This is a genomic window from Kitasatospora sp. NPDC057936 (genome assembly GCF_042887525.1).
GTDB lineage: Bacteria > Actinomycetota > Actinomycetes > Streptomycetales > Streptomycetaceae > Kitasatospora.
Genome location: NZ_JBHVPD010000074.1, coordinates 1 through 54705, shown reverse-complemented (window position 1 = coordinate 54705; position 54705 = coordinate 1). Strand labels below are relative to the sequence as shown.

At 73.6% G+C, this 54705-nt stretch carries 51 protein-coding genes and 1 pseudogene; 27 read left to right on the top strand and 25 right to left on the bottom strand.

What is annotated here, in order from left to right:
• Positions 1-23 precede the first annotated feature (23 nt).
• Positions 24-1145, bottom strand: a complete 1122-nt coding sequence (locus ACFVU9_RS31635; RefSeq protein ID WP_387599286.1) for an FAD-dependent oxidoreductase — start codon at positions 1143-1145, stop codon at positions 24-26.
• Positions 1146-1764: 619 nt separating this feature from the next.
• On the opposite strand from ACFVU9_RS31635, the gene ACFVU9_RS31630 reads away from it, so the two are divergent.
• A complete protein-coding gene (locus tag ACFVU9_RS31630) occupies positions 1765-2844 on the top strand; it encodes a terpene synthase family protein (protein ID WP_380448055.1) in 1080 nt (359 codons plus the stop codon).
• 261 nt (positions 2845-3105) lie between these two features.
• Complete coding sequence (locus ACFVU9_RS31625; protein WP_387599283.1) at positions 3106-4323, top strand: hypothetical protein; 1218 nt, start codon at positions 3106-3108, stop codon at positions 4321-4323.
• 35 nt (positions 4324-4358) lie between these two features.
• On the opposite strand, the gene ACFVU9_RS31620 is transcribed toward ACFVU9_RS31625, so the two are convergent.
• The gene (locus ACFVU9_RS31620; RefSeq protein ID WP_380448059.1) at positions 4359-4856 is read right to left on the bottom strand and encodes a phosphoribosyltransferase; all 498 of its coding nucleotides are present in this window, start codon (positions 4854-4856) and stop codon (positions 4359-4361) included.
• 231 nt (positions 4857-5087) lie between these two features.
• Between ACFVU9_RS31620 and ACFVU9_RS31615 the strand changes: the two genes are divergently transcribed.
• The gene (locus tag ACFVU9_RS31615) at positions 5088-6050 is read left to right on the top strand and encodes a PIG-L family deacetylase (protein WP_387599280.1); all 963 of its coding nucleotides are present in this window, start codon (positions 5088-5090) and stop codon (positions 6048-6050) included.
• A 78-nt stretch (positions 6051-6128) separates the two neighbouring features.
• Positions 6129-6746: an RNA 2',3'-cyclic phosphodiesterase gene (gene thpR, locus ACFVU9_RS31610; RefSeq protein ID WP_387599277.1), complete on the top strand. Its 618-nt coding sequence runs from the start codon at positions 6129-6131 to the stop codon at positions 6744-6746.
• A 21-nt stretch (positions 6747-6767) separates the two neighbouring features.
• Here thpR and ACFVU9_RS31605 read toward each other — a convergent pair whose 3' ends face one another.
• Positions 6768-7139: a hypothetical protein gene (locus tag ACFVU9_RS31605; RefSeq protein ID WP_380498712.1), complete on the bottom strand. Its 372-nt coding sequence runs from the start codon at positions 7137-7139 to the stop codon at positions 6768-6770.
• A gap of 105 nt (positions 7140-7244) precedes the next feature.
• Between ACFVU9_RS31605 and ACFVU9_RS31600 the strand changes: the two genes are divergently transcribed.
• Positions 7245-8003, top strand: a complete 759-nt coding sequence (locus tag ACFVU9_RS31600; protein ID WP_380503951.1) for a hypothetical protein — start codon at positions 7245-7247, stop codon at positions 8001-8003.
• Positions 8004-8025: 22 nt separating this feature from the next.
• On the opposite strand, the gene ACFVU9_RS31595 is transcribed toward ACFVU9_RS31600, so the two are convergent.
• Positions 8026-8202 carry a hypothetical protein gene (locus ACFVU9_RS31595; protein ID WP_380448067.1) on the bottom strand — a complete coding sequence of 59 codons (177 nt, stop codon included), beginning with the start codon at positions 8200-8202 and terminating at the stop codon, positions 8026-8028.
• A gap of 59 nt (positions 8203-8261) precedes the next feature.
• Positions 8262-9254, bottom strand: coding sequence for an ArsR/SmtB family transcription factor (locus tag ACFVU9_RS31590; RefSeq protein WP_387599273.1), 993 nt, complete (start codon positions 9252-9254; stop codon positions 8262-8264).
• Positions 9255-9547: 293 nt separating this feature from the next.
• Between ACFVU9_RS31590 and ACFVU9_RS31585 the strand changes: the two genes are divergently transcribed.
• Positions 9548-9907, top strand: coding sequence for a hypothetical protein (locus ACFVU9_RS31585; protein WP_387599270.1), 360 nt, complete (start codon positions 9548-9550; stop codon positions 9905-9907).
• A 70-nt stretch (positions 9908-9977) separates the two neighbouring features.
• Here ACFVU9_RS31585 and ACFVU9_RS31580 read toward each other — a convergent pair whose 3' ends face one another.
• Positions 9978-10451 carry a hypothetical protein gene (locus ACFVU9_RS31580; RefSeq protein WP_387599267.1) on the bottom strand — a complete coding sequence of 158 codons (474 nt, stop codon included), beginning with the start codon at positions 10449-10451 and terminating at the stop codon, positions 9978-9980.
• 215 nt (positions 10452-10666) lie between these two features.
• Here ACFVU9_RS31580 and ACFVU9_RS31575 point away from each other — a divergent pair, with 215 nt between their 5' ends.
• The 4 genes from ACFVU9_RS31575 to ACFVU9_RS31560 all read left to right on the top strand — a co-directional run bounded on the left by ACFVU9_RS31575 (position 10667) and on the right by ACFVU9_RS31560 (position 16584).
• Complete coding sequence (locus tag ACFVU9_RS31575; RefSeq protein WP_387599264.1) at positions 10667-11644, top strand: ArsR/SmtB family transcription factor; 978 nt, start codon at positions 10667-10669, stop codon at positions 11642-11644.
• A gap of 128 nt (positions 11645-11772) precedes the next feature.
• The gene (locus ACFVU9_RS31570) at positions 11773-13410 is read left to right on the top strand and encodes an alkaline phosphatase family protein (protein WP_387599261.1); all 1638 of its coding nucleotides are present in this window, start codon (positions 11773-11775) and stop codon (positions 13408-13410) included.
• 172 nt (positions 13411-13582) lie between these two features.
• Entirely contained in the window at positions 13583-15619 is a 2037-nt protein-coding gene (locus tag ACFVU9_RS31565; RefSeq protein ID WP_387599258.1) for a glycosyl hydrolase, read from the top strand.
• A gap of 152 nt (positions 15620-15771) precedes the next feature.
• Entirely contained in the window at positions 15772-16584 is an 813-nt protein-coding gene (locus ACFVU9_RS31560) for a hypothetical protein (protein WP_387599256.1), read from the top strand.
• Positions 16585-16630: 46 nt separating this feature from the next.
• Here the strand turns inward: ACFVU9_RS31560 and ACFVU9_RS31555 are convergent, their stop codons facing one another.
• Positions 16631-19531: a DUF4157 domain-containing protein gene (locus ACFVU9_RS31555; protein ID WP_387599253.1), complete on the bottom strand. Its 2901-nt coding sequence runs from the start codon at positions 19529-19531 to the stop codon at positions 16631-16633.
• A gap of 108 nt (positions 19532-19639) precedes the next feature.
• On the opposite strand from ACFVU9_RS31555, the gene ACFVU9_RS31550 reads away from it, so the two are divergent.
• Positions 19640-20023, top strand: coding sequence for a hypothetical protein (locus tag ACFVU9_RS31550; RefSeq protein ID WP_387599250.1), 384 nt, complete (start codon positions 19640-19642; stop codon positions 20021-20023).
• Between the two features lie 53 nt (positions 20024-20076).
• Here the strand turns inward: ACFVU9_RS31550 and ACFVU9_RS31545 are convergent, their stop codons facing one another.
• Complete coding sequence (locus tag ACFVU9_RS31545) at positions 20077-21330, bottom strand: cytochrome P450 (RefSeq protein ID WP_387599248.1); 1254 nt, start codon at positions 21328-21330, stop codon at positions 20077-20079.
• A gap of 47 nt (positions 21331-21377) precedes the next feature.
• Between ACFVU9_RS31545 and ACFVU9_RS31540 the strand changes: the two genes are divergently transcribed.
• The 6 genes from ACFVU9_RS31540 (at position 21378) to ACFVU9_RS31515 (ending at position 27934) form a co-directional block, all read left to right on the top strand.
• Complete coding sequence (locus ACFVU9_RS31540; protein ID WP_387599245.1) at positions 21378-22421, top strand: 3-oxoacyl-ACP synthase III family protein; 1044 nt, start codon at positions 21378-21380, stop codon at positions 22419-22421.
• A 154-nt stretch (positions 22422-22575) separates the two neighbouring features.
• Complete coding sequence (locus ACFVU9_RS31535; RefSeq protein WP_380498695.1) at positions 22576-23328, top strand: glycosyltransferase family 2 protein; 753 nt, start codon at positions 22576-22578, stop codon at positions 23326-23328.
• Positions 23325-24575 carry a cytochrome P450 gene (locus tag ACFVU9_RS31530; RefSeq protein ID WP_387599243.1) on the top strand — a complete coding sequence of 417 codons (1251 nt, stop codon included), beginning with the start codon at positions 23325-23327 and terminating at the stop codon, positions 24573-24575. The genes ACFVU9_RS31535 and ACFVU9_RS31530 overlap by 4 nt, the downstream gene beginning before the upstream one ends.
• Entirely contained in the window at positions 24572-26224 is a 1653-nt protein-coding gene (locus ACFVU9_RS31525) for a class I adenylate-forming enzyme family protein (RefSeq protein ID WP_387599240.1), read from the top strand. Before ACFVU9_RS31530 ends, ACFVU9_RS31525 begins: the two co-directional genes overlap by 4 nt.
• A complete protein-coding gene (locus tag ACFVU9_RS31520; protein WP_387599238.1) occupies positions 26221-27183 on the top strand; it encodes an NAD-dependent epimerase/dehydratase family protein in 963 nt (320 codons plus the stop codon). The genes ACFVU9_RS31525 and ACFVU9_RS31520 overlap by 4 nt, the downstream gene beginning before the upstream one ends.
• A 193-nt stretch (positions 27184-27376) precedes the next feature.
• Complete coding sequence (locus tag ACFVU9_RS31515) at positions 27377-27934, top strand: RICIN domain-containing protein (RefSeq protein WP_387599235.1); 558 nt, start codon at positions 27377-27379, stop codon at positions 27932-27934.
• Positions 27935-28049: 115 nt separating this feature from the next.
• Here ACFVU9_RS31515 and ACFVU9_RS31510 read toward each other — a convergent pair whose 3' ends face one another.
• The 4 genes from ACFVU9_RS31510 to ACFVU9_RS31495 all read right to left on the bottom strand — a co-directional run bounded on the left by ACFVU9_RS31510 (position 28050) and on the right by ACFVU9_RS31495 (position 31703).
• Entirely contained in the window at positions 28050-29450 is a 1401-nt protein-coding gene (locus ACFVU9_RS31510) for an alpha/beta hydrolase family protein (RefSeq protein WP_387599232.1), read from the bottom strand.
• Positions 29451-29655: 205 nt separating this feature from the next.
• On the bottom strand, positions 29656-30429 hold the full coding sequence (locus ACFVU9_RS31505) for a hypothetical protein (protein ID WP_387599230.1): 774 nt from the start codon (positions 30427-30429) through the stop codon (positions 29656-29658).
• A gap of 162 nt (positions 30430-30591) precedes the next feature.
• Positions 30592-30963, bottom strand: coding sequence for a hypothetical protein (locus ACFVU9_RS31500; RefSeq protein WP_387599227.1), 372 nt, complete (start codon positions 30961-30963; stop codon positions 30592-30594).
• A 152-nt stretch (positions 30964-31115) separates the two neighbouring features.
• Positions 31116-31703 carry a hypothetical protein gene (locus tag ACFVU9_RS31495; RefSeq protein WP_387599224.1) on the bottom strand — a complete coding sequence of 196 codons (588 nt, stop codon included), beginning with the start codon at positions 31701-31703 and terminating at the stop codon, positions 31116-31118.
• 1380 nt (positions 31704-33083) lie between these two features.
• Between ACFVU9_RS31495 and ACFVU9_RS31490 the strand changes: the two genes are divergently transcribed.
• Entirely contained in the window at positions 33084-33458 is a 375-nt protein-coding gene (locus ACFVU9_RS31490; RefSeq protein WP_380507904.1) for a transglycosylase SLT domain-containing protein, read from the top strand.
• Positions 33459-33626: 168 nt separating this feature from the next.
• Here ACFVU9_RS31490 and ACFVU9_RS31485 read toward each other — a convergent pair whose 3' ends face one another.
• The 5 genes from ACFVU9_RS31485 to ACFVU9_RS31465 form a co-directional block, all read right to left on the bottom strand.
• Entirely contained in the window at positions 33627-34439 is an 813-nt protein-coding gene (locus ACFVU9_RS31485) for a phytanoyl-CoA dioxygenase family protein (protein WP_380448207.1), read from the bottom strand.
• Positions 34440-34640: 201 nt separating this feature from the next.
• Positions 34641-35714, bottom strand: coding sequence for a LuxR C-terminal-related transcriptional regulator (locus ACFVU9_RS31480; RefSeq protein WP_387599220.1), 1074 nt, complete (start codon positions 35712-35714; stop codon positions 34641-34643).
• Between the two features lie 10 nt (positions 35715-35724).
• Positions 35725-36156, bottom strand: coding sequence for an ester cyclase (locus ACFVU9_RS31475; RefSeq protein WP_380448211.1), 432 nt, complete (start codon positions 36154-36156; stop codon positions 35725-35727).
• Positions 36157-36463: 307 nt separating this feature from the next.
• Positions 36464-36946 carry a hypothetical protein gene (locus ACFVU9_RS31470; protein WP_387599217.1) on the bottom strand — a complete coding sequence of 161 codons (483 nt, stop codon included), beginning with the start codon at positions 36944-36946 and terminating at the stop codon, positions 36464-36466.
• Positions 36943-37449, bottom strand: coding sequence for an RNA polymerase sigma factor (locus tag ACFVU9_RS31465; RefSeq protein ID WP_387599214.1), 507 nt, complete (start codon positions 37447-37449; stop codon positions 36943-36945). The genes ACFVU9_RS31470 and ACFVU9_RS31465 overlap by 4 nt, the downstream gene beginning before the upstream one ends.
• A 174-nt stretch (positions 37450-37623) precedes the next feature.
• Here ACFVU9_RS31465 and ACFVU9_RS31460 point away from each other — a divergent pair, with 174 nt between their 5' ends.
• A complete protein-coding gene (locus ACFVU9_RS31460; protein ID WP_387599211.1) occupies positions 37624-38106 on the top strand; it encodes a DUF3995 domain-containing protein in 483 nt (160 codons plus the stop codon).
• 66 nt (positions 38107-38172) lie between these two features.
• Here the strand turns inward: ACFVU9_RS31460 and ACFVU9_RS31455 are convergent, their stop codons facing one another.
• Together ACFVU9_RS31455 and ACFVU9_RS31450 are read right to left on the bottom strand one after the other, a co-directional pair.
• Complete coding sequence (locus ACFVU9_RS31455) at positions 38173-38886, bottom strand: DsbA family oxidoreductase (protein WP_380448215.1); 714 nt, start codon at positions 38884-38886, stop codon at positions 38173-38175.
• Between the two features lie 123 nt (positions 38887-39009).
• Entirely contained in the window at positions 39010-41667 is a 2658-nt protein-coding gene (locus tag ACFVU9_RS31450) for an MXAN_6230/SCO0854 family RING domain-containing protein (RefSeq protein ID WP_387599208.1), read from the bottom strand.
• A 334-nt stretch (positions 41668-42001) separates the two neighbouring features.
• Here ACFVU9_RS31450 and ACFVU9_RS31445 point away from each other — a divergent pair, with 334 nt between their 5' ends.
• Positions 42002-42985, top strand: a complete 984-nt coding sequence (locus ACFVU9_RS31445) for a helix-turn-helix domain-containing protein (protein ID WP_387599205.1) — start codon at positions 42002-42004, stop codon at positions 42983-42985.
• A gap of 136 nt (positions 42986-43121) precedes the next feature.
• Here the strand turns inward: ACFVU9_RS31445 and ACFVU9_RS31440 are convergent, their stop codons facing one another.
• Both ACFVU9_RS31440 and ACFVU9_RS31435 read right to left on the bottom strand, forming a co-directional pair.
• A complete protein-coding gene (locus ACFVU9_RS31440) occupies positions 43122-43538 on the bottom strand; it encodes a hypothetical protein (protein WP_387599202.1) in 417 nt (138 codons plus the stop codon).
• Between the two features lie 71 nt (positions 43539-43609).
• The gene (locus tag ACFVU9_RS31435) at positions 43610-44017 is read right to left on the bottom strand and encodes a hypothetical protein (RefSeq protein ID WP_387599199.1); all 408 of its coding nucleotides are present in this window, start codon (positions 44015-44017) and stop codon (positions 43610-43612) included.
• A 347-nt stretch (positions 44018-44364) separates the two neighbouring features.
• Here ACFVU9_RS31435 and ACFVU9_RS31430 point away from each other — a divergent pair, with 347 nt between their 5' ends.
• Positions 44365-44910: a DUF2165 domain-containing protein gene (locus ACFVU9_RS31430; protein ID WP_387599197.1), complete on the top strand. Its 546-nt coding sequence runs from the start codon at positions 44365-44367 to the stop codon at positions 44908-44910.
• A 97-nt stretch (positions 44911-45007) separates the two neighbouring features.
• Here the strand turns inward: ACFVU9_RS31430 and ACFVU9_RS31425 are convergent, their stop codons facing one another.
• Positions 45008-45703, bottom strand: a complete 696-nt coding sequence (locus ACFVU9_RS31425; protein WP_387599194.1) for a hypothetical protein — start codon at positions 45701-45703, stop codon at positions 45008-45010.
• A gap of 150 nt (positions 45704-45853) precedes the next feature.
• Between ACFVU9_RS31425 and ACFVU9_RS31420 the strand changes: the two genes are divergently transcribed.
• Positions 45854-46078 (top strand): hypothetical protein, encoded by a 225-nt coding sequence (locus tag ACFVU9_RS31420; RefSeq protein ID WP_380448223.1) that lies wholly within the window; start codon positions 45854-45856, stop codon positions 46076-46078.
• A 103-nt stretch (positions 46079-46181) separates the two neighbouring features.
• Here ACFVU9_RS31420 and ACFVU9_RS31415 read toward each other — a convergent pair whose 3' ends face one another.
• A complete protein-coding gene (locus ACFVU9_RS31415; RefSeq protein WP_387599191.1) occupies positions 46182-47081 on the bottom strand; it encodes a trypsin-like serine peptidase in 900 nt (299 codons plus the stop codon).
• Between the two features lie 208 nt (positions 47082-47289).
• On the opposite strand from ACFVU9_RS31415, the gene ACFVU9_RS31410 reads away from it, so the two are divergent.
• The gene (locus tag ACFVU9_RS31410) at positions 47290-48540 is read left to right on the top strand and encodes a glycosyltransferase (RefSeq protein ID WP_387599189.1); all 1251 of its coding nucleotides are present in this window, start codon (positions 47290-47292) and stop codon (positions 48538-48540) included.
• A gap of 100 nt (positions 48541-48640) precedes the next feature.
• Here ACFVU9_RS31410 and ACFVU9_RS31405 read toward each other — a convergent pair whose 3' ends face one another.
• The gene (locus ACFVU9_RS31405) at positions 48641-49543 is read right to left on the bottom strand and encodes a peptidase inhibitor family I36 protein (protein WP_387599186.1); all 903 of its coding nucleotides are present in this window, start codon (positions 49541-49543) and stop codon (positions 48641-48643) included.
• 270 nt (positions 49544-49813) lie between these two features.
• Between ACFVU9_RS31405 and ACFVU9_RS31400 the strand changes: the two genes are divergently transcribed.
• The 3 genes from ACFVU9_RS31400 to ACFVU9_RS31390 all read left to right on the top strand — a co-directional run bounded on the left by ACFVU9_RS31400 (position 49814) and on the right by ACFVU9_RS31390 (position 52599).
• Positions 49814-50311: a hypothetical protein gene (locus tag ACFVU9_RS31400; protein ID WP_387599183.1), complete on the top strand. Its 498-nt coding sequence runs from the start codon at positions 49814-49816 to the stop codon at positions 50309-50311.
• A 91-nt stretch (positions 50312-50402) separates the two neighbouring features.
• Positions 50403-50933, top strand: a complete 531-nt coding sequence (locus ACFVU9_RS31395) for a hypothetical protein (RefSeq protein ID WP_387599181.1) — start codon at positions 50403-50405, stop codon at positions 50931-50933.
• 445 nt (positions 50934-51378) lie between these two features.
• The gene (locus tag ACFVU9_RS31390) at positions 51379-52599 is read left to right on the top strand and encodes an RNA-guided endonuclease InsQ/TnpB family protein (RefSeq protein WP_387599178.1); all 1221 of its coding nucleotides are present in this window, start codon (positions 51379-51381) and stop codon (positions 52597-52599) included.
• Between the two features lie 402 nt (positions 52600-53001).
• Here the strand turns inward: ACFVU9_RS31390 and ACFVU9_RS31385 are convergent, their stop codons facing one another.
• The gene (locus tag ACFVU9_RS31385) at positions 53002-53226 is read right to left on the bottom strand and encodes a hypothetical protein (protein WP_387599176.1); all 225 of its coding nucleotides are present in this window, start codon (positions 53224-53226) and stop codon (positions 53002-53004) included.
• A gap of 302 nt (positions 53227-53528) precedes the next feature.
• On the opposite strand from ACFVU9_RS31385, the pseudogene ACFVU9_RS31380 reads away from it, so the two are divergent.
• Positions 53529-54705 (top strand): annotated as a pseudogene (locus ACFVU9_RS31380) (hypothetical protein); the annotation flags it as partial.

Here is a 54705-nt window from a genome sequence, read left to right as displayed (position 1 = left end):
CGGCAGGCCCCGGGCACGGCTCCTCACCGGCCCTGCCCGGTGAGGAGCCCGATCACGGGATGGACCGCGTCGTCCCCGGAGCCGCCCTCCGGGAACAACTCGGCGGCCTCCGCACTGCGGGGGAACATGTCCCGCTCGTACGCGGCGAGCGCCGCCTCCACGTCGTCGGGGTGCGCGGCGAGGGCCAGGCCGAGCTCGGCGCCGTCGAGCATGGCCAGGTTGGCGCCCTCGCCGTTCGGGGCCTGGAGGTGGGCGGCGTCGCCGAGCAGGGTCACCCCGGGCACCCGCTCCCACCGGTGCTCGGCCGGGAGGGCGTGGAGGTGGCGCAGGACCGGTGCGGAGTCCGCCTCGGTGATCAGCGCGAGGAGCTCCGGCGCCCAGTCGGCGAACTCCCGCGCGATGCGCGCGGTGACCGCGGCCGCGTCGGTGACGTCGAGGCCCGCGAACCAGTCCAGCGGCTCGGTGATCCCGATGTAGGCGTGCAGGGTGTCGCCGCTCTCCCGGTGCGCGAAGATCTCCCGGTCCGGCGACGACGCCGCGATCATCGAGCCGCCGCCGACCGCCCGCGCGGTGGCCGGGAACCGGGTGCGCGCGTCGGCCAGGTACGTCTCGACGACCGACTTGCCGGTGTACCCGGGCCGGGCGGCCGAGAGCAGCGGCCGCACGCGCGACCACGCGCCGTCGGCGCCGACCAGCAGGTCCGCGACGACTCCGGAGCCGTCGGAGAACGCCACCTCGTGCCGGCCGCCGCCCAGGGGGCGGACGGCGGTCGCCTTGCGCCCCCACCGCACGGTGCCGGCGGGCAGCGAGTCGAGCAGGATCCGCCGCAGGTCGCCGCGCTGCACCTCGGGACGCCCGCCCGTGCCGTCGTCGGCCTGCTCGAACAGGACGCTCCCGTCGCGGTCCAGCACCCGCATCGCCTGGCGCCCCTCCAGCACGATGGCGCGGAACTCCTGCGTCAGCCCGGCCGCCGCCACGGCGAGTTGCCCGTTGTAGTCGTGGATGTCGAGCAGCCCGCCCTGCGTGCGCGCCGACGGGGAGGGATCGGCCTCGTGGACCGCGACCGGGATGCCGTGCAGGTGCAGGACCCGGGCCAGGGTGAGGCCGCCGAGCCCGGCGCCGACGATCGTGACGGGTGTGCGCATGGGTGACTCCTTCGGGATCGGGCCGCCCGATCGGTTCCGGCCGGCCTCCCCGGACGCTGTCAGGCGCCGCCGTCATACCGCCGTCGTCCGGCCGTCGGACCCTGCCGGACGACCGGCGGGCCACCGGCATGCGACTGTCCGCACACCACCCGACGCCGCCCGGACCACCCCCGAAAAGCGGGGCGCACGGCCGCCGGTACGCGCCCTCTTCCTCCGGAGGACGACCCGGCCGCCGACTACGCCAACCGTGCGCCCGAACACGTCCCCGGGCCGGCCCGTGCCACCCCCGGCGCCCGCCGCTCCGGCCACCCCGCCGCACGCGCCCGCATCCGGCACGTGCGCCCGGCCACCTGCCGTCCGTACCCGACCTTGTCCCAGCGCCCCACTGCTGCGCCCTCTTGACGGTCCGTCAGCACGAGAGGCCCCGGCCACCCCGCCGACCACACATGTGCCACACACAACCCTCAAACCTCGGCCGCACGGCTCGCGGGTGTGGCACGGAAACGCATCGGCTCGCCCGGACGGTCGTTGGTCGTGCAGCGCGTGAGACAGCTCGCGCCGCCGAGCCGGCCGCCGAAGACGTCGGCCGGCTCGGGTCCTTCGCACGAGGAGCCGACCGGTGAGCGACCTTGTCCGCCTCATTCCGCAGCCCAGGGAAGCCGAACGCGCCGACCTGAGCGTTGACGCTCTCGAATTCCTGAAACGGTACGGCCTGCACCCGGCGCCGGAGGCCTACCTCTCGCACGGATACGTGGACCTGTGCCTCAAGGCGTGGCCGACCGCCGGGGGCGCCCCGCTGCGCCTGGCCGCCCGCTGGGCCCTGTGGACGTGGACGACCGACGACCTGCTGGACGGAGACCTCCGCGGTGCCCCGCTGGACGCGGTCGGGAGGCTGACCCGGTCGCTGCTGTGCGTCTGCGCCGAGAGCGACCGGCCCGCACCCGACGACCATCCCGCGGTCCACGCGCTGGCGGAGCTGGTCCGGGAGAGCCGCGCGATGATGCCCGACTTCTGGTGGCAGCGCTACCGCGAGCAGCTGGCCGCCTGGATCGTCGCCGCACGCGACAAACTGGTGCACTACGTGCAGCCGGGACGAACGCCCACGCTGCGTGAGTACCTGATGCTCCGTCCGGCCGACGGCGGCATGCTGCTGGCCGCGATGTGGTGCGAACTCGCCGACCAGTGCATCACGCCGCACTGGGGCGACCCCATGGTGCAGGACCTCCTGGACGCCTTCTCGACCTGCGGGATCCTCACGAACGACCTCGCGGCCGACGGCGGCAAGGACGAGACCTTCAACGCCATCGCCGCCCGGATGGCCGACGGCGGCCTGTCCGCGGCGCAGGCCCGCCAGGACGTGAGCGAGCGGCTGGACGCGGAGGAACGGCGCTTCTGCTGGCTCCACTCGGCGGTGCGGCGCGGCTTCCACGCCGGACCGCCCCCCGCGGCCGACGCCGCCGCCGGCCCCCCGGTGGACCAGGTCCTGGACACCCACCGCTTCGCCCTGCTCCTGGACCAGTTCCTCGCCGCCCTCACCACATGGACCGGCACCAGCGCCCGGTACCCGGTGCTGCCCGGCACCCCGCAGCCAGCGCGCCGCGCCCTGCGCGACGTCCTGATCACCCCCGCCGTCCGCACGTGGAAGGCCGTGGGCCCGCGCTCCCGGCGGACCCGGACGAGCGCCGCCCCGGCCCGCTGAATCCCCGGGCGCCGACCGGCGTTCTGCAGGGCTGATGGCTCAAGTCGACCCGGCCCCCGGGCAGATCCCGGCAACCCGCCCCCCCAGGAGCCGACCGCAGCCGGTGGCACCGCGCCCGTCCCCGGGCCGGTGCCACCGCCGTTGACGGCACCGGACCCGCCACAGGCAGGGCAACCAGGAGCCCCGCCGTCCGCGCCCGGCCCGGGGAATGGCAGGCTACGGGGCGGTGAGCAGGCACAACACACACGGGAGGCAGAGGTCGTGATGCCGGCCCTGGAGAGCACCTGGACCTGGGAACGCGACCGGCCGCTCAAGTACGTCCTGGCCGAAGAGGAGTGGGACGACGAGCCGACCGTGTGGGCGCGCTGCGCCGAGGCCGACGGCTTCTTCGTCGAACCGGCCCCGCACCGCAAGCAGCTGACGCTCGTGGGCTGCGCCCCGACCGGCCGCCTGCTCAAGGCGGCCGAGCACGCCCGGCACCGGCCCGGCGAACCCGTCGACCTCGGGGCCCTCGGCCTCATCGTGGACTTCACCGCGCCCGGGACGGACCCCGAGAAGGACCCGTACGGCGGCTACCGCGACGACCACTGGGAACTGCTCGCCCCCGTCCTGACCGGGTGCGCGCCCTCCGGCCTCGGCACGTCCCTGTTCGACCTGGTCGTCGAGGCCGGGGTCGACGGCCCCGGATGGCGCGACGAGCCCGCGGACGCCGAATGGCGGCTGTTCAATGGACCGGGCGGAGGCGGGCTCGGCGCGTGCCACCGCGTCGAAGGCCTCTACCGCGGCGTGCCCGCGTCCCCGCCGATGCGGCTCATCGGCTGCGAGCCCGGCGAGAGGCTGCTGCGCCGGCTGGTGCGCCCGCGGGGCGACGGCGACCGGGTGACACTGCTCGCCGTGGACCGGACCGGCCGGGTGATGCGCCACCAGGAGCACATGCCGCTCAACGTCATCGCCTCCCGCCCGTCCGTGCTCGGCGGGACCCTGCTGGACCTGTGGCTGGCCGAGGGCCCCGCCGTCCGGCCCGTGCCGGCGGCCCGGCCGGTGTGGGACGCCTGGTTCGAGGGGCCGCCGGCCGAGGCCGGCACCTGGGCCGCGTTCCCGTCCGAGGGCCGGAAGGAGTGGGCGGCCTTCGCCGCCGCCCGTCAGGACGCCGGCCGTCAGGAAGCCGGCCGGCCCCCGACGGGTCCCGTACGGCACCTCGACGGGCGGCACGTGACCGACGTGCCGGGACTGGTGTGCGCGATCGGCGAGGCGGTCGCCGGCCCCGGCGGCCACTACGCCCAGTGCTGGCACGTGCTGCGCGGCTGCCCGTGCGGCGGGGACCTGCCGCCCGCGCCGTTCACCCTGGTCTGGCACGACGCCGAGGTCGCCCGGCGCGCGCTCGCCGAGGTGACCGTGGACACGGAGGGCGAGACGCCGTACGTCGACGACGTCCTCCGACTGCTCGCGCGGGTGGGCATCACCGTCGAACTGCGCTGATCTTCCCCCGGGGCGCCACCGCGCCCTCGTCCAGGTCAGGCGTCGAGCACCTGGCCGGCGCGCTTGACGACCGGCCCTTCCGTCGACCAGGGGAACTCGATCCAGTCGTCGGTCTTCTTCCACACGTACTCGCACTTCACGAGCGAGTGCGACTTCTCGTAGATCACGGCGGACCGCACCTCGGCGACGTGGCCGAGGCAGAAGTCGTGTACCAGCTTCAGCGTCTTGCCCGTGTCGGCGACGTCGTCGGCGATCAGCACCTTCTTGTCGGTGAAGTCGATCGCCGCGGGGACCGGCGCCAGCATGACGGGCATCTCCAGGGTGGTGCCCACGCCCGTGTAGAACTCGACGTTCACCAGGTGGATGTTCTTGCAGTCCAGCGCGTACGCCAGACCGCCCGCCACGAACACGCCGCCACGGGCGATGCTCAGGACGAGGTCGGGCTCGTACCCGTCGGCGGCGATCGTGTGCGCCAGCTCGCGCACCGCCCGCCCGAACATCTCGTAAGTCAAGGTCTCGCGCACGTCGGTCACAGCGCCCAGTCTCCCCGCCCGCCGCCCAGGTGGCGAGCACCGGCACGCCGGGCAGTGCCGACGGGACGTTCCACGGGACACGACGTCCCCCCGCGACCCGGGAGGTCCCGTCCACCGACGACCGATCAGCGGTCGGTAAGCAAGCGGTAAGCGACCCCGTCCTAGCCTCGGAACAGGCCCGCTCCGAAGAACCGGCAACCGGCGCAGGCGGCCCCCTGACAAGGAGCACCGATGGCAAAGCGTTTGCGAACCATGCTGGCCGTGGCAGGCATCACGGTCGCCGGCCTGGTCGGGCCGGCACCGGCGGCCTCGGCGAACACCCCTCTCACGACGCTGAGTTTCGTCGCCCACGAGGACGACGACCTGCTCTTCATGAACCCCGACATCCTGTCCGACGTCCAAGCCGGATACGACACCTGGGTCGTCTACCTCACCGCCGGTGAGATCGCCTACGGCAGCGGCTCGCCCCAGGAGCGCCTCGACTACGCGAACATGCGGACCGAAGGCGTCAAGGCCGCCTACGCGCGCGCCGCGAAGACCGCGAACGACTGGACGTTCAACGAGTCCGTCTTCAACGGTCACCCGGTGGCCACGGACACCCTCACCGGGACCAGGGTCCACCTGCTCTTCCTGTACATCCACGCCGCGGACGGGGCCTCCGGCGACAACTGCGGCGACCTCTACCGGATGCTCCACGACCCGGCCTTCGCCGGCCGCCCGATCGACGGCCGGCCCGCGTACACCCGCCAGGACCTGCTCGCCACACTCCGGGCCGTCACGGACGGCGTGAACCCCGACTACCTGCGCTCCCAGAGCACCATCGGCCACCGCGACGGCGACCACATCGACCACACGTCCGCCGCCCTGTTCACCGCCGCCGCCGACTCCACGATCCCGCCCGGCGCCGACCCGCTCACCGCCACCGGCACGACCGTCCGCCAGCGCGACGAGTACCAGGGCTACAGCCTCGCGAACCAGCCCGACCGGTTCGGCGGCTACTGGCGGGACGAGAAACTCGCCGTCTGGAACGCCTACAAACCGCACGACCCGGCCGTCGGCCCCACCACCTGGGACGAACTCGCCGGCAAGGAGACCGACCCGGCCGCCGCCGGCCGCCGCTTCACCGCGAACGGCACCTGGGCACCTCCGGGCGACTTCACCAACCAGTGCGGCAACGACGGACCGTACCACTGACGGCCGCCGGGGGAACGGCCCCGTCCCGCCACCGGTCCCGGCGGCCGACGGCCGGGGGAGAGGTGCTAGAAATCCCTCGTGGACGTTCCCCCCGAGCCCTCGACCCTGCGCGTCTTCATCGCGCTGGCCCCGCCCGACGACGCCAAGGACGAACTGGCCCGGGCCCTGCAGCCCGCCTACGCCATGTACCCGCGGCTACGCTGGAACCGGATCGAGGACTGGCACATCACCCTGGCCTTCCTCGGTGAACTCCCCTCCACCACAGTACCGTTGCTGCAGTCCGTACTCGCCGGCCGGGCCGCCACCCACCCCGCCCTGCAACTGGCCCTGCACGGCGGCGGCCACTTCGACGAGCGGCTGCTGTGGAGCGGCATCGACGGCGACCTGGAAGGACTGCACCAGCTCGCCGCCGACGTCCGCGACCTGGTCGCCTCCTGCGGCATCGCCTTCCGCAGCCGCCCGCTGCGCCCCCACCTGACCCTGGCACGCGCGCGCCGCGACGATCCCACCAGCGTGCCCCGGGCCGCGGCCGGCCTCGACGGATTCGCGGGCCGTCCCTGGCAGGCCGAGCGCCTCCACCTGGTCGGCAGCAACACCGGCCGCGGCCCCGGCCCGATCCGCTACCGCGACATCGAGGCCTGGCCGTTCGGCACCGCGGCCCGCACCGGCGGCGACGGCGCCCCCGCCGGGCCGTAGCCGACCGGCGAACGCCCCCTCTTACAGCGGGGTCAGGACGTCCTGGTGCGCCCCGTCGAGGACGAGGCCGTTGTCCAGCCGGACCCGGACCGTCACCTGCTTCCCCCGTTCCCGGTGGGCGGCCCACTGCGGCTCCAGCACGGCGATCTCGGCCTCCAGCCGCTCGCGGCTGGCCGCCGGCATGGTGTGCCCGTAGTCCTCGAACAGCGCCTTGAGACGCAGGTACTCGCGGACCTCGTGGCTCTCGGGGAGTTCGTCCACCCGCTCGACGGTGCCCTCGACCCCGGCCCCCAGCGAGAGGAACCCGACGACGGCCCCGGCCTCCCCGGCGACCGCCTCACCGAGGGCGAGGTCCTCGGCCAACCTGACGCGCAGGCCTTCCACCAGGGTCATCCGCTTCTCTGCCTCTCCATCGACTCTCCAGCAGCCCGGTCATTATCGTCCCCGCACCCGGTACCCCCGCGATCGCGCGAGTGGACGCCTGCCACACTGTGCGCCATGAGTGACCACGAACCCCATGCCCCGGCGCAGCTTTCCGAGGCACTGCACCGCAGGCTGGAGCGGATCGAACGGCTCCTGGAGCCCGAGAAGCCGGAGCGCCCGGCGTGGCGCTCGGTCACTCTCGGTGAGCAGCGGTGGGCGGTCTCGCTGGCCATCCTGGTCGCCGTGGGCCTGCAGCTGGCCCTGCCGACCCGCCTGACCATCCACCCGCACTGGATGCTGCCGGCCCTGGAACTGGCACTGCTGGTGGCCCTGGCGGTCCTCAACCCGCACAAGCGCATCGACCAGACGTCGCGGCTGCTGCGGCTGATGAGCCTGGCCATGGTGGCGGTGATCAGCCTGGCCAACGGCTGGTCGGCGGTGAAGCTGGTGCGCGACCTGATCCACACCTCCGCCTCGCCGGGCGCGCTGGCGCTGCTCGGCACCGGCGGCGCGGTGTGGGCGACCAACATCATCGCCTTCTCGCTCTGGTACTGGGAGTGGGACCGCGGCGGCCCGGCGGCCCGCGCCCAGGGGGTGAAGGCCTACCCGGACTTCCTCTTCCCGCAGATGCAGCAGGAGGGCATCGCGGAGCCGGGCTGGGAGCCCTCCTACCCGGACTACCTGTACGTGGCGTTCACCAACGCCTGCGCCTTCAGCCCGACGGACACCATGCCGCTGTCGGTCTGGGCGAAACTGCTGATGATGACGCAGTCGGCGGTCTCCCTGATCACGGTGGTCCTGGTGGTGGCGCGGGCGGTCGGCATCCTGCAGTAACGGCCCCGCCCCACTCCCGGTTCTACTCCGGCTCCGGCCGGTCCCAGTTCGCGGTGACGCGGGCCCGTTCCGCCTCGATGAGCGGCCGGACCACGTCGTCGACGGACCGGTGGGAGATCTCGGCGAAACCGTGGAGCCAGTCCGCGAGGTCGGCGGGCAGCCGGAGGGTGACGCGGCGGGGCGGGGGGAGCTCGGGCATCGGGCCTCCAACGGGACGCAGCGGGAGCAGGGCGGTGAGCCGCGCCCGATCAGCTTGCCTCAGCGGGGCCGGGGATCGGCCAGCAGGTCGGTGGCCCGGTGGGTCCGCTGGTACAGGACGTGCGCCCCGGTGCGGGTGCGGGTGATCAGTCCGGTGCGGTGCAGGATGCCGAGGTGGTAGGAGACCGTGCTGGTGGCGAGGAAGTGCCGCTCGCTCAGTTCCGCGGTGGTGCGGGCGGCGTGCAGGTCGGACAGCAGGCGGGCACGGGTCGCCCCGAGCAGGGCGGGGACCGTGCGCCCCGGACCGGTGGCGGGCCCGGGCCGGGAGGGGTAGGCGAGCATCGGCTCGCGGTCGGCGGGCGAGGGCACCGAGTCGACGACCACGCGCAGGCCGGCGGGGAACACCGAGGGGGTCAGGACCAGGCCGGTGCTGCCGGGGATCCGGGCCTGGAAACGGCCGACCAGGTTCAGCCGGTCGTCGTTCCAGTGCACCCGGGGATGCAGGGTGGCCAGCATGCCGGCCAGGCCGTGGCGGGCGGTGGTCCGCGCCCGGTGGGTGATGTCCTCCTCCATGCGGCTGCGCAGGGCCGGCCAGTGCGGGGCGAGGGCCGAGTCCCACAGCCGTTCCAGCTCGGCTGCCACCAGCTCGGCGAAGTCCCGTTCGCCGCGCTCCAGGGCCTCGCGCAGGACCACGGGGACCACCCGGCCCGCCAGACGCTCCTCACGGACCCCCTGGGCCATGATCCGCAGCTCCCAGCGCAGACGGGCGGAGCCCGTGGTGGCCACCGCGTGCAGTTCCTCCTGCACCGGAGCCTCCGGGGTCTGCGGCTGCGGGGTCAGGAAGTCCGGCACGTAGTCCCACGAACCGCCGAACAGCGCGCCCAGCAGAACGAGCCTGCGCTCGCGGACGGCCTCCTGGACCCTGCCCCGCCAACCGCCGCCCGGCCGCGCGTCGTCACGTAAGAGCCTGAGCGCGCCGGCCAGGGTGGCCAGCGGAGAGATCGCGAACCGGGTGTTCGCGAGCACGGCGCGGTCCATGTCGAGGTGGAGCACGACACCCCCCGGGGTCGGCCGCAGGCCGCCCGGACGGCCGGCGTCATGAGTGTTCGAACCTCATCGAATCACTCGCAGGGCAACTCCGTCAGCCGGTTCCCTTGAGCCGGGGACGGGCGGCCCGGCCGCACCATCCCCAAAGGTTCACCCACGACACACACGGCCCTCGAAGAACGACCCCGACCTCCGGAACTCGCAGGCAGTCGTACGGACTTGTCCGGGCAACCGGCCTCCGCGTGGAGCCCGGGCACCGTGGGCCGAGGCAATCAGCCGTCGGACACCAGGAGAAACCGATGATCAGGAAGCGCACCGCCACCCGCCTCGCCGCCGTCGCCGCCGTCGCGACCGTCGGCCTGAGCCTCAGCACCGGGATGGCGTCGGCCGACGCCACCTTCTCGGCCAACGTCCCCGGTTGTGCCGGGGGCATGGTCGACACGTTCTCCAACGGGCACGACTGGGTGCGGGGCTACGTGGCCTCCACCATGGGCGACTACTGCACCGTGGCCCTCAGGCAGTCGAACGGCAACGGTCAGGGCAAGGGGACCTACGGTCCCAGGGTCTGGACCGACCCCTTCCTGGACGCCGGCATCACCTCGTACGTCGTCGTGTGCAACGGATCCACCGGTCGGTGCGCCACCAGCCAGTCGTACTGACGGACGCCGCCGGTCCCGTCCTGGCCCCTCCCGGGGGAAGGGGCCATGACGGGACCGGTGCCCGCACGGTTCAGCCGATGACCGGGCCGGCCTCGACGTCTCCGATCTGCTGGTCGTTGTCGACGATCCAGGTCTTCGAGAAGTACTGGCAGCCGGGGAACGCGCCGATGCCGTCCGAGGGGACCGTGTACAGGGTGGCCCCGCCCCCGCCCTTCGGGATGTACGTCGCCGTGTCCGTCCCGGGAACCCAGTTGACCGGCCCGCTGGTGTCGCAGCGGTAGCCGAGCTGCACGTGCAGGTAGACGTCGGTCGGGCCACCGGTGGCGATGGCCTTTCCGTGCATGTAGCTGCTGCTGTCCTGGTAGACGCACGGCAACAGGGTGAAGCCGGCGCCGACGTAGACCGGAGTGCTCCGGCAGACGTTGTCCCCGGGGCTCGCGCCGGCCGTTCCGGCGGTGGTCATCATCGTGCCGGCGGCCAGCGCCATGGTGGCGGTGCCGAGTCCGAGAAGACGGCCGGCCGGGGTTCGGGGGCGGATGCGCATGGCGGTGATGCTCCTTCGGAAGAGGTGGGACGCGACGGAAGCGCGCACCGCGATGCTGGCAGCAGGAATCGGCGCCCCGCGAGCTGTTCAGCCAGGACCGAATAGTTGCGAAACCACCCCACGGCGGACGACACCCGGCATGATCGTCGTCCAATGGGGAGGACGGGCGGGAACCGGGGGGATCCGTGCTGGACTTGCGCTTCGGTGCCGCGGACATGGCGCGCACCACGTTCGCCGTCTCGTCGATGGACCAGATCATCGGCGGCATCGCCGGGGCGGAGCACCACTGCGTCGGCGCCTCGCTCGGACGCGCCCGCTGGTGGCGCCGGATGCGCCAGCACGTGCCGCACCAGGCCGATCGCCTGCTGGAGCTGGTGAACGCCAGCTTCGAGGGGGTTCCGGATTTCCTCGTCGCCAACGTCGAATCCGGCCGCCAGGGGCTCGCCGACGAGCTCGACGCCATCGTGGCCCTGCCCGAGAGCCGGATCCGCCGGGACCTCGACTTCTACGGCGACGACCCAGGCCTGCCGCCCATCGTCCGGGAGCTGCGCGACGGCGGCACCCGAGGGCTGCGGCTGATCGCCGACGGCGCCTGGGCCCTCTTCCGGTCCTGCTTCGCCGCGGACTGGCCGGACATCCGGCGGCTGCTCGGAGCCGACATCGCACACCGGTCCCGCGCCGCCGCCGAGGCCGGCACCGGCGTCATGCTGGAGCGGCTGCACCCGCAGACGCGCTGGCGGACCGGCGAAGTCCTGCAACTCACCGTCCACGGCTTGAACGAAGGGTGGGACCTGGACGGGCGGGGCGTGGAACTGCGTCCCAACATCTTCCTGACGTCCATCACGGCCCTCCCGACGGAACACCCCGCGGCGACGGTCCTGTACCCGAGCCGTGCCCGCCCGGCCGGAGGCACCGTTGCCCGGCGGACGGACGGCCTGGCCGGACTCATGGGCGCGACCCGCGCCCGCGCCCTGCGCGCGATCGGCCTGGGCCCGTGCACCACGGCCGAGCTGAGCAGGCGTCTTGGCCTCAGCCCGGCGAGCGCGTCCGCCCACGCCACGGTCCTGCGCGTGGCCGGCGTGATCACCACGGAGCGCGAAGGGCGGCAGGTCCGCCACGACCTCACCCCGCTCGGACACGACTTGCTGCTGAACAACCCCGAGCCCCCCGGCACGGGCGGGAACCGCGGCTGACCCTCGCCCTGTCGCTTGCGCCGGAGGCGGCCTGCCGTTCACCCGGCCTTCGCCGACGCGGCTCTTGTGTGGGCATCGTCAACTGCGGGACAGTGACGGCCAATCACCCGCCCCTCCGAGGAGAATCCGTGCGTCTGTCACGCCTCGCCACCGGCCTCGCCGCCGCCGTCGCCCTGCTCTGCGGGCCCACCGGCGCCGTCGCTCCCGCAAGCGCCACCGGCACCGCCGGCACCGCCGCCGCGGTGCAGCCCGCCGCGGCCACGGCCGCCGTTCCGCGGCCCGACCACGTCGTGGTGGTGCTCTTCGAAAACACCTCGGAGAGCTCCATCGTGGGCAACCCACAGGCCCCGTACTTCAACCAACTGGCCAACACCGGCGCGAACTTCACCAACTCCTTCGCGATCGAACACCCCAGCCAGCCGAACTACCTGGACCTGTTCTCCGGCTCCAACCAGGGAATCACCGACGACTCCTGCCCGCACAGCTTCAGCACCGACAACGAGGGCGCCCAACTCATCGCCAAGGGCCTGACGTTCAAGGGCTACTCGGAAAGCCTGCCCTCGGCCGGCTCGACGGTCTGCACCTCGGGCAAGTACGCGCGCAAGCACGTCCCGTGGACCAACTTCACCAACGTCCCGGCCTCCGCCAGCCTGCCGTTCACCAGCTTCCCGACCGACTTCACCCAACTGCCCACCGTCTCCTGGGTGATCCCCAACCTCTGCGACGACATCCACGACTGCTCGATCCCCACCGGCGACACCTGGCTGAAGAACAACCTGGACGCCTACGTCCAGTGGGCCAAGACCCACAACAGTCTGCTGATCACCACCTTCGACGAGGACGACAGCGCCGGCCCCAACCAGATCGCCACCTTCTTCAACGGGCAGCAGGTCAAGCCGGGCACCTACACCGAGCAGATCGACCACTTCAGCGTGCTGCGCACCATCGAGGACATGTACGGCCTGCCGTACGCCGGTGCCGCCGCCCAGGCCACACCGATCACCGACGCCTGGAACACCGGCACCACCGGCGGCGTCAGCGTCACCGCGCCCGGCAACCAGGCCGGCACCGTCGGCACCCCCGCCTCCCTCCAGATCCGGGCCACCGACACCGCCGGCGGCACGCTGGGCTACGCCGCCACCGGTCTGCCGGCCGGACTGTCGGTCAACGCCTCCACCGGCCTGATCAGCGGCACCCCGACCACCGCCGGCACCTCCGCCGTCACCGTCACCGCCACCGACTCGACCGGCCCGTCCGGCAGCACCTCGTTCACCTGGACCGTCAGCCCGGCCGGCACCGGCTGCCCGTCGCCCGGCCAGCTGCTCGGCAACCCGGGCTTCGAGAACGGGAACAGCCCGGCGCCGTGGAAGGCGACCTCCGGCGTGATCAACAACGACCTGGCCAGCGAGCCCTCGCACAGCGGCAACTGGGACGCCTGGCTGGACGGTTACGGCTCCGCGCACACCGACACGCTCAGCCAGAGCGTCACCGTCCCGGCCGGCTGCAAGGCCGCGCTCGGCTTCTGGCTCCACATCGACACGGCCAAGACCACGGGCACCGCCGACGACACGCTCACCGTCACCGCCAACGGCAGCACCCTGGCCACCTACTCGAACCTCGACGCCGCCAACGGCTACACGCAGCGGACCCTCGACCTGTCCGCCTACGCCGGCAAGAGCGTCACGCTGACGTTCACCGGCGTGGAGAACTCCTCCGCCGACCAGACCGGCTTCGTCATCGACGACACCACGCTGAACGCCTCCTGACCGGCACACCCGACCGGCACACCGGGGCCGTGCCCGCACCCGGGCGCGGCCCCGTCACGTGATGGCGGTGTCGAGGAGGACTGCGGGGCGGGGGCGGGGGAGCCGCGGTGGGAGCCGAACCCCGCGTCCGGGCCCGGGTGGCCGCGGAAGCGGATCACGCTACGGTCTGATCATGCTTCAGAAAGCTCGTGCCGCCCTGATATCGGCACTCCTGCTGGCTCCCCTGGTCGGAGCGGCCCCGGCCGCTCCGACCGCCGCCGCCACTACCGCAGCCGCAGCCGCCACCACCACCGCCGCCACCCCATCCGATCCCCAGGCCACCGCGGCCACCGGCCGGGTGCTCGACTGGCTGTCGCACCTGCCGGGCCGGGCCGGCAACCGGGTGGTCTCCGGCCTGTTCGCCGGCTACAGCGGCTCCGCCTTCTCGCTCGCCCAGACCGAGGACCTGAAGGCCCAGACCGGCCAGTACCCCGGGCTGATCGCCTGCGACTACGGCTCGAACGGCAGCTCGACCATCGACTCCTCCTGCAACGCCGACCTGAAGAACTGGTCGGCCAGGGGAGGCCTGGTTTCCGTCGGCGTCCACGCACCGAACCCGGTCCAGCCGGGACTCCAGGGCCTCTACACCCACCTGGACGGCTTCCAGCAGCTCACCGACCCCGCCACCACCGTCGGTGCCGCCTGGCAGCAGACCCTCGACAGGATCGCCACCGGCCTCGCCGACCTGAACGGCGCCGGCGTCCCCGTCCTGTTCCGCCCGTTCCACGAGATGAACACCTCCGGCGCGGGCGCCTTCTGGTGGAGCGGCCAGGACCGGGCCGCCTACGTCTCCGCCTGGCAGTACACCTACCGCTACCTCACCCAGGCCAAGGGCCTGCACAACCTGCTCTGGGTCTACTCCCCGCTCTGCGGCGCCGGCGACCGCGCCGCGTACTACCCCGGCGACGCCTACACCGACGTGGTCGGCCTCGACTGCTACCCGACCGACCCGGCCGCCGCCCAGGGCTACGGCGAACTGACCGCGCTGCACAAGCCGTTCGCCTTCGCCGAGATCGGCCCGCCGAACGACCCCGCCACCCACGTGCCCGCGCCCGCCGGCTACGACTACGGCCGCTGGGCCGACGCGATCCGCACCCGGTTCCCGGCCACCACCTACTTCCTGGCCTGGAACGACAAGTGGAGCCCCACGGTGCAACTCGGCGCCCCGGCACTGATGAACGACCGGTGGACGCTCAACCTGGGCGGGATCGACCCGTCCGCCACGACCGACCCGGCCGGGCCGCCGCGCCCGCCGGCACCGGGTGCCGTGCTGGAGGGCTTCGAGAACGGCCCGGACGGCTGGGGCGGCTGGCAGACCCTGAACGGGCCCTGGACGGTGGACGAGTGGGCCTCCCAGCAGAGTCACTCCCTCAAGGCCGACGTCGACCTGACCCGCCCGGAGACCTACCTCAACAAGGTCGCCCGCCAGGACCTCAGCGCCTACAGCACGCTCTCCGTCGACGCCCGCACCGCCCCCTGGGGCAACCAGGCCGCCGGCACGACCGCCAAGCTCTACCTGCGCACCGGCGCCAACAAGACCTGGTACGACAGCGGTTCCACCGTGGTCGGCCCGGACGGCGCCGTGCTGACCATGCCGCTCGCGGGCGTGACCGACCTCGCCGACGTCGAGGAGATCGGGGTCCGCTTCGCCCCCGCGCCGGGCGCCTCCGGCCAGAGCTCGGTGTACATCGACAACCTGACCGCCACCACCCCGGCGAGCACCCTCGGCGACTTCGAGACCGGACCCGACGGCTGGGGCGCCTGGCGGATCAAGAACGGCCCCTGGCCGGTCACCGAGTGGGCCGCCCAGGGCACCCACTCCCTCAAGGCCGACGTCCAACTGGAGAGCGGCGAGGCCTTCCTGCTGCGCCACTACGCCACCCCGGCCGACCTGACCGGCAACCTCACCCTCACCGCGACCGCCCGCACCGCCCCCTGGGGCAACCAGGCCGCGGGCACCAAGGCCAAGCTGTACGTGAAGGCCGGTGCCGGCTGCGACTGGTACGACAGCGGCACCTACCCGGTCGACGCCGACGGCACCCGGCTGTCCTTCAACCTGGCCGCCGTCCCCGACCTCACCAGGGTCTGCGAAATCGGCGTCGACTTCGTCCCGGCCGACGGGGCGACCGGCCAGTCCTCCGTCTACGTGGACGCGGTGTCCATGCGCTGAGCCCCCTGCGCCCCCACCCGGGAGGCCGCCGCCCCCACGACGGGACGGCGGCCTCCCGCGCCTTCGCGCCGGCCGCCCCGCCCGCCTGGTGCCGCCGATTTTCTGTTATGCCAATTGACACAACCTCAGTGCCGTCCCTAGGGTCTCCTGGCATGGACGAGGTCAAGAAGCGCGGCCGCCCCCGGAAGGACCCCGCGCAGCTGGCGCGGTGGACTCCCCCCGAGGGGTGGTCACGGCTGGTCGCCTGGGTGTCGCCCGAGGAGAAGAAGGCCCTCAAGCACGTGGCGGTCGAGGCGGAGGTCTCGGTCGCCGACCTCGTCCGCGCGCTCGCGGGCGGTCTGGCCGCCGGGGCGATCACACACGAGGAACTGCTGGGCCACGTCAGAAAGGGCATCCAGGTCATGGAGAAGATCCCGACGCTGTTCGACCGGGACGACGCCTTCCGCGTCGTCGACCGGCCCCGCGCCGAATGCGCGTGGGTCTTCGAGGGCGAGGGGGTGCCGACCGAGAAGCTGGACGGCACCAACGTCCGCCTCACCGTCCGCGCCGGACGGCTGGTCCGGGTGGAGAAGCGCCGCAACCCGACGAAGGCCCAGAAGCAGCAGGGCATCCGGGACGGCTGGTACGTCGACACCGACGAGCAGGCCGCCGAGGACAAGTGGATCCTCGCCGCCGCCCACGCCACCGACACCACCGCCTGGCCCGACGGCGAGCACTCTTGCGAGGCCCTCGGCCCCCGCATCCAGGGCAACCCGCTCGGTGTGACCGAGCACCACTGCGTCCCCTTCAACCTCCAGGTGCCGGTCTACCAGGACGTGCCCCGGACCTACGCGGGCCTGCGCGACTACCTGGCCGAGATGGAGAGCCGCTACACCCCGGGCGCGCTCGCGGAAGGCATCGTCTTCCACCACCCCGACGGGCGCCGCGCCAAGATCAAGCGCAAGGACTTCCCCAAGGCCGTCTGACCCGCGCCCGCTCGGGGAGGGCGGCACAGGGACCCCGCGCCCGCGCTCACACCTCCGTCGCCCGGACGTGCTCGTACCAGTCGCTGCCGCCGTTCGCCGGGTCGTGGCCGGGGTCCCGGCGCCACTCGCTCCGGTCCACCCGGAACGTCGCCCCCGGCATGAGCAGGACCTCCGCCTCGGTGCCCTGGTACTGGTGGAACGGGTCGATGTCGCGGCCGTACTTCCCGGTGAGCGTCAGCTCCAGGAGGATCCGGTGCGTCGCCGTGCCGGAGACCTTCTGCCCGCGCATGAAGTCCAGCCCCACGGACTCCTCCCTGCTGGTGCTGTCGAAGGAACTCGTGAAGACGGAGCCCGGCCGGTAGTTCAGCGCGGCCTGCTTGCCGAGCCGGTAGGGCGACTCGTCCCCGCCGACGTTCCAGTCACCGCGGAAGACCGTGCCGGTGACGGGCGGCAGCCGGTTCAGCGCCTCCATCGTCATGTCGGCGTGCGCCTTGAGCTCCTCGAAGAGCACCGGTGCGAGGACCTCGATCCGCGCGTCGATGACGGCCATCGCCGCCTTCTTGGCGACCGGGTCCATGCCCCGCGCGGCCGTGAGCTGCGGCCTGATCACCGGGTCCTCGTCCAGGGTGGGCACCGCCTCCTGGTTGTGGCTGTTCTGGGCCGCCCACCTGAGCTGGCCCTTGATCTGCCGCAGGGAGAGGGCCTCGGCGCCCGCGGTGGCCGCGCCGACGGTCCCGTACGGCGCGTACCCCTCGGGCAGCAGCCGGCTGCGCACCACCGAGTTGATCATCTGGTGCGCGCCGCCGGTGTACGCCATCAGCGCGGTCGCGTGGGCCTCCTTGAAACTCTTCGCGACGGCCTCGGTGGAGGCGCCGGCGTTGTCCGCCTTCCACTGGGCGATGCGCGGGGTGGGCGCGGTGTCGCCCGCCACGAAGGCGCCGTACTGGCCCGCTACTTGGGCGGCCGCGGGCTGGCCGGGCTCCATGAAGCCGCTCGCCGCCGGGTCGGTCGTGCGGGGCTTGTTGGCTTCGGCGAGGTACATCAGCTCGTGCGGGAACTGCCCGTCGACGCAGACGTTCTGCCGCAGTTCCTCCTCCGTGAAGGGCGCGATGTGCTGGTACATCAGCGCCGCGCCCTTGCCCGCCCGGAGCGCGGACTCGCCGGGCCCCTTGACCCCGGCCGCCCAGGAGCCGCGGAGGATCTCGTAGAGCGAGTGGTCCCAGGACGGCAGCATCCAGCCCATCAGGGCCATCCGGTAGTCGAAGACGTCCACCCCGGGCACGTTGATCCACTGGAAGGTCTTGAGCATCCGGGTCGTGGTCCCGGACATGCCGGCGACGACCGGGATGCCGCGCGCGGCGTTCGCCTTCGGCCAGGACTCGTTCTGCTGGATCTCCCAGTAGGCGGCGCCCTCGTTCCAGGGCAGCTTGTCGTCCGGGCCGGGCTTGCCGGCGAACGCCAGTTCCCGCGCGCTGAGCGGGGCGCCGCGGTCGGCGTAGTCGCGCGGGGTCTTGCGGTTGGCCTCCTTGTCGGCCTCGCTGCGCTCCTTGCGCGGCCCCTGGCTGTCGATCATCTCCAGGGTGTCGCCGGCGAAGGTCTCGGGGTCGGACTGCCACAGCAGGTTGCCCAGCGCGTACGGGTCCTTCTCGTAGTTGTAGCCCTTGCCCGCGAGGCTCGCCGCGGCCCACAGCGGCGGCCGGGACCAGCCGTTGAGGAACGCGGAGTGCTTCTTCAGGTCCTCCTTGTTCATGCCGAGGGTCGCCGCGAGCTGCGGCCTGGGCCCGATGATGCCGTTGAGGACGTCCTTGAGCGAGAGCTCCGCCCCCTTGTTGTAGTAGGCGGCGTTGTAGACGGCCGTGACCAGTTCGCGGACGTTGCCGTCCCGGGAGAAGAAGTCCTTGATCTGGGCGGTGGTCATCCCCTCGCCCACCTGCCCGGCGCTCGTCCGGTCGTCCTTGAAGAACGACTTGTTGGCGAGCGCCGGGTCCTTGTGCTCCTGGCCGGCGTAGGCGATGAGCAGTTGCTTCAGCCGGTTCACGGTCTTGCGCGCGGCGGCGAGCGCCCTCGGATGCCCGAAGGCGTACGCGCCCAGCCGCTGCTCGAACTTCTCGGCCGCCGCCTGCCAGCCCGTCTTCGCGTAGTACTGGGCGTGGTCGAAGGGCGCCTGACCGTCGCCGAGGCGCTGGACGACGCTCTTCCCGCCGGAGCCGGCGCGGGCACGGGCACGGGCGGGGGCCGCCCGCTGCACGGGTGCCGTCCCAGCGGACGCGGGCGCGGGCACGGCGGGCACGGGGGCGGCCAGGGCGCGGCGGGCGTTGGCCTCCGCCGCGCGTTCGAAGCGGTCGGAGGGGTCCGAGACGCTGAGCCCCGAGCCGTTGTCGGTACCCGCCACCGGCCCCTGGCGCTGCTGGATGACGTGCGTCAACTCGTGGGCCAGGGTGTGCCGGTCCGCACCGCCGGCGCCGATGACGACGTGGCTGCCGGAGGTGTAGGCGCGGGCCCCCACCTCGGCCGCCGAACGCTGGGCGGCCGGCCCGGTGTGCAGCCGCACGTCGGAGAAGTCGGCGTCCAGCCGCGCCTCCATCTCCGCGCGGACCGTCCCGTCCAGCGGCCGCCCGGCGGTGCGCAGCACGTCCGGCACGGACGAGCGCTGCACCGGCGCGCACTCGTCGTGACCGCCGGACGGGCCGTGCGCGTGGCGTCCCGCCTGCCGCTCCAGCGCCCGGCCGACGGCGGCGTTGCCGACCGCGCGCTGCATCGCGAGCAGCCGCCCCGCGGGCCCCCGGCCGCCGGACCCGGCCGGCCCGACCGTCCCCGCGGTTCCGGGGGACACGCGCGCTCTGCGGGGCACGGCCGCACCAGCGGCGGCGGCGTCGGCCGGACGCGCCGCGGCGGGCGCGGTCCGGTCGGGACGGGTCTCGGCATCCTGCTGCTCCCGTGAACGCATGCCCCGATCATCGGTCACCACGCCCTGGAGGACCAGGCCCCCTGTCCTTGCGCCCGCTCTCGGCCGGAGCCCTTCCGCCGCGTGCCGATCCTGTGCTGCCATACGGGGATGACCAACACTCAATTCCCCCGGCTGAAGCACGGATCCGACGCCTGGTGCGCGGCCCGGGACAGCATGGTCGAGATCGTCAAGGGCTGGGCGGTCGAAGGCCGCACCGACTGCTACGGCGCGCTGAGCGAGTCGCTGCGGGACGCGGGCTTCTCGGTCCCGCCCCGGGGCACGCTGATGAGCAACCTCCTGGAGGCCGCGTGCCGGGTCGAGGCCGACAGGGGCGTCCCGGTCATGCTGACCGCGATCGTCGTGAACAAGCAGAACCGGCGACCGTCCGGACAGTTCGAGGTGCTCGCCAGGACGGCGCCGTTCCGGCGAGGGGACGAGCCGGGCTGGAGCTGGGAGACGGAGAGGGACCGGGTGTTCGCTCACTACAGCTGACCTGCGACGAGCCGGCCGGCGGATGCCGGTCGCCCGGCCTGCCCGGCCGTTCGTCAGCGGTCGAGTTCGATGACGAGCGAGGCGTAGGAGGGGATCATCACCTTCCGGGCGTAGCTGCGCGAGACGATCCGGTAGGGGCGTCCCGGCGCGCGGACCGCCGTGACCATCCGGGCGATCTCGGCGCGGGCGACGGGCGCGCCGAGGCACAGGTGCCGGCCGGCGCCGAACCAGAGCTGGCGCGAGCGCGGGTCGTACGGGCGTGCCAGGTCGAAGCCGCCGGCCAGGTTGTCGGCGGCGTAGGTGACGAGGAGGATCCGCTCGTCCTTGCGCAGGCGGCGGCCGGCCACGGTGACGTCCGCGCTGACGTGCCGTCCGATCACCGGCGCGGGCGTGGTGACGCGCAGTCCCTCGCGCACCGCGTCGCCGACCAGCCCGGGGTCGGCGAGCAGCGGTTCCTGCTGTCCGGTGTCGTGGATCAGCGCGATCGTGCGGGCCATCGCGCTGGCGGCGGTCTCGGTGCCCGCGACGAGCAGCAGCGAGGCGAGGCCGCTGGCCTCCTCCAGCGTGATCCCGGCCTCGCGGCAGCGGCCGAGCAGGGTGTCGGGGTCGGCGCCGGCGTAGGCCGCCGGGACGCCGCTGGTCAGTGACGCGACGATCTCCTTGGCCGCTTCGATCCGCTCGGGCGGCAGTTCGGTCGAGGCGGCCGTGTCGAGTGCGAGGGCGGCCAGCCGCTCGCCGGCGGCGAAGGTGTCCAGGTACGCGGAGTCGGGGCTGTCCGGGGGGATCTGCAGGCCGAGCAGGTCGGCCATCAGGCGGCCGACGACGAGCCGGGCGGCCGCGGCCACGTCGACCCGGTCCCCGGCGGCCAGCCGCGCCGTGACGTCGGCGTAGACCGGCCCGGCGGCCCGTTCGACCAGGGCGGCGGAGTTGTCCTCGGTGAACAGGTCCCGGGCGCGCCGGCGCAGGTCCGCGTGGCCGGGGCCGTCGAACAGGCGGGTGACGTACGGTCCGAGGACCTGCTCCCACAGGTGGCCCACGCCGCCCTCGCCGAGCAGGGTGAAGTGCTGGTGGTCGTTGAGCACGGCCCGGATCAGGGTGGGGTCGCTCGCCACCCAGCCCAGCCGGGGTACCCGCCGGATCGGTCCGAAGGGCCGGGACATGGTGATCCTGGTCAGCGTCCACAGGGCGGGCCGGCTGGCCCACAGCAGTCCGCTCTCGTGCCGTCGTGCCGTCGTCGCGCCCATCGCCGCCCCGCCCCCGCTGCCGTCTCGAATGTCCGTGCGGGGAACCGTACCGTGCCTGGTCACGTCAGGGTTCATCGTATGATCGGGCGGCTCGGGGGAGGCTTGAGCACGTGTCGGAGGGCAGCGGACAGTTGGTCGGGCAAGGCGGCGGGGTGCGCGCGGTGATCGCCGCGGTGGCGGTGCACCTGCCGGAGCAATCGCTCACCTCGCGCGAGGTGGAGCAGCGGATCGCCGACAGCGGCCCCTACCGGCCGCGCCCCGGGCTGATCGAGGCGGTCACCGGAATCGCCGCACGGCACGTCGCCCCCGACGACTGGCAGGCCTCCGACCTGGCCGCGGCGGCCGCCCGGAAGCTGCTGGCCGACGCCGGCCTCGACGCGCGGGACCTCGACCTGCTGATCTTCGCCAGCGCCTCGCAGGACATGGTCGAGCCCGCCACCGCGCACATCCTGGCGTCGAAGATCGGGGCGCGCTGCCCGGTGTTCGACGTGAAGAACGCCTGCAACAGCGTGCTCAACGGGATCCAGGTCGCCGAGGCGCTGATCGCCGCCCGGCAGTACCGCAGGGTCCTGGTCTGCACCGGGGAGCTGCCGTCGCGGGCGGTCCGCTGGTCGGTCCGGGACCGGGGCCAGTTCGCCGAGTCGTTCCCCGGCTACACCCTGTCCGACAGCGGCGCGGCCGTGCTGCTGGAGGCGGGAGCGGCACCGGACGGGATCTTCCACCGGGCCTTCACCGCGGACTCCTCGGCCTGGGAGGTCGGCACCCTGCCCGGCGGCGGCACCGCGCACCCGCGGGACCCGGAGGCGGGCTACTTCCGGATGGACGGAGCGCGGCTGCACGCGGCCTTCGAGGCGCTCGGCCCCGAGCTGATCCACCGGGCGCTGGCCGAACACGGCCTGACCTGGGCGGACTTCGCGGTGGTGGCGGTGCACCAGGTGACCGTCCCGCTGCTGGAGGCCTTCCTGCGCAGGACCGGCCTGACCACCGGACCACTGGTGCCGGTGCTGCCCGGGCACGGCAACCTCGCCTCGGCCTCGCTGCCGTTCCAGCTCGCCCGGGCCCTGGAGCAGGGCCGCTGCGGGCCCGGCGACCGGGTGGCGCTGATCGGCCTGGCCGGCGGGGTCTCGCTCGGCGTCGTCTTTGCGCAGCTGTGAGCCGGGCTGTGGGCTCGGCTGTGAGCCCGCCCGTAGGCCCGATCGCGGGCTCGACTACGGGCTCGACTACGAGCCCGACCACGAGCCCGACCACGAGCTCGATCACGAGCTCGATCGTGGGCCCCACCGTGGGCCCGGATGTGAGGGAACACCAGTGACCGACCTGTGGGTGGTCGTGCCCGCCTACAACGAGGAGGCCTCGCTGCCGGCCACGTTGCGCGCGCTCGCGGCCCAGACCGACGCGGACTTCGCGTGCGTGGTGGTGGACAACACCTCGACCGACCGGACCGCCGAGGTGGTCCGGGAGTTCGCGCTCACCGCGGACTTCCCGCTGCACCTGATCACCGAGGCGCGCAAGGGCACCGGCGCGGCGGCCGACACCGGGATGCGGTTCGCGATCGACGCCGGCGCCCGGTACCTGGCCCGCACCGACGCCGACTGCCTCCCGGTGCCCGGCTGGACGGCCGCCGTCCGCCGCGGCCTGGCCGGCGGACTGGAGCTGGTCACCGGTCAACTCCTCCCGCGCACCGACGAGTTCCGGCTCAAGCTGTGGGAGAGCCGGCTGCTGCCGGCGGTGGTCGCGCTGGCGGCCCGGTTCGGCAGGTTCCGGCCCGGCAACCGCGACCCGCGCTACCTCGGCCCGTACCTGATGTGCCCCGGCTGCAACCTGGCCATCACCGCCGACCTCTACGAGCGCAGCGGCGGCTTCCCGCGCACCGCGATCGAGGAGGTGCACGAGGACCGCGCCCTGGTCAACCGGGTGCGCGAACTCACCACCGCCTACGGCCAGGTCCCCGGCATGCGGGTCTACGGCTCGGTGCGGCGCCTGCGCGCCTTCGGCCTGCGCAACACCCTGGCCTGGTACGCGGACCACCGCTACCGCCCCGACGTGGTCGACATCCGGTGAAGCGCCGCGAACACCTCTGGGAACGGCGGGTGCAACTGGCCGCCCACCCGCTGGCGTACCCGTTCATCACGGCCGTCACCCGGCGGGGCCCCGCCGTGCGGGTACCGGGGATCGGGATCGTGGTCGGCGACCCCGGCCTGGCCCGGCAGGTGCTGCTCGACCACGAGGGGTTCCGCAAGGACGGCCCTGGCTCCTCGGGCGCGCTGTGGACGCCGGTCCTGGGCCCGGCCGTACTCCTGAACATGGAGGGCGAGGAGCACCGGCGGCTGCGGGCCGCGCTGGCCGGCCTGTTCACCCGGGCCCAGGCCACCGAGCTGTGCACCCGCGTCCTCGCACCGGTGCTGCGCGAGGCCACCGACCGGCTGGCCGCGGGCGGCGCGGTGGACCTGGTTGCCCTGACCAGGACCGCCGCCGGCACGGTGATCGGCGAACTGCTGGGAGTGGCCGACGCCGCGGGCGCGGAGGTGTTCGAGCGCGGCGAGCGCATCGTCCGGATGGTCGGGCTCCGCACCAAGGAGCTGACGCCTCGTCAAGTCACCAAGGCCAAGGCCGTCCTGTCCGGACTGACGGCGGCAGCCGGCGAGGCGTACGACCGCGGCGAGGCCCACGACCGTGCGGAGCCGGGCTCGATGATGGGACGGCTGCGCGCCCACGGGCTCGACCGGGAACAGGCGCTCGGGCTGGCGGCGGCGTTCCTGCTCACCGGGACGGAGACCGTGGCGACGACCGTGCCCCGGGTCTTCGCGCTCTGGCACGACTCCGGGCTCCTGCCCGCGCTACGGGCCGACCTGGAGACGGGCGGCGCGGCGCTCGACCCCGCGATCGACGAGGCGATGCGGGTGATCACCCCGAGCCCGGCGATGCTGCGCCGGGCCGCTCGGCCCGGCCGCCTCGGCACGACGGAGGTGCGCGAGGGGGACCGGGTGCTCATCGCCACCGCACGGTGCGACCTGGCCGCGGGGCCGTTCGACCGGGCTGCGGCACTGGGTCGCTGTCCGGCGCACGATCCCAAGCGCCTGTGGTTCGGGGCCGGGCCGCACTACTGCATCGGCGCACCGCTCGCCCTGGCCGAGATACGGGTGCTGCTTCAGGCGCTCCTGACGGCGGGAGCCGGGACCATCGTGCGGCGCCGGGCCAAACGGCGGGTGCTGATCCCCACCTACGCGCGCCTGGAGGTGTCGGCCGCGCAAGCGACCGCTCCCCGACGGCGCACGGACCGGACGAGAACGGAACTGACCACCTCATGAACGGCACGCCGAACACCGCAGGCACCGGACTGGCCGGCCGGATCGCGGACCACGCGCGCCGCACACCCGACACGGCCGCCCTGCTCGACGCACACGGCACACTCACCTACGCCGAACTCGCCCGGCAGGTCGCCGCCACCGCGAGCGGACTGCGCGCCGCGGGCATGTCCGCCGGCGACACCGTGATGTTCGCGGTCCGCCCCGGCCGGGACGCCCTGGTGCTCGGCCTGGCCGTCATGACGGCGGGCGCCGCCGTCGTGGTGGCCGACCCCGGCGCGGGCGCCGAACTCGACGCCGCACGAGGACGGCTCGTCACCGAACGCCTCACCGCACCGCGCTGGCTGGCCGCCGAATCCTGGCTCTGCGCGCTCGCCGCCCGCACCACGGGACGCACCCTGCTGCGCCGCCTCGGCCTGAACCTGCCCGCGCTCGCCGACCCGGCCCTGCGCCTGCTCCACACCGGCCCGCGCCTGCCGGGCCTGCCCCCGGACGCGATCCCCGCCGCCACCCTGGCGCACACCACACCCGCACCCGCGTCCCCCGGGAACGCCGCCCCCGCGTCTCCCGCGGACACCGCCCCCGCGGGGGACCCGGACCGCCCGGCCCTGGTCGTGTTCACCTCCGGCACCACCGCCCGCCCCCGCGCGGTGGTGCACAGCCAGGCCACGCTGCTCGCCGGCGCCGACCTGCTCGGCGAGAGCCTGGGCCTGACCACCGCCCCCGCCCCGGTGGTCGTGCACTCCGAACAGCTGATGATGGCCTTCGCCTTCCTCGCCGCCGGCGCCACCTGGTCGACGGCGCCCCTGCCCGTACGTCCCAAGCGGTTCCTGCGGGACCTGCGGCGCCGCCGGGCCACCCACACCTTCGCCACCCCGGCGTCCCTGGCCCGGCTGCTCGACGCCGGCCGCCTCCCCGACACCCTGGGCACGGTGCTGCTCGGCGCCGCCCCCGTGCCGCCCCCGATCCTGCGCCGCCTGCGCGAGGCGCTCCCCTCGGCCCGGACCGCGGTGATCTACGGCGCGACCGAGATGCTGCCGATCGCCGTGACCGGGGGAGAGGAGAAGCTCGGCCACGCACCCCACGGCGACCTGGCCGGCCACCCCCTGCCCGGAGTCACGGCACGCCTCAACGACGAGGGCGAACTCCTGCTGCGCGGCCCCCACCTGGCGATCGGCTACCTCGGCGACGGGCCGATCGGCGAGCTCAACACCGGCGACCGGGCCCGGATCGACGCCGACGGCCGGATCGTGCTGCTCGGCCGGACCAAGGACATGCTCATCCGCGGCTCCTTCAACCTCTACCCGGGCCTGTACGAACCCGCGATCGCCGCCCTCCCGGGCATCGCCGAAGCCGTCATCGTGGGCGTCCCCGACCCGCACACCGCCGACGAGGCGGTGGTGCTGGCCGTGTGCCCGGACGGCTCGCTCCCGCAAGCCGAACTCCTGCGCTCCCTGCAACGCCACCTGCCCCGCACGATCGACCACGCGGCACTGCCGGACCGGATCCACTTCCTCCCGGCGATCCCCCGACGGGGACGGACCGAGAAACCCGACCGCGAACGACTGCGCGCGCTGGTCACGAAGGACCTGAAGGCCACGAAGGCCACGAAGACTACGAAACGCACGAAGGCCACGAAGGAGACGCCGTGATCACCGTCGTCACCGGGGCCAGCGGCTTCGTCGGCAGCGCCCTGTGCCGCGCCGCAACGGCCGCCGGGCACCAGGTGCTGGCGCTGGGACGGCGCCCCACCGTCCCCGCCGACCTGATCGGCGGCGCGCCCTACCTCCCCTGGGACCTGGCGGACCCCGCCGCCCGCCCGGCCCTGCCCGCCCCGTTCACCCACCCCGACGCGGTGATCCACTGCGCGGGCCTGGCCACCGACTGGGCCCGCCCCGAGGCCTTCCACCGCGGCAACGTGCTGGCCACCGGGGGAGTGCTGGCCGCCTTCCCCGAGGCGGCACGATTCGTGCACGTGTCGACCGCGAGCGTCTACGACCCGCGCCGGCCCACCGTCATGGCCCGCGAGGACGAGGCCGCCACCGTCCGCCACACCGACGCCTACGGGCGCTCCAAGGCGCTGGCGGAGGAGAAGGTGCGCCGGGCCCGCCCCGACGCGGTGATCCTGCGCCCGCACGCCGTCTACGGCCCCGGGGACACCACCCTGCTGCCGCGCGTCCTCCAGGCGGTGCGCCGGACCCCGTACGGGCCGCGGCTGTTCGCGATCGGCGACGGCAGGCAGCGGCTGAGCCTGACCAGCGTGGCGAACCTCGTCGACGCCTGCCTGCTCGCCGCCGGGGGCCGGGCGTCCGGCACCTTCAACATCACCGACCGCGACCCGGTCGTACTGGACGACGTGCTGCGCCAGGTCCTCACCGCCCACGGCCTCCCGGCCGCACCCGTCCACCTCCCGCTCGCCCTCGCCCTCCCGCTGGCCCGCACCGCCGAACTCCTGGCCCGCACCACCGGATCCGCACGCCGCCCCCGCCTGACCGTCTACGCCGTCCGCCACCTGGCCCACGAACGCACCCTCGACCTCACGGCCGCCCGCACCCACCTGGGCTACCGGCCCGCACCGACGGACCTGGAGCCCGCCCTGCGCCGGGCCTGACGCGGCGCCGGCTCCGTCTCCGTCGACGCCTGGCGGCGTCCCACGGTCCAGTTCACAGCGGTGGGAATTTCCCAGGCGTCTCCACCTCGGGCCCGGGCCTTCCCGTCGCAGCGGCCGCGGGCCAGCGTGGTCGGTGCCGCCGTCGGTGGCCGCCGCTCGACCCGGCGTGGACGCGAACACGAGGGGAACAACCGTGCAGGACATCAAGCGCAAGAGGCCGTCGGCCCGTGGGAAGCTGCTCGCACCGCTGTGCGCCGCACTGCTGACGGCCGCGGCGTCCGTCGGGGCGACGGGCACGGCGGCCGCCGCCGGCGACACGGGCGAGTGGCTGGTGAGCTCCAGCTCCCAGCTCTGCGCCGACGCCCCCGGGGCCTCGACGCGCTGGGGGACGCACGTCGACCAGTGGGACTGCGTGAGCCAGTCCAACGAGCTGTGGATCAGGCAGAAGGTGCGCACCGTCAAGGGCAAGGCCTACTACCTGCTCAAGAACACGGCGACGCGGCTGTGCATGAACGTCGACCACGCCAGGCGCGACAACGGCGCCCCGATCATCGAGTGGGGCTGCAACAGCTCGTCCGACAACGAACTGTGGCACCCGATCCTGATCACCGACAACAGCCAGGAGTGGGTCAACCTCCGCAGCAACAAGTGCCTGACCGTCGCCGGCGACGCGCACGACAGCGGCACGTGGCTGATCCAGTACGACTGCGGCCGCCACGGCGACCAGATCTGGATCACCTCCGGAGGCTGAGCCGCGGAAATCAATGACACTCCGTCACCGCACTGCGCGCCGCAGCCGGCAGCCGGTAGCCAAGAGGGCCGACGCCCGTCGCGGCGCCGGCCCTCCAGGCCTTCGGCCCGTCCGGTCACGGCAGCAGCAGGCCCCAGAAGAGCGCCCACGGCACGAACATCGCGCCCGCCACCAGCAGTGCGCCGATCCGCACACGTGCACCGGCCGGGGCCGGAGCCCGGCCGCGCCACGCCCGCACCGCCGTCACACCGGTGGCCACCACCGCGCAGACGGCCAGCAGTTGCAGGACCGACCAGACCACCGGACGGCCGCCGAGCTGCGGCCCGGTGGCGAGCGTCGTCGTCACGAAGAGGAAGTAGCCGAGGAAGCCGAGCGTGGCGGCCAGGCCGCTGCCCGCGAGCCAGCGCGCGGCCCCGGCGCCCGGTGCGGCGGGACGCCGGCGCAGCCGCCGCACCAGACCCGACAGCAGGTACCCGGCGAAGACGAGGGTCATCAGCAGGAAGGCGGCCGCCTGCGCCACGGACCCCTCCGGGGCGGGGACCGCGGCCAGGGCCCGGCTGCGGCGGTCCTGCCCGGGCAGCGGGTCGTTCACCCGGTGGCCCTGGCCGGCCACCCAGGCGGCCACGGTGTCGACGTAGCCCGGCGTCAGCTGCTCGCCCCGCGTGAAGCCGTCCGCGGAGACGTGCAGCTTGTGGTCCGCCTGCGGGAAGAACCGCAGCGTCACGTCGTCGTTGCCGCCGCGGTGCAGCGCGTCGCCGATGATCGCGGCGCTCTCGGCCGGCGGCACCTGCTTGTCGTTGCCCCACAGGGCGAGCACCGGCTGACGGAGGTGTTCCAGCACCGGTACCGGGTCGTAGTGCGCCTCGGGGAACAGCCCGGCGTCGTCCAGCAGCCGGGTGCCCGTCACCGACACGCTCTCCAGCAGCGAGCCCGACGCACCCTCGTGCCGCAGCCTGTTGTCGAGGTGCCACGCCTGCTGCCGGGCCGGGGGCAGGCCGGAGGCGCCGACCACGACCACGTACGCGACCTGCCCGGAGCGGCTCGCGGCCAGCGGGGCCACCCAGCCGCCCTCGCTGAACCCCCAGAGCCCGATCCGGTGCGGGTCCACGTCCGTGCGCTGCGCCAGCGTGCGCACGCCGGCCAGGGCGTCGTCGGCCAGCTGCGAGTACGACCGCCGGGTCATCGAGTACCCGGTGGTCCGCTTGTCGTAGCCGAGCACGACGAACCCGGCCCGGGCCATCGCCTCGGCCTCGGCCCGGTACCCCGCCCGTTTCTCCGGCCCCGCCCCGTGCACCAGCACGATCCCGGGCCTGGGCCCCGTCCCGCCGGCGGCCTCGGTGACTGTGCCGTGCAACGTGACGTCCCCGCTGCGGAAGTCCACGTCCTGCTCCACCTGTTGCCCGGACTGTTGCCCGGCCGGGGCCGCCGTCGCCGTCGTCACCGTCGTCGCCGCCGCCGTCGTCGCCGCCGGCACCTGCCCGCCCAGCGCCACCGCCATGGCCACCAGAGGTGCCACCCACCGAACCCGCATCGCCGTTCCCCCGTGATCAGCGCACCCGACCCGACCGGCCGGCTGCCTGTCAGCGATCGTGCCAGGCGGGCGAGTCGCCGCGGATCCGGCGGGCTACCGACTTCGGGAGGGGGAAATCCCTACCCCTCCGTGAGAGGCCGAAGCCGAAGCCCGGGCGGGGGCGCGCGTCCCCTGTCCCGGCTCCGGGCCGCTACCAGGTCACGAACCCCGCGGTGCCGCTGGTGCCCGGTCCGAGTTTGGGCAGGTGGCCCTCCGCCGACATGTCCAGCCGCCAGTCGCCGTCCGCCCAGAGCAGGTTGGCGGTCGTCGAGCCGTGGATCCAGGGCGGGGCACCCGGCAGGTCGACGAGCAGCATGACCATGGACTTCTCGGGCGTGTAGGTCATGACGGAGAAGGCGACCACCTTGACCGAGCCGACGCCCTCGGCGTGGAGCGGGTCCTTGAGCCGGCGGTCGGCGTAGTCCTTGGCGGCGGCGGGCGGGTAGATCTGGGCCCGGGCCGCCCGTTCCCAGTCGTCGTGGCCGGTGTCGATCGCCGCGAGCACGGCGGCGGCCCTGGCGGCGCCCTCGGGGGTGTGCGCGAAGCAGTGCCAGAAGCCGCCTTCGTAGAGGAGCGGGCCCGCAGCGCGGGAGGTGGGGACCAGCAGCGAGCCCAGCGGCTTGAACTCCGTCCCGGGCGGGGTGGCGGTCGGCTTGTGCTGGTCGTGGTCGTCGGTCTGGCAGCCCGGGCCCCGGTCCCCGGCCGGCGCCGGCACCGGCGCCGGTGGCGCGGTGGTGGCAGGGGCGGTCGTGGCAGGGGCGGCGGCGGTGGTCGGCGCGGTGGTGGTCGGGCTCGGTGCCCCCGCCGTGCTCGTGGACACGTCGGTGGATGCGGTGCCCGCCGAGGTGGATGTGGGCGTGCAGGCGGCGCTCAGGGCGATGGCGGCGATGGCGGCCAGGGCGGCGGCCCGGGATCTGATGGACATGGCTGTGGTGAGTCCCCCGTGGTGATGTCGATTCCGACGGTAGGGATCATGCCATCCCCGGGCGGTGGACCCGCCGCCCGTCCCGACGACTGGTCAGCCGAAACCAGGCGGCTCCGAGGGCGAGCGGGTGCCGGCCCGCCGTCGGGCCGGGCCGGGCCGGGTTCAGCGTGGCCGCAACCCGTCGAAGACCACCGCGAAGACCCGTTCCCGGGCGGCCGCGTCGTTCCCGAGGTGCTCCATGGTGGTGGTCGTACCGACCAGCAGGGCGATGACCTCCGGCGGGCCCAGCTCCGGGCGGACCGCCCCGGCCCGCTGCGCCCCGGCCAGTAGCTCGGCGAGCCGCGCCCGGATCGCCGAGCCGGACTCCTGCAGGGCCGCGTGCGCGTCCACGCCGGCCGCGGCGAGTGCCCGGGCGAACTCGTTCTTGCCCGCGGACTGTTCGACCCATGGCGGCCACTGTGGGCCGGAGCCCGAGCGGGCGCCGCCCACCCTGGCCCGGCCCGCCGACAGGGCCGCGGTCCCATCCGTGGACATCGACAGCTGCCCGGCTGCCGGGTTGGCCGCTTGGCCGTCCACCACGGCCCGGCACGCGCTCCCCGGGAGGGGAACGCGTGCCGAGCCGCCGACGGGAGGCCGGCCGGCGGCGGGCGCCGGAATCATGCGGCCCGCGCGCTGGCCCCCGGGGGTCAGCTGCCGATGTGGCCGCAGGCGGAGTCGACCTTGTTGGCGTCGGTCTCGATCTTGGACTGCAGGTTGGCGCTCGGCGCGGTGCCGGTGTTGAGCGCGGTGTACATCTGCTGGTAGTCGCCGGCCAGCGCGCTGATCGCGTTCTTGGCGTCGGCGTTGCCGGCCTTGGCCGCGGCGGCGTTCAGCTGGTCGCTCGCGTTCTTGAGGTCGGCCTTCAGCGCGTCCGGGTTGCCCGCGTCGGCGGAGATCTTGTCCGAGTACGTGGTCACCGTGCTGGTGGCGCTGGTGCACCCGGGGTCGATGGCCTTGACCACCTTCGAGCCGATCACCACGAAGACCACGATGCCCACCACGATCGAGAGCAGCGAGACGATGAGGCCGATGATCGCCGGCGCCTTGCCCTTGCCGGCGCTCTTCGACTTGACCAGGCCGATGATGCTGAAGATGAGGCCGAGCGGGGAGCAGAGGAAGGCCAGGATCAGACCGGCGATGGCGAAGCCGTTCGAGCCGGTCGGCTGCGGGGCCGCGGCCGGGTAGCCGTACGGCTGCTGCGGCGCGCCGTAGGGCTGCTGGGGGGGTATGGACACGTCAATCCTTAAGGGGACACGAGGATGGCCGGATAGGAATACCGGAAGCCCGCACTCCTTGGCAACTCTGAGTAATGACGGCGGCCGTGAGGCCGGGCCAAATCCGGCCCGGTATCGGGCCCGCTTCCCCGGCTGCACGGTGACGGTTCGTGGTCGAAGCCGCCGACACCCGGCGCCGGTCCGAGCACCGCGAGGGCCGCGGCGGCCGACTGTCGGCGGATCACCGGCGCCGAGCGTCGGCCGGCGGACGGCCGAACCGACCGGCATCCGATGCGCACCTGCGGAGCGCAGCCGGCACCACGTTTCACCGGTGACACCGTCCCGGCCCCACCGCCCACCTGAAACGGGCCTCGGGGAGGCCTGAAACACCCTCACTCACGGCGACATCAAGGGGTCGCTTGCCCGGCTGAACCACGAAGTCCGGCCCGCCGGCGGCGCATTGATGCCCCGACGCCTGACTGTCTCTCCGACGGGGCTGCGGGCGAGAACGGACCTGACCTGACCTGACCTGCCGGACCGTCAGCGCGACGATCGACCTGTCCGTGGAGCGCCCCGGCCGCAGCGTGCCGGTGCCGGTGCCGGGTCACAGGGTGCGGTGGAGGACGTCTTCCGACGTATACGCGGTCCGCCTGCGCCCGATGTTCCGCCGGATCCGTGGGCGGTGGTCCGCTTCCGCGACCCGGAACGCGGCGCTGACCGGTGTGCCGGACGCCTCCCGGCCGGACGGCCGCCGAGCCCTGCCCGACTTCCGCCGCCCCGCCGCCCCGCTGCCTTGCCGCCCCGCCGCCCCGGCGGCAGCGGCCACGATCCCGACCGCCGCCGTTCCCGCCGCTGCTCCCGCCGCGCCTCCTCCACGTGGCCACGGCGGGGACGGGGCCGGACGGTGCCGGTACCGGGCCCGCCCCGGCGGGGGTGTGGCGGCGGTCTCAATGGCGGGCGCCCGGTGTCGACTCAGCGTGGTGGTCGTGGGTGGGCTCGGTGACGTCGCCGGGGGCCGGGCGGTGAGTGCGCTCACACGCGAATGCCAGGCACGACGGCGGGTAGTGGTGTCCGTTCGGCGTCGTTCCGCATCGAGGCCGTACGGCGTTTGCGCAGACCGGGAGGGGTCGGCGCACTCCGTTCCGTTCCGCCCTCGATCCGGTGCCGGTCCTCCGGCTACGACCGCGGATCGTAGCGAGGGGGCCTTGGAGGGCGCCGCTCCGGTCTGGCACCTTGGCATTCGTCGTCGGCCACACCGGCTCCTGTCCTGCCGGGTGCGGCCAATCGCCGAGTCACTCCCCGCGACCGTTCGGCCCCTGTCCGGCCGCGGTCCCGGGCGGGGAGTGTTCTCGGCTCAACCCGATTGAGGTCTTGCTCTTCATGCCCGCTTTCAAGCTCCGTATGCGTACCTCTGCCGCGATCCTCGCCGGCGCCGCCGGTCTGACCGCCCTGGGTGCCGCCGTGGTCCCCGCCGCCGCCAGCGCCGCGACCGCCTCCCCGCAGGCCATCGCCGCGCAGATCGTGCCGGCGGACCAGCTGGCCTCGTTCAGCCAGATCATCTCCCACGAGTCGGGCTGGAACGTGACGGCGACCAACCCGAGCTCGGGCTCCTACGGCCTGGGTCAGGCGCTGCCGGCCTCGAAGATGGCCTCGGCGGGCGCGGACTGGAAGACCAACCCGGCCACGCAGATCAAGTGGGCGCTGGACTACATGAACACCCGCTACGGCAGCCCGAACGCCGCCTGGACCTTCTGGCAGGGTCACCACTGGTACTAAGCCGACCCCTTCGGCTCTCCCCCCACCTCGGGAGTCGGACAGGGACCACCGAGGCGACCCACGAGGGCCCCTCCCGCGCGAACGAGCGGGAGGGGCCCTCGTGCCGTTTCCGGGCCGTGTGCCGGGTGGCGGCAACCGGGGTGTCCGCCTGGCCGGCGCGAATGTCGTCTACCCGGCGGTGCGGCCGGCGCCGTCCCCGTCCGGGCCCGGGGTGTCCCGTCCCAGGCCCCGGCGGATCGCGATCTCCACGGGTGAGTACGCGCCGTCGGCGCGCTCCAGTTCGTACGGTGCGGCCGGCATCAGGGGCGGCTGGGCCATGAAGCGCGGCCGCGCTCCGTGGTGCGGTTGCGCCGCGTGCACCAGGAACGGGTGGCACAGGTAGACGTCGCCCGGGGATCCGGTGGCGAGGGCGAGCGGCCGGTGGTCGGAGGCCGCCACCAGATCGGGAGCGAGGGCCAGGCCGCTCGCCCCGTCCTCCCCGTACTTCTCCAGCACCTTCGGCGCGTCGAGGTGCGAGCCGACCCGGATCCGGGTCGGGGCGTCCTCCTCACCCACCTCGCTGAACAGGAACAGCATCAGAAGCGCCCGGCCCTGGGAGCGCAGATTCGTGAAGTACCAGCTCTCGCCCTCCGGCAGGTAGCTCCCCTCGATGTGCCAGCCCGTGTCGTCCGGCTCCTCTTCGTGCGGGAAGCGCAGCGGGAACGTGCCCAGCGAGTAGCGCGGCTCCCAGCGCCCCGCGCCGACGAGCAGGTCGTACGCGCGGTGCAGGGACGGGGAGTTGGGTGCGGCGGCGAACGGTCCCTGCGCCATGCCGGCCACCCGGTGCACGGGCTGCTTCCACGTCGACGGGTCGTCCGGGTCACAGCCGGTCTCCCGCCAGAGCAGTCGCTCGCAGTCCGCGGCCACGCGCGGCGCGACGGCGCCCTCCAGCCTGACGAAGCCGTCGCGGAGGAAACGGGATACCAGGGTCGTGTCGTCCATGCCCCCATCGTGCGGCGACACCGGCCCCGGTCACCCGACATTTCCCGCACCGCCTTTGCCGGGTGGCCACCGGCCCTCTTCCCGCTCCCCCGAGAGCGGAAGCGGCCGGCCCGCGGCCACGGGACCCCACGGCCGACGGCGGGCGGCCGCGGTCGGCGAGGACGCGGCCCGGGCAGCGTGGCAGGGCGAGTACCCGGCGGCTCAGCGCCCGGCCGAGGAGAGGACCGCGGCGATGAGCTCGCGGCGGCCGGCCACGCCGAAGCGGGCGAAGACCGCTGTCAGGTGTTCCTGGACGGTGTAGGCGGACACGTGGAGCCGGCCCACGATCTCCCGTGTGGAGCACCCCTGGAGGACCAGGGCGGCCACCCGGTTCTGTGCGGGGGTGAGCCCGTGAGCGGCCAGGAGCAGGGAGCCGATCGCGGCGGCGGGGGCCGGCTCGACGACCACGCAGACCTGGTCGTCCGCGGAGCCCCGCAGGCGGGTGGCGTGCAAGGCCAGCCAATGACCGTCGCCGGTCCGCAGCCGGACCGGGCCCCGGCGGTCCGGTGCGTCCGCTCCCTGCGCGTCCCGGGACCGCACCAGGCGGGCCGCCACGGAGTAGACCGGCCAGGGCAGGCCCCGGACCCTGGGTGCCGGCAGTCGGTCGAGCCACCGTTCGGCGTCCGGGCTGATCGAGACGAGGGTGAGCTCCCGGTCGAGCACGATGACGCCGGGGGCGCCCGGCGCCTCGGGCCCGCCGCGCCTGATGGTGTCCCGGATCATGCTGCGGCGCAGGCCCTCGGCCAGGTGCGGGGCGAGCGTTCTGACGGCGGCGAGATCCCGGTCGGAGAAACCGGCGTCCGCATCCGCCCGGTGCAGACACAGCACTCCCCAGCAGTCGCGCCCTGCGATCAGGGCGGCCCGGAGCTCGTCCCCCAGCCCCAGACCGGCCATGATCTCCCGGTAGCGTGCGCTGGCGGACCGTCTCCCCAGGGTTGCCCGGTCCAGCGACATCACCGCCTCCGGTCCCCGGGCGAGCGAGGCGAACTTGTTGACGTCCTCGCGGCCGAACTCGTTGTCGAGGAAGAGCGGGCCGACGCCGGCCAGCGGCTCCTGGGCCACCACCGACGTGAACAACAGGGTCGCCGGGTCGACGGCTGAGAAGAAGGCCGCTTCGACGGGGAGAACGCCCGGCAGGCGGCGCAGCACCTCAGCGCAGAGCCCGGGAAGTTCCAGGTCGGCGTGGCAGCTGTCGATCAGCCGCTCGATACGCCGTTCCCGGATGCCCGTGGCCATGATCCCGACGCTACGCCGGTGCCGGGGCCGGCACGAGCCCGAGCTGGCGCAGCAGGCCGAGGTCGTCCAGTCGTCCCCAGCGTTCGACGATCAGGCCGTCCCGGAGCCGGAAGATGTTGATGCCCTTGAGCACGACCGTGCGGCCGTCGCCCGCGACGCCCATCACTTCGCCGCGTTGGGTGCCCGAGGCGGTGAACTGCTCGACGACCAGGTCACCCTCGCCGACGAGGAGTCCCAGGTCGGAATGCCAGTCGGGGAAGGCCCCTCGGAACAGGGCCCCTGCGGCACGCATCCCCTCCCGGCCCGCGTCGCCGCCCAGGGGCGGGTCGTGGTCGAGGTAGTCCTCGGCGAGGTAACCGTCGACGGCCGCCAGGTCGCCCCTGGTGAACAGCGCGTCGATGAACGCGATCACTGTCTGCTTGTTCCGCTCGATGGTGTCCATGCCGAAAATCCTCGACCCGCCGAGTCCCCGCTGGAACCCCAGCTCTCTGGGGTGTCCGCCCGTACCGGCCCCGCGGCGGTTCCGGAGCGGGTGCGCGAAGGCCGGGCAGCCGTGGCACGGACCGCGGCGGGCGCCAGAGCCTTGGCTCACTCGCCGTGCGGCACGCCGGTGGAAGGTACGCTGCGCGGATCGGCGCGACCGGGTGGCGGCGCTGTTCGAGCGCCGCGGGGTCGCCGTCGTCCCTTCCGAGGTCCCTTCCGAGGTCCCTTCCGAGGGGACGACCCCGCAGCGTCGCTGCTGTTTCTCGCTACTCCTCGTCGAGGAGGGCGGCGAACCGCTCCAGCGGGTTCCCGGTGAACGGGCGCAGCGCGGGGGCGAGGAGGCGTGCGCCGGGGAAGCGCAGTCCGCCGAGGAAAGCGAAGCGGGTCGTGCGGTCGGTCTCGGGGCGTGCTGCCATTCCGCCGAGGACGAGGCGGCTCTGCATCAGGCACCACCCGGGTGCGAGGTCGATGTCGAAGGTCGCGCGGAGCCGGGTGTGGCCGTGGATCCGGGCCCGGAACGGAGCACCGGTCGGCTCGGGGTCGATGAGACGGACCGTGCGGACGTCCGGGATCCAGAGCGGCATCGTGCGTTCCAGGTCCTGGGCGACCGACCAGACCCGCTCGAACGGCGCGTCGAGGACGGTCTCGCCGATCCGGGCCGCCCCGGGTGCGGTGGCGGCGATCACGTGCAGGCGGCGGATGGTGTCGAAGTCGGCGACGGGCCACTGGGGCACCGGGTTCTCGGTCACTGCTGCCACGCCTTTCGGAAGCTGAGTCGGGCCCGGGAGAGCCGGGACTTGACCGTCCCCGGTGCGACGGCGAGGAGTTCCGCGGTCTGCCGTTCGTCCAGCCCCTCCAGGTCGCGCATCAGCAGGACGGCCCGGTGCTCGGGGGAGAGCCGGGCGAGTACGTCGTGGATGTCCGCGGCGAGTTGGGGGTCGCCGGGCGCGGGGAGTTCGCCGAGTTCGGCCGGCCGGGAGCGCGCCGAGCGGGTCGCGCACCGTACGGCCTCGCGCACCGCGATGGCCCGGACCCAGCCGAACAGCGCTGCGGGCTCCTGGAGTTGGCGCAGCTTGCGGAAGACCACGATGAGCGCTTCCTGGGTCGCGTCCGCGCCGTCGTCCAGCGCGATCGGTCCGCAGAGTCGGCGGACGTAGGGGGTGATCAGGTCCAGCAGCCGGCCGACCGCGAGTTGGTCGCCGCCCTGGGCGGCCCGGACCAGTTCGGCGAGGCCGGGCGGTGGCTCCTGCATGGCGCTCTCTCCGTCGATCGGCAACAGGGGGTCCAAGGATGGAGGCGTCGCAACGGCGAAAGGTTCCGGCGGCTTTTCGCCAGGCTCGCGTGTTCCTCGTCACAGGAACGGATCGCCGGGTGGGGTGCTCCTCCGGGTGTTCGAACGTCCCGAGGTCCTCCGTGAGGTGACGCAATGAAGCCGACGAGCATCCATACCAAGGCCATCGCGATCGGCGCGGTGCTGGCCGTGGACGGTCTGGTCCACCTGTACTGGGCCAGTGGGCGGACCTGGCCGGTGCACGGCACCGTCCGGCTCTCGCAGCTGGTGCTCAACACCCGGGTGCCGTTCACCCCGCAAGGCCTGATCCCGCTCGCGGGCATGCTCTTCTCGGGCGCGGCACTGGTGCTGGTCCGGGGCGGGTGGCTGCCTGCCCTGGGCCGCCGGCTGCCCGCGGTACTGCCGCGCTGGGGGAGCCGGGCGGTGGCCGCCGGACTGCTGGCCCGCGGCACGGTCGGGCTGGTCTGGGTGACGGGGGCCTGGGCGGACCCGGCCGACACGTTCTACTGGCTCAACCTGCTCCTGTACACCCCGCTGTGCCTCCTGCTGGGCCGGGCGGCCTGGCAGGTGTCGGCGGCGGAAGGGGTGAGGGGACTTCCGTGGAGGGTCGTGGCGTGAAGGGCGGCCCGCCGGTGGTCCGGCGGGCCGACCTTCGGGTGGACGGCGGGAGTGCGCGGACGGGCCCTACGGCCGGGGCAGCTCGCAGCCGTCCGGCCCGCAGGCGTCCGCGTCGCCCCCGCCGACCTGGACCAGCGGTGCCGGCGGCCGGCTCTCCCAGGCCTGCTCCAGCGCCCGCGTGAACGTTTCCGCGGGCTGGGCCCCGGACACCCCGAGCCGGCGGTCGAGGACGAAGAACGGCACACCCGTCGCCCCCATGGCGCTCGCCGTCGCCTCGTCCTCGCGCACGGCCTCCGCGTACGCCTGCGGATCGGCCAGCACGGCGGCGGCCGCCTCGCCGTCCAGCCCGGCCCCGACGGCCAGCTCGACCAGCCGCTCCTCGTCGAACGCCGAGCGCTCCTCGGCGAAGTTGGCCCGGTACAACGCGTCCAGCAGCTCGGCCTGCCGGCCCCTCTCCTTGGCGAAGTGCAGCAGCCGGTGCATGTCGAAGGAGTTCGCCGCGTCCCGCCCGCCGTCCAGGTACGGCAGCCCCTCCGCGCGCGCGTTCTCGGCGATCCGGGCGTCCGCCGCCTCGGCCTGCTCCAGGCTCATCCCGTACTTCGCGGCGAGCAGCGGGAGCACGGGACGGGCCGCGCGCGGCGCGTTCGGGTCCAGCTCGAACGAGCGGTGCACGACCTCCACCTCCGCGCGGTGCGGGAACACCGCCAGGGCCTGCTCGAACCGGGCCTTGCCGATGTAGCACCACGGGCAGTTGATGTCGCTCCACACTTCGACGCGCACGGGACCGCACTCCTCTCACCGTGCGGGCCTGTCCCGCGCCGGTACTTACGGGAATGCGCTCGCGCACCCGAATATTTCAGGGTGAGAAATATTTGAACGGGCGGCCCACGACCGCGCAGCTCCTCAGCCGCGGGGTGCCAGCGCCGCGACCAGGTCCCCCGCCGTCAGCCGTTCCAGCTCCTCGGGCGCCGCGTCCACCGGCCCCGGATAGAGCCGGTAGAGCGCCCCGGACAGTTTCTCCGGCGCCGGCACGTCCCCGTCCACCAGCGCGACGAACGCCCGTGCACCGTCCGGCAGTTCCGCCTGCCCGGCGCCGTCGTCGTCCCGCCGCGCCCGCAGCCGGGCCGCGAACGCCCCGACGTCCTCGCCGTCGCGCCGCCGCCACCGCCGCACGCCGAGGCCGCCGCGCACGTGCACGTCGTCCGTGCCCGCCGCCGCCCGGGCGCAGGCGACGTCCCACAGGGTGGCCCGGTTCTCCGGGCCGAAGTGGGCGAGCACGTCGCGGCTGAGCGAGCCGACCTCGGCCTGGTGGCGGTGGACGCTGTGGTAGCCGCCGTCGGCGCCCGTGTTGAGGTCGGTCCAGGTGTACTGCCGCTGCGCGAGGTCGACGATCATCGGGACGGACACCTTGGCGTCCCCGACCAGGTCCAGCCGCTGGCGGACCGCCCTCGGGTGGTAGTGCTCGCCGCCGGAGGGCGTCGCGCCGAGGTCCATGAACCCGGCGAAGGCCTCGGTCAGCTGCTCGAAGGCGACGTCGTTGTAGCTGAACACGATCACCACCGCGTACCGCGCGCCGCCCGCTGCCAGCCGGGCGAGGTCCAGGTCGACGAACTCCGTCGCGCCGTCGGGCGGCGGCGCGGACACGTAGTCGCCCGAGTGCACGGCCGCCCGGTCGCCGTGCACCAGGTTGGTGTAGTCGCACAGGCCGCTGAACCGCCACTGCTCGTCGTACAGCGCGACGGACAGGTCGAGGTCCACCCGCAGGTGCTCCGGCTGCATCCAGTGCACGAACAGCCGCAGCCGCTCGCCGGCCGGCAGCCGCTGCCGGCTCCCGCGCGGCACGCACACCAGGGTCTTGGCGGCGGCCCGCTCGGCGAACGGCGCGACCAGGTCGGCCAGGCCCTCGTCCAGCAGCGCGCGGTCGTAGCGCTCGCCGCCGCTGCGGCTCAGCAGCTCGGCCTCGATCAACGCGCAGAGCGGGGCGCCGAGTTCGGCGGGCACCACGGTGCCGTGGTCCTCCCGGGCGTGCGCCAGCGAGACCGTCCCCCGGGGGAAGTACAGCCGCCGCTCGCCCGCCGTCCGCTTCCCGCGCAGCCGCCCGTACGCGCCCAGCAGCGGCCCGGGGGCGACCCGGCCCAGGGCCCGGGCCACCGTCTCCAGCAGTTCGGGCGGCAGTGCGGCGCCGGGATCGGTGGTGGCGTGCACCCGCAGCACGTGGTGCAGCCGGCGGACCAGCTCGCCCGGGCGCGCGGCCAGCACCCGTACCGCACCGGCGGCGTCCCCGGCGGCCAGCAGCGATTCGACCCGCCCGGCGAAACCGGTGAACGCCAGCCGGGTGTGGTCGCCGGTGGTGACCACGCGCAGCGGCGCGGGCGGCTCGGCGAACTCCCGGCCCACCTCGTGGGTGCGCAGGTCCGTCTCCCGCAGCAGCACGAACGCGGCCGTCACCTTCGGGAAGCGCCGCCGGTGCTCGTAGGGGTGCAGCAGTTCGCCCGCGCGCAGCCAGGCCGAGCGGTGGCGGCGCAGGTCCTCGGCGAGGGCGGTGGGGGACAGGCCCTCCAGGACCTCCAGCAGGCCCCGGCGCAGCGGCCGCGGCAGGTTGCGCAGCCGCAGGCGCCGGGCGGTGGCGGGCAGCAGGTCGGGCTCGGCGCCGGACCACGCCCAGAGCAGCCGCAGCACGTCGGTCGCGGTGTCGACCCGCTCGGCCAGGACGGGCAGGGCGGAGGTGGCGTCGCGCTCCAGCAGGGCGGCGAGGACGGTGGCCTTGGTCTCGCGCAGCGGGATCCGCGCGGGCAGGCGCTGCGGCAGGTCCTCGGGCGCGTGGGCGAGCAGCGCGGCGAGGTCGTCGCGGTCCTGCGGGGAGAGCGGGGTGCGGCGGGCCAGCAGGCGGTGGAACTCGGCCATCGCGGCGGTGACCTGGTCGGCGGTGATCAGCCGCAGCGGGCGCAGGGCCTGCCGTCCGCCGAAGTCCTGCGCCGCCTTGCGTCCGGCCGAGCCGTCCTCGCCCAGGTAGGTGCCGGTCGCCAGCCGCGCGCCGCACAGCGGGCACTGCCCGCCCCGGCCGTCGGCGTCCAGGCCGTCCAGGCAGGGCGCGCAGAGCAGGTGCGCGCAGGGCGCGAGCGCGCCGACGCCCACCTCGGCGCCGCGCCGGCCGCAGTGCGCGCAGGGCTGGTTCGGCTGGTTGAGCAGGAACGCCCTGATCTGCCGGGTGTAGAGGACGTGCGCGTGATCCGGCACGGCGTCCGGGAAGCGGCGGAACAGCGGCAGGTGCTCGCGGTCCGCGCCGAGCAGGTGGTCGATCCGGGCGAGCAGCCCGTCGCCCAGCTCGGCGAGCCGCACCGGCGCCAAGCGGGACAGCGCGGCGCGCAGTTGCGTGGTGAGGACGTAGCCGCGCCGGACCAGATCGGCATCGAGGGCCACCAGGCCCCGAACGCTCCACGGATCCGCGGAGGGCAGCAGTTCGCCGGGGGCCACGGCGAGGGCACCACGCCGGCGGAGCAGGAAGGAACCGAGATCGAGATCGACGCTGACGTCGAAGGGAGCCACGATGGCTCGGGGCATGCGAAGAGATCCCCCCACGGAGGCGGAAAGTAAGGAGGGGCGGAGAGGGGGCGCGCTACTGGTTTTCGAAGGAAGAAGAGAAGGAAGCGCGCCGCGGAGCCGCCAACACGGCGACCATAGCCGAACACCGAGGCACCGCCCACCGATTTATTCCGGCCACCTCGGAGCAGGACGGCACGCCCGCCCCTGGGGATCCCGGGACGAAGCCGACTGTGACCTGCCGGGACGTCAACCCGTGGGACGGGAAAGGGATATGTAAGCGATCGGTGAGACGGACGGTGCGAGGATCGGCGAAACGTTGCTGGAACGACGCCGGCTGGGGGGCAGGGCGTACATGAGTGATACGACATCGGTGCGGCGAGACGGCGAACGGGAAACGGCGCGGCTGTCGGAACGCCTGCGGGAAATGCGTTCGCTGACGAAGAAGAGTCTCAAAGACCTGGAACGCGTGACCATGGTGAGCGACTCGTCCTGGTCGCGGTACCTCGCCGGTCGCGGCCTGCCACCGTGGGCCGCGGTGGAGGCACTGTGCCGCGAGGTCGGGCGGGACCCGGAGGACCTGCGCCTGCTGTGGGAAGCCGCAGCGGCATCACGCACCGAGCAGGAGCGGCCCCCGCAGACGGCCGACGACGTCGGGCCGGGAACGGCCGGGACCGTGGTGCCCGTCCGCAGGAGGCGGTCGTGGCTGGTGTTGGCGGCAGCTGCCGTGACGCTCCTCGGAGTACTGGTGAGTGCGCTTGTGCCTGCTCTGCGGGACGGCGGGACCGGTTCCTCGGCGCCGCAGGCCGATCCGAAGCCGGACGGCCCGGCTTTCGGGGCATCACCCCCTGCGCCGCGCACCGCAACGGCGGTGCCCGGCGCGATCCGTGCGGACGCGGCCGTGCCGGAGCAGTTCCGCGGCGCCATCGAACTCGCCGCGAGGCGGTGCACCGAGGCCGAGGTGACCCCGGCGCTGCTGGCGGCGATGCTCAAGGTCGAGAGCGGTTTCGACCCGGACCTGCGCGACCCGAAGGCGGACGAGTACGGGATCGCCCGGTGGACCCCGGCAGTCTTCAACGCCTGGGCGGTGGACGGCAACGGTGACGGGGTGAAGGACTACATGTCCCCTGCGGACGCGATCGCCACGATGGGCCTGTACACCTGCTGGCTGGACCAGCGGATCAAACAGAGCGGCCTGCACACCAACCTCCCGGGCCTGATCGCGGCCGCCTACCGCACCAGCGACAAGGCCGTCATCCAGGCCGAGGGCCCGCCCGAGGGGACCGCCGCGTACGTCGCCGATGTCCTGCGCTACCAGGAGCAGTTCGCGACCCGGTAACTGCCGGCTGCTCCGCCCCCGGACCGGGGACGGAGCAGCCGTTGTGCGGGGTGCCGGACCGGAAGGTGCTCCGCGACCGGGTGAGGCGTGCGGTAGCGGCCCTTCCGGGCAGGCGAGGATCAGCCCGTGGGACGGATCACGGCGCGAAGTAGGGGACCGGTTGTCCGTTGACGTCCAGGATGTCACTGTCGCCGTTGGGGCCGCCGCTGACGAAGATCCCGCTGATCCAGCCCCAGTTGGGGCTTCCGGGGATCTGGATCCACGCCCAGCGGTTGTTGTGGTAGGACCCGTAGGAGGCCTCGTCGCCGATCCATTCGCTGTCGACGCAGTAGTTCCCCGCATTGATCGTGGCGACGACCGGCTGGTGGAGGATCCGGCCGTCGTCCCACTGGCTGTGGACGTTGACGCCGTTGGCCCAGACGTGGATCGTCGTCGTGCAGGAGGGACCGCCGACGGCGTGGGCGGGGGCGACGGAACCGAGACTCATCGCCGTGCCGGCCAGCGCGGCCACGGCCAACGCCCGGACGCCGTGGGACTTTTTGACTGTCTGCATGCTGCTCTCTCCTCTGTGCTCTCGGATTGTTTCGTGCGGGGAACGGGGACCGACGCCCCGGAGCCGGGCCGTCAGCAGTGGCTGACGTGCGGCGACCAGTCCGCGTAGTTTCCGGTGTTGAGGTAGTAGTCGTTCACGAAGACGGTGGCTTCGGAGACCTGGAACCAGTAGCGGTCCCCGTGTCCGTCGGCATCGGGCGCCCCGGTGGTCCAGCAGAAGAGCGGCACCTCGTCACCGTTGTGGAGCTGCACGCCCTCCTGGACTCCGTGGGCGTAGTCCGGTGCGAGGTGCATTGCGAGGTAGGAGCCCGGGTTGATGGCGGTCACCGTGGTGCACACCCTGTTGCCCCAGAAATCGCGGCAGGGCTGGTGGAGGTCGACCGCGGCAGAGGCCGGGGCCGCGAACACGCCGCAGGCCGCCAGCGCGAATCCGAGCGCGGTGGCGAACCGGGCGGCGACAGCCGTCGAAGGACGACGCACGAGGGAACTCCTGTCAGTGGGATTGCCGTCGAGAAGCCGCCTCCATGAAGGCGGCGAGGGCCGAGCCGGGAAGGCCCGACGGCGAGTGACCCCAAGCTGAGCAGCGCGCCGGTGGACGGACAAGCGCCCGTGTGCCGGACGGGACGTCCCAGGGACGGGCCCCGCCGTGACCTGCCGGGACACCACCGCTCGGGATGAGGACGGGATCCGAGGAACCGGCGGCTGTCATCCTTGGGGGAGCGGGAATCACGTGGGATGGTCGTGAAGATGGTCCTCGGGTTCCGGGCCGGTCCGGCGTGGGAGCCGGCACCGCCGGCCAACTCCCTTGAGCGGTTAGCCTTTTCCGCATGCAGACCACCCGCCCCGCAAGCCCGGGTCCCGCCACCACCCGCGACCGCCTGCTCGCGTTCGGCTCACTGCCCGCGGCAGCGGCCGTGCTCACCGGGACGAACGCGCTCTACCTGCTGCTCGTCGTCTTCGGGAACGTCACCGACTTCCCCACCAACCAGCACTTCGTCCAGCACGTGCTGGCGATGGACACCACCTTCCGGGACGGGAACCTGATGTGGCGCTCCATCACGTCCCCGGGCCTGCAGAACGCGGCGTACGTCGCGATCATCGCCTGGGAGGCGCTGAGCGCCCTGGTGCTGACGGGCGGGACGTTCGCCTGGTGGCTGCGGCCGGACCTGGCGCGCCGGCTCAGCAGCCTCGGCCTGCTGCTGATGCTGCTGCTCTTCGGCGTCGGGTTCATCGGGATCGGCAGCGAGTGGTTCGCCATGTGGCAGTCGAAGACGTGGAACGGCCTGGACGCGGCGATCCGCAACGTCACCCTGGCCGGACTGGCCCTGGTGGTGGTGAACCTGCCGTACCGCCCGCACACCCCGTCGGAGTGAGAGGACGCGCGCCGGTGCTGCCCGCCCGGTCGGCACCTCCGCCGCCCGCCACCTCTCCGGCACCGCCGACTTTCACCTTCCAGCCCCCGAGGCGCCGTCAGCTCGCGTCGTCCCCGGGAGCCCCGTACTCCCGGTGCGCGTCCAGGTAGGGCAGTTGCACCCGTTCCCGCCAGTCCGCCGCCTGTTCGTGCGCCGCCGGCCGCACCGCCGCCGCCTCGCCCGCGTCCTCGGCCCAGCCGTACGGGTACGGGCTGCCCAGGGCCACCGCCGTCGCGGCGAGGTAGCGGGCCATCGCCGCGTCGTCCGGTACGGCCAGGGTCTCGACCTCGCCCCGGTCGACCGTGATGCCGATCTCCCAGCCCCCCTGTGCCGTGCGCTGCGCGCCCCAGCCGCGCGCCCAGCGCACGTGCTCCGCCGTGACCTCGCCCCCGGGCCCGGGGTCCAGCCCCGCATCACGCAGCGCAGGGACCACGGAGGCCGGGGACGGCCAGGGGATGGGCAGCCCGGCGCTCACCGCCACGCCGAGCACGGTGCGGCACGGGTAGGGCGTGCGGCAGCACGCGCAGCGCGGCTGCCGCGCCTCGGAGCCGCCGCCTTCCGCCCGGGCGGGCTCGTGCAGCTGCACCACGGCGCCGAGCAGGTACTGGTGCCTGCCGACCGGCTGCCCGGCGTCCTTCAGGTCCCGCAGGAAGAGCTGCAGCAGCCGGTGGAAGAGCCGGCCGCACTCGTGGCTGCCCAACGGCGGCACCGGCACCCGGACCACGCTGTCACTCCCTCGCCCGTCACGACCCATGCGGACGAGCCTAGGGCCTTCGCGCCGGTCACCCGGCCGGGCCCTGGACGCCGGCCGTGTCCGAACGCTCACGGACCGGATTCCGCGAGGTTCGAACCTCCGATCGTCCGGGTGCATACCGAGTGTTCGGCAGCTACCCGAGGGGGCGCCATGGCCACGCTGATCGCCTTGTTCGCGGGCCTCGCCGTCATCGTGACCGGCCTCGCCGTCCACCTGCACCGCAGACCCGACAACCGGACCGAGACCGTCGAAGGACTGCTTGCCGAGCAGGAGCGCACGGCCCGGCTGCGGGCCGCCCGCTCCTCCTACAGCTCGATCGCCATGCACAGCACCCACGGCCTGACCGTCGACGACCTGGAGAGGTACCGCAGGTAGGGTCCGGCCGGCTGCGCGGCAGCCCCGGTACTCCACCGGGCAGGACCTGAGGTCCGGCCGGCTGGAGCACCGGGGCGGCGGGGGAGCGGTGCCGTGTGCGCGGTCAGGCGTTCTGCGCCCCGTTGAAGACGTTGTAGGCGTCGTCGCGGAAGTAGGCGCTCACCGCCCACCACTTGCCCTGCCAGCTGTTGCCCGTGACGAAGTCGCCGGTCTGCACGGCCGAACCGTCGTTCTGGTCGTAGTTGACGAAGAACGGTCCGCCGCTGGCACCTCCGCCCAGTCCGATGCAGTTGTCGATCCGCGCGGTGGACGGCTGCTCGGGGCCGGCCACCGGCTGGCCGCCGCACCAGAGCATGTGCTCCCGCTCGGCGGGAACCACTCCGGGGATGCCGATGATGTGCGCGTAGTTGTTGATGTCCCGGTTGAACCCGATGCCGGTGGCCCCGACGACGTCCGCGATGTGCTGTCCGTTCAGCGTGTTCAGCACGATGAAGGCGATGTCGCCCTGCGGAGCGGGGGCGTCGACCCAGCCGGCCGCCCGCCAGCTCCACCAGCCGTGGGGGGCGTTCCCCGCGTCGTAGCCGGGAGCGAACGAGAAGTCGTGCCCGCCCTCCACGCAGTGCCGGGCCGTGGCGATGACGTCGCGGTTGGCGCTGGAGACGACATTGGCGGTGCACACGCCGTTCCCGGTGAGCAGCCGCCCGGTGGTGCCCCAGACGCTGGCCTTGCCGGCGGCCGTCGCACTGGCGGCGACCCTCGTGCCGGCCTTGGGGTTGGCGGTCGGTTCGGTCGCGTGGATCGTCAGCGGCCGGCCGCCGAGGGAGCTCTCCTGGTCGGGAGCCCAGCTCGTACTGCCGGCGTTCGCCGGGTTGATCAGGACGTGGCTCTTGCTGCCGACCCGCTCGATCGGCCCGGTGCCGGCGGCCGGTGCGGCGGACGAGACCGGCACGGCCAGGCCGAGGGCCGCCACCGATGCCACCAGTGCTGTGAGGAGACCGCGCATGCGCATGGGTGTCCTTTCTTGACTGCGGGATGTCGGGATGTGCTGTCCCGTCAGCTTGGAAGTGGCACGTCAACAATTGGTCAACAACGTGCCAACGACTGCACCGGCGACCACGGCCGGCCCGGGCCGGTGGCCGGCGTACCGGAAGGTCCCCACGGTATTTCCGTTCGGCTGACGCGAGTTGGCAAATTCGGCATACTAACCGTCCATGAGAGTGGCTCTGTTGACCGCCGGTTCGCGTGGTGACGCGGCTCCCTACACCGGCCTGGGGCACGCGCTGGAACGGGCCGGGCACCGGGTCACCCTGGTCACCCACGCCCGTTTCGCCTCCCTCGCCGAGGACGCGGGCATCGGCTTCCATCCGCTGCCGGTGGATCCGCGGGCGGAGCTGGAGACCGAGCGGGGGCGTGCGCTGCGGCGCAGCGCCAACGACGTGGAGCAGCGGGCCCGGGCCTTCCTGCTCGCCCGGCAGGGCGCGCGGCAGATGGCGGAGGGCCTGCTGGCGGCCGCCCAGGAGGCCGATGTGCTGCTCGTGTCGAGCTCGTTGCAGTTGCCGGGTCACACCCTCGCCGAGGGGCTCGGGCTGCCCGGCATGGGCGTCTACCTCCAGCCTCTCCACGCCACCGGTGAGTTCGCTCCGAGCGTCATGAGCACCCGGTCCTTGGGGCCGGTCGGCAACCGGATCGCCGCGCGGGCCGTGAACGCCGCCGTGGACGCCGTCTACTCCGAGACCGCCCGCACGTTGCGGGCCCGCCTCGGCCTGCCGCCCCGCAGTACCCGCGCCGCCCGCCACGCCCGTGAACGGCAGCGCTGGTCCGTCCGGCACGGCTTCAGCCCGCTCGTCGTCCCCCGGCCCCGCGACTGGCGCCCGGAGCTGACCGTCGACGGCTACTGGTGGCAGTACGACCCGCCGGGCGCCGGACTGCCCCAGCGCGTCCGGGAGTTCCTGGCGGCCGGCCCGCCGCCGGTCTTCGTCGGGCTGGGCAGCATCCCGGTGCGCGACCCGGCGCGGCTGGGCGCGACGGTGGTGCGGGCCCTGCGCGCGGCCGGGCTGCGCGGGGTGGTCCAGCGCGGCTGGAGCGGTCTGGAGGCCGACGGCGACGACATGCTCACCGTCGACGACCTCCCGCACGCCGTGCTCTTCCCGCAGACCGCCGCCGTGGTGCACCACGGCGGAGCGGGCACCACGGCGGCGGCCCTGCGCGCGGGGGTGCCCGCGGTCCCGCTTCCCCTCCAGCTCGACACCGGTTTCTGGGCCGCCCGCCTGGCCGCCCTGGGCGTCGCGCCCCGGGCCGTACCGTTGCGCGGCCTCACCGCTCCGGCGCTGACCGCCGCGCTGCTGAGTGTCACCACCGACCCGTCCTACCGGGAGCGGGCCCGTGCCCTGGGCGCCCGCATCCGGGCGGAGGACGGGACGGCCCCGGTCGTCGCAGCCGTGGACCGGCTGGCCAACGCCTGAGGCCGGCGAGGCCACCGCCACCGCGGACCCGTCCGAGGGGACGCGGACCGCGGCGCCGGCACGCCGTCCGGCAACGCCGGGGCCCCGGTGCGGGCAGCGGTCACGGCAGGGTGCCGGGCGTCCAGGCGTGCCCGTCGGTGAGGATGTTCACCAGGGACGGGGTGCCCTTGTCGGGGGCTCTCAGGTCGGTGATGCGCGTGTACGGGTCGGCATGGACGTACGGGGACAGGAAGCTGTGCTCGACGTGCAGGGCGACGTCCACGGCCGTGTTGTTGACGACGGAGGACGCCGCCTTGTCGTGGGCGGCGTCCAGGTCGTAGGGGCCGGACGCGTCGGCCAGCAGCATCCATCCCGGCCGCTCGTTGAAGGACTGGTTCTCGAACAGGCAGACCCAGTTCCTCGGGCACGCGTCGGGGCCCTGGACCTCGTGCGCCACGTAGAAGCGGCCGGGCCCGGACGGCACGTCGACCACCGCACGGCCGCCGTGGGCGTCCGCGATCGCCGGGACCGGGGGAGCACCGGGGACCGCGCTCCCCGAGTCGGAGGGGGCGGGCTCCCGGCCGGAGGGAAGGAACACCAGCACGGCCACCGTGGCGGCGCCGGCCACGGCCAGGACGGCTCCGGCCAGCAGACCGAGCCGCCCCCGCCGCGAGAGCCGTGAACGACCGGCGTCATCGCCGGGGCCGGGAGGCCGCGGGGGCTGCGAGGGTTTGCGCCGTTCGTCGATCGCCGCGCGGCGCAACTCCTCCCAGTACGCCCAACCGCGTTTCGCGGCGGCGCCCCGCCGCTGCGCACGCGCTTCGAGCACCTCCACCACGAAACGCGCCACCTTCGCGTCACTGGGGATGCTGCGCCCGTTCAGCCAGTCGCACAGCGTGGCGACACCGACCTTGACCTGCGGCTGCTGCCGCATTCCCTGGTCGGCCAGCTGACGGTACGTCGGCGCGCCCGCGGCCTCGTACAGCTTCCGCAGCTCCTCGGTGAACCGCTCGGCTGCCCCCATGCTCCCTCACTCACCTCTGCACCGAATTCGGCCCGAACCGGCGCCGAACGCTTCCGCACACCGGCTCCGGCCTGCGCGGATGCCGTTCGGCCGAACGACCCGTACTGGCCCGGCCCGCTCGCCGCCCGCTGACATGGACCCCGGGCCGGGCCGGGCCGTCCGCCCGACCGGTCCAACGAGCCTCGCGGCCCCACGATGCGGCGGCTTCAGGCCGCCCGCCGCCGGCCACCCGACCCACCCGAAGAGACCCGAAAAGACAGGACTCATCCCATGACCCGCACCCGCACGACGCTGGCCGCCGCCGTCGCCTGCGCCTTCCTGCCCCTGGCCGCCACCACGGCCACGACCACGGCCTCGGCCCAGCCGCGGGCGCAGGAGACCGCCCGGTCCCTGCCCTGCCCGGACGGCTCGACCGACCTGGGGGCGGGCCACGACCGGATCGGCGACAGCAACGAGCTGATCGTCCAGGTCTGCGGCCACAAGGCCACGCACCAGGTCACCAGCGTCCGCATCCACTACGCCAAGCGCAGCGGGGGCTGCGCCGACGGCCTGCGCTTCCACTGGCGGTGGGCCAACGGGCACGGCACCCCGAAGGGCGGCGGAGGCGACGACAACGGCGCCTTCCGGGCCTGCGCCCCGAGCGACCCCAGCTTCGTCTGGGACTACCCGTCGCCCCGGTCCGCGCCCTCGCCCGACGCGGCCGCCGTCGTGGGCGGGCTGACCAGCGGCGACACGACGTACGTCACCACGCCCGTCACGTGGAACTGACCCGCCCCCCAGGGACCCGGGTCGGATCCGCGGGTCCCCCGACCCCACGCGTGACCGAAACCAACCCGCCCACAACGCAAGGACCACACCGATGAACCGTGCAGGTGTTGCCGGCGCGGCGCTGCTCGCCGCCCTCGCCCTCACCGGGCCCGCCGTCGCCGCCGCCCCGACGGGCGTCACCGGCGCCGCGCCGAAGATCAGCCGCAGCGAGGAGATCGCCCGGGCCCGGACCTGGCTGACCGCCGACCACGGCAGGCCCGTCCCCTACGACCAGAACCACGACTGGACCGACGGCTGGCGCGAGGACTGCTCCGGGTACGTCTCCATGGCGCTCAAGCTGCCCAAGGCCGGCCCCAACACCGTCGGACTCAAGAACGACGGCTGGACCAAGCCCATCCCGATGAGCGAGCTCAAGCAGGGCGACCTCGTCATCAAGGCCGACAGCGACAGCAGCAAGCGGCGCCACGTGGTGATCTTCGACCGCTGGACCGACGCCCGGCACACCGCGTACGAGTCGTACGAACAGGCCGGCGGCGTCGGAACCCGTACCCACGTCCACACCTACGGCCTCGACGCGCACGACGGCTACCAGGCCTACCACCCGGTCAACCTGACGGACTGACAACCCGACCACGAAGGGCCTCCCGCCGAGCCTGCCCCCACTCGCCGGCGGCGAGGCCCCCGGGCCGGGTCGGCCGTCGCCCCCGAACCGTTGCCGGTTCCGCCGGTGCACCTGGGCAGCGCGGCGGCCTCCAGTGCCTTCTCGGGGCCGCCGTAGCGTAGCGCGCGCCTCGGACAACGGCCCCGGCGAGGCTCGGCCGGGAAGGGGGTCAGGCGGTGGCCTTGCCCGCGGTGACCAGGGCGGCGAGTGCGGTCCGCTGGACGTACACCAGCAGGCCGACGGTGACGCCGGCCATCACCAGGGCCATCCCTGATCTTGCAGGGTATCCCCGGCTTCAGCCGGGGAGGGATGCATCCTTGGCCCGGAGCCGCGAAGCGGCGGAGAACGCTGCGTTGTCAGTGGGGTGCACTAGCTTGACCACATCGACCGAAAGGGGGTGGGCTGGATGATCCGTGCGTACAAGTTCCTCATGCGGCCCACCGTGGGCCAGGCGCAGGCACTGTCGGAGATGCTTCGGGATCACTGTTCGCTCTACAACGGGGCGTTGCAGGAACGCCGCGACGCCTACCGGCACGTCTCGAAGACCGGCATCACGTACGGGATGCAGTCGGCGCAGCTCAAGGAGATCCGGGCGTTCGACCCGGAGCGCCAGGGCCGCTGGTCGTTCTCCTCGCAGCAGGCGACGCTGCGTCGCCTGGACAAGGCGTTCGCCGGGTTCTTCCGCCGGGTCAAGTCCGGCGAGACGCCCGGTTACCCGCGCTTTCGGGGGGTGAGCTGGTTCGGCACGGTGGACTTCCCGAAGGACGGTGACGGCTGCCGCTGGGATTCCACGCCGCACGACCGGGTGACCCGTGTCCGGTTCCAGGGCGTCGGGCACGTCAAGGTCAACCGGCACCGGCCGGTGGTCGGCAGGGTCAAGACCGTGTCCGTCAAGCGCGAGGGCCGCAGGTGGTTCGTCGTGCTGACCGCCGAACAGGGCGAGCCCCAGCCGCTGCCCGCGACCGGCTCCGTGGTCGGCATCGACGTGGGCATAGCCAACTTCCTCGCCGACTCGGGCGGCGGGTTCGTGCCCAACCCGCGCCACGGGCGGAAGGCCGCCGCGAAGCTCGAAGCCGCACAGCGGACTCTGTCCCGGTTCCCGCGCTGCAAGGCCAAGGACCGCACGGCGAATCACCGGCGGGCGGTCGAGAAGGTTTCCGGGCTGCACGGCAAGGTGCGCCGCCAGCGCCTCGACCACGCGCACAAGACCGCGCTGGGCCTGGTCCGCGCGCACGATTTCATCGCGCACGAAGACCTCAGGATCCGCAGCATGGTCAAGGCTCCCGTGCCGAAGCCCGACCCCGACCAGCCGGGTGGCTTCCTGCCCAACGGAGCGGCGGCCAAGGCCGGGCTGAACAAGTCGATCAACGATGCCGGTTGGGGGGTGTTCCTCACGATCCTCACCAGCAAGGCTGAAAGCGCCGGCCGGGAAGTGATCGCCGTGGACCCCCGCAACACCTCCCGCACCTGCCCGCGCCCGGAGTGCGGGTACGTCGCGGCAAAGAACTGGCCCACACAGGACACCTTCCACTGCGTCGCCTGCGGCCACACGGCGCACGCCGACACGGTGGGAGCCGTCAACGTTCTACGGGCCGGGCTGGTCCGTCGCAACGCCCGCCAGGGTTAGCGAGAAGCCCCCGGCTTCAGCCGGGGGAGGAGTCACGGTGTCCCCCGTGGTGTCGTTCCCCGCCGGGACGTGCCCGCCCCGGTCATGATCATCAGTTTCGCACGCCGGTTCGGCCGCAGGTGGCGGCGATGTGTCAGCAAGGCGAGATGACGGACGTCATGGGGCCCGACGCCGGCCGGGCGCGTTCAGGGTGTGCCCTTCGGGACGACGAGGACGACGACCGGGTCCGGGGCCACGGCGGAACCGGGCCGTGGCCCCGTGTTTCGGCGCCGGGCCGGCCGGGCCACCGTCCGGCAGCGCCGAACGTGAGGCACCGGCAGGGTGAGGAGGTCGCCGGATACGCCGGTGCTCTTCACGCGCCGCCGGGCACGGCCGCCGCTGCCGGCGGGTTCCCCACCCGGGTCACTCGCGGTCGGTCACCGCGAGCACGATCTTCCCGGTGGTACGGCCCAGTTCGCCCAAGCCCGCCATGCCTTCGCCGAAGAGCACCGTGCCGGCGGCGGCGAGGATGTCGCGGTGTACCTCGTCGGCCGGCCGCCGTCCCCGGCCCCGTCGTGCCGGCGCGCCGCCCTCCCCTGCCGGGCCGGTACTCGGGCCCCCGGCCTGACGATGCGTCTGATGGGGCATCCGCCAGATGATGCCCCATCAATCTCCGCTGTCCGTTTTGCGATGACCAAGACTCGGCAGTGCAGAGATCAAGCCAGTGCGTGCACAATCAGACAATCTGAAAAGATGTTCGAAATTTGGTCAGTGTACAACTATGCTCCTCGCGGTGCCGGGACAACTGTCCTGCTGCAAAGGGGCCCTGACGGGCCAGGGGGAAAACGTGAGGGGTCATGACCTACACGACAAATCGGACGGGATTGCCGCAGGAGCGGCGGGTCCGCAAGAAACTTTCTACTCTGATAGCACTCACTCTTGCCGCCACCGTGGCCGGTACGACCACCGCCCAGGCCCTGCCGTCCGATGTCGGGCCGGCGCCGCTGCCGGCTGACGTCCGCGGCAAGGTCGTCGAGGCCTGGGAGTTGGGCGGCGTCTCGACCAAGGACGCCGCCGCGAAGGCGCTGGTCGGTTCCGATGCGGACCTCACCAGGTTCCTCGGCGAGACCCTGGCCCGGGCTTCCGCCGAGGACGAGCGCTTCGCCGTCCTGAAGATGCTCAGCGACACCGGTGTGGGCGTCCGCGAGGCCGCCACGAAGGCGCTGAACGGTACCGACGCGGACGTCCACGCGTTCGTCACGTCGGGCTGGCAGAAGCCGATGAACGAAGACCGCCGGGCGGCGGTCTTCTACGTGCTGAACAACAGTGAGGCGGGTGTCCAGGCGGCCGCCGCCAAGGCGCTGAACGACGGCAGCCAGAAGGCGCTGGAAGACTTCCTGACCACGGGTCAGGCCAAGGCGCAGGAGGAGGACGACCGGTTCGCCGTCTTCGCCGCGCTCGGCCAGAACCCCGGGCCCGAGTACACCAAGCAGGCGCAGCGGGCGCTCGCCGGGACGGCGCAGGACGTCCGGGCGTTCCTGGAGAAGGGCCAGTACCTGGCCCGGACCCGGGACCAGGAGACGCTCTCGATCGCCCAGCTCGCCCAGGCGGCCAAGGAGGCCGGCCAGCGCGCCAAGAACGAGACCGAGAGCGCCAAGCAGGCCGGCGCCCGTGCCGAGGACGCCGCGCGCACGGCGAAGGACGCCGCGCAGCGGGCCGCCACCGAGGCCGCCGCCGCCAAGGATGACGTCAACAAGGCGGGTGCGGCGGCCAACAGCGCCGCGCAGGCCGCCGAGGGCGCGGCCGCCGCCGCGGAGACGGCGATCTCCGCCTCGAACGCAGCCGTCGCCGCCGCGCGCACGGCCGCCTCGGCCGCGCAGTCGGCCGCCTCGGCCGCGGCCGCGGCCGAGCAGGCCGCCTCCAGGGCGTACCGGGCCGCCGCGTCGGCCGCGGGCAACCGGAACGAGGCCGGTGCCGCCAGCGCCGCCGCCCAGCAGGCCCGTGACGCCGCCAAGGGTGCCCGGGACGCTGCCGGCGCCGCCTCCGCGGCGGCCAGTGCGAGCGCCGACGCCGGGCGCTCCGGTGCCGCCGCCGCCCGTGCCGCGCGCGACGCGGCCAGTGCCGCCG

Bases quoted from the DNA above. Each gene is read 5' to 3' on its own strand.
- ACFVU9_RS31460 (WP_387599211.1), top strand. From the start codon at position 37,624: ATGAAGCCGACGAGCATCCATACCAAGGCCATCGCGATCGGCGCGGTG.
- ACFVU9_RS31480 (WP_387599220.1), bottom strand. From the start codon at position 35,714: ATGGCCACGGGCATCCGGGAACGGCGTATCGAGCGGCTGATCGACAGC.
- ACFVU9_RS31425 (WP_387599194.1), bottom strand. From the start codon at position 45,703: ATGGGTCGTGACGGGCGAGGGAGTGACAGCGTGGTCCGGGTGCCGGTG.
- ACFVU9_RS31575 (WP_387599264.1), top strand. From the start codon at position 10,667: ATGGCGCGCACCACGTTCGCCGTCTCGTCGATGGACCAGATCATCGGC.
- ACFVU9_RS31440 (WP_387599202.1), bottom strand. From the start codon at position 43,538: ATGCAGACAGTCAAAAAGTCCCACGGCGTCCGGGCGTTGGCCGTGGCC.
- ACFVU9_RS31605 (WP_380498712.1), bottom strand. From the start codon at position 7,139: ATGACCCTGGTGGAAGGCCTGCGCGTCAGGTTGGCCGAGGACCTCGCC.
- ACFVU9_RS31485 (WP_380448207.1), bottom strand. From the start codon at position 34,439: ATGGACGACACGACCCTGGTATCCCGTTTCCTCCGCGACGGCTTCGTC.
- ACFVU9_RS31490 (WP_380507904.1), top strand. From the start codon at position 33,084: ATGCGTACCTCTGCCGCGATCCTCGCCGGCGCCGCCGGTCTGACCGCC.
- ACFVU9_RS31560 (WP_387599256.1), top strand. From the start codon at position 15,772: ATGGACGAGGTCAAGAAGCGCGGCCGCCCCCGGAAGGACCCCGCGCAG.
- ACFVU9_RS31465 (WP_387599214.1), bottom strand. From the start codon at position 37,449: ATGCAGGAGCCACCGCCCGGCCTCGCCGAACTGGTCCGGGCCGCCCAG.
- ACFVU9_RS31525 (WP_387599240.1), top strand. From the start codon at position 24,572: ATGAACGGCACGCCGAACACCGCAGGCACCGGACTGGCCGGCCGGATC.
- ACFVU9_RS31420 (WP_380448223.1), top strand. From the start codon at position 45,854: ATGGCCACGCTGATCGCCTTGTTCGCGGGCCTCGCCGTCATCGTGACC.
- ACFVU9_RS31410 (WP_387599189.1), top strand. From the start codon at position 47,290: ATGAGAGTGGCTCTGTTGACCGCCGGTTCGCGTGGTGACGCGGCTCCC.
- ACFVU9_RS31415 (WP_387599191.1), bottom strand. From the start codon at position 47,081: ATGCGCGGTCTCCTCACAGCACTGGTGGCATCGGTGGCGGCCCTCGGC.
- ACFVU9_RS31445 (WP_387599205.1), top strand. From the start codon at position 42,002: ATGAGTGATACGACATCGGTGCGGCGAGACGGCGAACGGGAAACGGCG.
- ACFVU9_RS31475 (WP_380448211.1), bottom strand. From the start codon at position 36,156: ATGGACACCATCGAGCGGAACAAGCAGACAGTGATCGCGTTCATCGAC.
- ACFVU9_RS31385 (WP_387599176.1), bottom strand. From the start codon at position 53,226: ATGCCCCATCAGACGCATCGTCAGGCCGGGGGCCCGAGTACCGGCCCG.
- ACFVU9_RS31615 (WP_387599280.1), top strand. From the start codon at position 5,088: ATGGCAAAGCGTTTGCGAACCATGCTGGCCGTGGCAGGCATCACGGTC.
- ACFVU9_RS31500 (WP_387599227.1), bottom strand. From the start codon at position 30,963: ATGTCCACGGATGGGACCGCGGCCCTGTCGGCGGGCCGGGCCAGGGTG.
- ACFVU9_RS31505 (WP_387599230.1), bottom strand. From the start codon at position 30,429: ATGTCCATCAGATCCCGGGCCGCCGCCCTGGCCGCCATCGCCGCCATC.
- ACFVU9_RS31580 (WP_387599267.1), bottom strand. From the start codon at position 10,451: ATGCGCATCCGCCCCCGAACCCCGGCCGGCCGTCTTCTCGGACTCGGC.
- ACFVU9_RS31395 (WP_387599181.1), top strand. From the start codon at position 50,403: ATGAACCGTGCAGGTGTTGCCGGCGCGGCGCTGCTCGCCGCCCTCGCC.
- ACFVU9_RS31600 (WP_380503951.1), top strand. From the start codon at position 7,245: ATGAGTGACCACGAACCCCATGCCCCGGCGCAGCTTTCCGAGGCACTG.
- ACFVU9_RS31565 (WP_387599258.1), top strand. From the start codon at position 13,583: ATGCTTCAGAAAGCTCGTGCCGCCCTGATATCGGCACTCCTGCTGGCT.
- ACFVU9_RS31555 (WP_387599253.1), bottom strand. From the start codon at position 19,531: ATGCGTTCACGGGAGCAGCAGGATGCCGAGACCCGTCCCGACCGGACC.
- ACFVU9_RS31430 (WP_387599197.1), top strand. From the start codon at position 44,365: ATGCAGACCACCCGCCCCGCAAGCCCGGGTCCCGCCACCACCCGCGAC.
- ACFVU9_RS31595 (WP_380448067.1), bottom strand. From the start codon at position 8,202: ATGCCCGAGCTCCCCCCGCCCCGCCGCGTCACCCTCCGGCTGCCCGCC.
- ACFVU9_RS31405 (WP_387599186.1), bottom strand. From the start codon at position 49,543: ATGGGGGCAGCCGAGCGGTTCACCGAGGAGCTGCGGAAGCTGTACGAG.
- ACFVU9_RS31390 (WP_387599178.1), top strand. From the start codon at position 51,379: ATGATCCGTGCGTACAAGTTCCTCATGCGGCCCACCGTGGGCCAGGCG.
- ACFVU9_RS31635 (WP_387599286.1), bottom strand. From the start codon at position 1,145: ATGCGCACACCCGTCACGATCGTCGGCGCCGGGCTCGGCGGCCTCACC.
- ACFVU9_RS31585 (WP_387599270.1), top strand. From the start codon at position 9,548: ATGATCAGGAAGCGCACCGCCACCCGCCTCGCCGCCGTCGCCGCCGTC.
- ACFVU9_RS31450 (WP_387599208.1), bottom strand. From the start codon at position 41,667: ATGCCCCGAGCCATCGTGGCTCCCTTCGACGTCAGCGTCGATCTCGAT.
- ACFVU9_RS31400 (WP_387599183.1), top strand. From the start codon at position 49,814: ATGACCCGCACCCGCACGACGCTGGCCGCCGCCGTCGCCTGCGCCTTC.
- ACFVU9_RS31550 (WP_387599250.1), top strand. From the start codon at position 19,640: ATGACCAACACTCAATTCCCCCGGCTGAAGCACGGATCCGACGCCTGG.